The sequence below is a fragment of the Aliiglaciecola sp. 3_MG-2023 genome, from assembly GCF_030548205.1.
In the GTDB taxonomy this organism is placed as follows: Bacteria; Pseudomonadota; Gammaproteobacteria; order Enterobacterales; family Alteromonadaceae; genus Aliiglaciecola.
On sequence record NZ_JAUORV010000001.1, the window covers coordinates 346,030 to 403,700 of the forward strand.

Below are 57,671 nucleotides of genomic sequence, written 5' to 3' on the forward strand. Positions count from 1 at the left end.
CTATTCTTGGATTGATTCAATTAAAGATTATGTTGATAACGAAGTGACTGACCAGCAACTTGCTACCGCTGAGTTCCGTTTCCCACACAATACACCAGATACCAAAGAAGGTTACTTCTATCGCACCATTTTTGAAGGCTATTTCCCGCAAGAAAGTGCGGCAAACTGTGTACCAGGCGGAAAATCAATCGCTTGTAGTACAGTAGAAGCTTTAGAGTGGGATGAAAGCTTTAAGAATATGGCTGATCCTTCAGGACGCTCGGTGATCAGTGTTCACGGTAAATCGTAAATATTCCGTTATATGAAAATGGGGCTTTTATAGCCCCATTTTTTTGTCCAAAATAAAGCCCGCGAAAAAATCCATGGAATGTTACCTGTAGGCGGGTGCTTTAGCCCCGCGCCAATCATTGTCGTGAAAAATCCCATGGCGAAAGCCCCATGGTCATAAACCCCATGGCCTAAAGACCATGCTACAGGGGGAATCTTGTAGGCGGCGGCTTTAGCCCCGCGGCAATCATTGTCGTGAAAAATCCCATGGCGAAAAATCCATGGCCTAAAGACCATGCTACAGGGGGTTAATCTTGTAGGCGGGTGCTTTAGCCCCGCGAAAAAACCCATGGCCTAAAGACCATGCTACAGGGGGAATCTTGTAGGCGGCGGCTTTAGCCCCGCGGCAATCATTGTCGCGAAAAAACCCATGGCGAAAAATCCATGGCCATAAACCCCATGGCCTAAAAGCCATGCTACAGGGGGTTAATCTTGTAGGCGGGAGCTTTAGCCCCGCGAAAAAATCCCATGGCCTAAAGGCCATGCTACAGGAGGTTAGTACCAGAGTTCTTTGCGGTCGATTGGCGTTTCTGGGGCGATTAAGGGGTTGTCGATTTGGAAAAAGAATCGCTTGTCCATATTTGAGCGTTTAAAAATATCGTTGAATTCTTCTAAAAATAACTTATCAAACTCTCCATTGGCGATGGCTTTTTCCAAGCCATTTTCTAACAATTTCCCGAGCGTTCGATTGCTTTTATTGACAAAAAAGTACATTGCGGCGGGATACTTAACTCCCAATGTGGGTTCAACAACAATGGATTTATCCATGAAATCCGCATCGTATTCTTTCCAAACCTCAATAATCGAACGGGGAACAAAGTCTCCTTGATTATTTGCCAACATACTAAATATATTTGAATAATTTTTTGAAGTGACAACATCGAAGCCGTTGGACTGCAATATTTTGGTATCTGGCCAATCAAAACCTTGAATGGGTTTGAATTTAAGTAAGTTTTGCATCGTATCGATGTTCTTAAATTTAGCCAGTTGATTTTTCTTTACTAAAAATACCCGCCAACCAATGAGTCCTTTGTATATAGGGATTCGAATTGGAAGTAATCGATTCTCTCTATCTGTATCAGTCATGCTCCAAACCACATTAACCGAACGGTTCTCGGCCAATTGCTTTAGGGACTTTTCTTGCGACATAACAACACTAGCAGCCTGTAATTCGTAGCTTACACCGGTTTGTTCCAATGCCAAAGCCAACAGTTTAACTGGATATTCTTGACGGCGATCATTATCGGTCATAGGTCGAGGATAGGTAATCTCCCATGTTGCTGCTGAGGCAAAATGGCCAAAAAATGACAAGAGCATCAATCCAATTAACTGTTTCATAACTTAATTCCAGTGTCGTTTCATCATCTGATTAAATTGTTTGTCTTCATCATCTATTACAATAACAAGAATTTTAAACAAATTTACTTCATCTAATTCCAAGGTATAAGAACAATAGCAACTAAATACATCTTTTCCATTTTGATCACACAAGGTCCATCGTACTTTCACAAAAATAACACTCTCAGATAGGCGCATTGATTGAATAATCTTAGGAGTATATTTGGCTATTCCCCCCGCTTTTAAGCCATTAATGAGATCAAGATTAATCTCATCAATATCCTTTTGTGAGTGACAGATCTTCTTGCTTTCATCGGTCACTATAACCAAGGGTTTTCCAGAAAATTTTCCCATTTCACTGATTAACCCTTGATTTAACGTTTCAGAATAGTTCTCAAAAAACTTCTCAATTTTTTCCAATTACAGATACTCCCTTACTCAATGCCAATAAATTTATGGGTTTGTAAAGACAAGCGCCAATTTTTTGCAATACAGGTTTTCACTGCCAATTCAGTCGCTCTTTTTTGCTGACTGATGGGCTGTAGATAAACTAAAGGTGCAGGCTCTTGTTTAGCCCAAACTAATAATTCTTCCAATTCTGCAATATGTTTTTCCATGGCGATGGGATGCTTAATTTCGTTTGCTCGTAATATGGCATCTTCGCGGACAGCAAATCCGCCTTTCATATCAACTTTAGGTGACACTGTGACCCAAGTCTTTGGGCTAACTTTAATCTCAAATGTTCCACTGGTTTCAACAGAAACTGAATAGCCATGGGCAAACAACGCCTCACATAATGGACGTAAATCGTACATACAAGGCTCACCACCGGTTAAAATGACATTTTTTGCCTGATAATTTTGTTCTTTGAACAAATTTAACAATTGCGCAATTGAAGTGGAAAACCAGCTTTCAGATTCAGCAGTTTCTGCCATGACTTGCTCAGCATCCACTTGAAATTGCGGGTCCAATGTCCAGGTATGCTTAGTGTCGCACCAAGCACAGCCAACCGGGCACCCTTGTAATCGAACAAAGATAGACGGCACACCGGTTAATGCCCCTTCACCTTGAATCGACTCGAAGACTTCATTAATTTTATATTCTATGGGAGTTTGCAAATAGACTTCCTCTAGCACTTTGACTCGCTTAACGGCATAATTCGCCTTTTTACGGTTTGCAGTCAAAGATTTGTTACTGCATTAAAACAATAGATTATAGAGAAGCAAGGCAAATGTCACAAAAGGTAGTGGTAATTTTTTCAGGTGGGATGGATTCTTTCACTGTACTTAACAAAGTCATACGCGAAGGTTATGAAGTCTATGCCCTGTCTTTCGACTACGGCCAGCGTCATAATAAAGAGCTGACTTACGCGGCAAATGTGTGTAAAGAGCTAAACATAGCGCATAAAATCGTCGATATATCCGCGATAAACCAGCTAATTGGTGGTTCATCTTTAACCTCAGACATCGATGTGCCCGAAGGCCATTATGAACAAGAAAGCATGAAGACCACGGTTGTTCCTAATCGCAATATGATTTTATTGTCGATGGCCGTGGGATACGCTGTTTCTCTGGAAGCCAATAAAGTATTTTATGGTGCCCATTCAGGTGACCATGCGATTTACCCCGATTGCCGTCCCGAATTTGTCCACAGAATGAATGACGTATGTGCCATTGCAAATTATGAAGCCGTTGAAATTGCTTGCCCCTATTTAGATGTTAGCAAAACCGATATCCTCACCGACGGTTTAAAAATGGGATTAGACTACAACAAGACATGGACATGTTATAACGGTCGTGAAAAAGCCTGCGGTAAATGTGGCGCTTGTCAGGAGCGACTCGAAGCCTTTGCACACAACAATGCAACCGATCCCCTCGCCTACGAATAAAACGAGTAACAATGATGTCTAATGAAAAGCAAAAAGTGGTGTTAGCAACGGGTAACAAAGGTAAGGTTAGGGAATTCGAACGCCTGCTTGAGAACTTCCCTTATACAGTAGTGCCGCAAAGTGAATTTGATCTGCCTGAAGCAGAAGAAACGGGCACTACCTTCGTGGAAAACGCGATTATCAAGGCTCGGCACGCTGCCAAATTAACTGGACTACCAGCCATCGCAGATGACTCAGGTTTGGCCGTAGACGCCCTCGGGGGAGCCCCTGGCGTCTATTCATCACGATATGCGGGAGTTGACGCTGACGATCAGCAAAACCTTGAGAAGCTGTTAACTGAAATGCAGGGCGTGGCAGATGAAAATCGCGCCGCGCGGTTTTTATGCGTCATTGTATTTATGCAGTCGGCACAAGATCCAACCCCAATAATTTGCCAAGGCGAATGGCACGGCCATATTAGTCAGGTGCGTCGCGGAGAAAAAGGCTTTGGCTATGATCCGGTGTTTTGGGTGTCTTCACAAAATCAAACCGCAGCCCAACTGCCAGCGGAAGTGAAAAACCGACTTAGTCACCGTGGCAAAGCTATGGCGAAACTATTGGAGAGTTTGTCAGACAAAATTGGGTTAATGGATTGATCGCGCCACCGCTATCCCTTTATATTCACATTCCCTGGTGTGTTCAGAAATGTCCATACTGTGATTTTAATTCCCATGGAATGAAACAAGCGATTCCAGAAAAAGAATATGTTCAGCACCTATTGGCCGATCTTGAATTCGATGCAAAACAGGTGCAAGATCGTCAGGTAAATACGATTTTTATTGGTGGCGGAACCCCGAGTTTACTCAGTGCAGACGCACTAAGTACGCTGTTAACGGGTGTTAAGCAACGGGTAAATTTAGCCCCTGATGCAGAGATCACCTTAGAAGCGAACCCTGGCACAGTGGAAAGCCAAAAATTCAGTGATTTTAGTCACGCTGGAGTGAATCGTATTTCCATTGGAGTGCAGAGTTTCCAGCCTGAAAAGCTCCTAGCCTTGGGACGTATACATAATGACTCCCAAGCCCTAAACGCCGCACAATTTGCCAGAAATGCTGGGTTAAATAGCTTCAATTTAGACTTGATGCACGGCTTACCTAATCAATCCATTGAGGATGCCTTGAGCGATTTGCAAACAGCCATTTTACAACGGCCCCCGCACCTATCATGGTATCAATTGACCATTGAGCCTAATACGCAATTTCATTCCAAGCCGCCAACTTTACCCGATGACGATATTCTGTGGGATATCCAGGAGCAAGGGCAAGTTTTACTCGATGCGGCAGGCTATAAACAATATGAAATTAGTGCATACAGCCTTCCCGGGCAGCAATGCCAGCATAATCTAAACTATTGGCGTTTCGGCGATTATTTAGGAATAGGTTGTGGTGCCCATAGCAAAATTAGTGATCCGGCAACTGGAAAGATAACGCGAACGGAGAAAGTGAAACATCCTCGCGGTTATATGGATTTAAGCAAAGATTATGCTTATAAAAGCTGGCAAGTGCCCCCTGAGGATATACCTTTTGAGTTTTTTATGAATCGATTACGCTTACTGGAAGCTTGTCCGAAACAGGATTATGAAATGCTGACAGGGCAACCCCTTAGCAAAGCTTTACAGCAAAACTTGCAAATTGCGCTACACAAGGGATTAATTTCTGAGACGCAAGATGCGTGGCAATTAACCTTATTAGGAAAGCGCTATCTGAATACGCTGTTAGAAACCCTAGTTTGAATTAACAAACACGTAGGAGAAGATTAATTTGAAGTTTTGGTTTTTGAAGTAATGATGACATTGATATCACTAAGTGCTGGAACATTTGCCCGTAAGTCTTCTTCTATGCGGTCTAGATGATTCATTTTTTTGCAAAACCAGTGGGCTTTTTTACGCAAATATTGCGCTTTTGAGCCTACTTGCCTTTCCAGCTCCTGTCCCATTGCTTCAATACGTTGGGATAAATCATCCACTTTTTGCTCAGTTTCCTCGCCACTTCCGTCACTTAACCCGCCAATAGCCGACAATACGCCACCTAACGAGGTGTTAAATGCTTTTTCTAGTTGTGCTTCTATTTCTTCATCAACTAAATCGTTCACATTTTCTAAGCGTCCTGGGCCGATGTAAAAATTTTCATTCGCTTGAATGAATCTTTCTTTAATTCGATTTTGCACCCGCTGTAGGGACGATTGGACTTCTTCGTAATTTGTATTATCGACACCAACCAGGCCTTGGTAAACATGTTCAACGGTTTCTACAGCCAGTTGTACCCCTTCGGTAGCCAGAATAATCATTTTCGGCACCACATAATGAATACCCGTAGAGAAGTCTTCTAGCTCCCTTTGCTGTTCATCAGCCAGTTGAACAACGTCTCCTAACACAATTAATTGATTGGTATCGTTGATTTGATAAACCGTGCGGTTGTGATCATCCACAACACGGATCTGGCGCTCGTTTACTACCACTCCGTATTTGAGATCTATGTCACATTTGAGATCCGCAAAACTGGTCAGCGGAAAAATCAAACAGATTGTTAACAGCAAAGCTCGCATTCATACACACCTAAAATAATCTAAGGCTATTGTGAACCCAAACTTGCTGGAAAAAAAGTGGGGAATAGATAAGCCGAATAAAATATAAGTTAATCGGCAGTGCGCACTAATCTAACAAACACAAACAGGTCTTTTTGTTTTATGGAATTACTACTATTAAAAAATGCCACAACCCAAGCCCGCTGCGGATCTGATAATGAAGGTGTGGAACTCCAATAGTCATCTGACGGGGTATTGGGAAAGCGTGTTTCATTAATGGCCGGTCGCACACATTGTCTTTCTGTCAGGCTCGCCAGTTCTTTGACATTGGGCAATCGCCATCCGTCTAAACTGGCGAACTCGTAGCCGTGGGCTTGCTGCAAGGCCTGTTGCCAGGTTAAGGCATCAGCATCACCGGTACAACTGCCGTTTTCCCAAGTTTGCCCTATGCTACATTGCATCCACATTAAGTCGTGATCGGTGTCGGTCACAGTGCCATCGCCATTATCAACGAATTGCGTCTCAGAAGCAGTTTCAGGTGCATCAGACAAACAGGTTTGCGCACTTGCCATCCCTGTTAACAACGACATAGCACAAGCAAATAGGGTAAATTTCATCTTAACGTCCTCCTCGTACTAAGCGCACTTTGCCTAAGGTAGATTTATTTAAAAAGTTATCGTTGCCAGTGGAGAAATCAATGGCCCATGCGGTTTGCGAGGCATCATCTGAGACGCCATCAGCACTTGGTTGGCTGGTCCAATACCAAAGGGGGGAGGTCACAAAATCGTCAGTGTAAGGAAAATAATTTACATCTATTTTTGTCCCCGTGACATTGCCGTAATGCACCAAGGATAACAATTCGTTGTGGGTAGGTAATCGCCAGTCGTAGAAGTTACACAGTCCTGCTTGATTCACTGCAGCGACAAAAGACTCAGTATCACATTGGTCGTTGTCACAAGTTAACCCTGCACTACCCTCGGCCCCTTCGTAGCCGCCGTTAAGGTCTCCCTGGTACCAGCTAAATGCATGCTCAGCACCGTGTAACTCGCTATCATCGGTTTTCACTTCCCATACCAATCCGGTGGTATTGTCGCGCACACAACTCCAATCTTCGCTGGTCTCGTCTTGTTCGTCTCCAATGGCATCTAGTTTAGTGAAGTCAAAGCCTTGTTCACCTCGTCCCGCTTTTTCTAACAAGCCATTTTCACTAATAATATCTTGCCCCCGTTGGCCATCTTGCCCTGGATAATCTGGCTGATGCCCGGTGCCATTCTCACTAACTGAGGCTTGCAAAGTCACCCCAGTATCATTCAAGTTGCTAATGGGCAATGGTTTGATGCGCACGTTAATGCTGTCTTCTACTTCATTGCCGAAACTATCGGTGACCACTAAGGTAAAGGTAATTAACTCTGTTTGTGTTACTAGCGGTGCAACTGCATAGGTTTGCTGTGCACTACGATTATTAATATCTGGTACTAGCTCTGAATCATTTAACCAGTCGTATACCAAAGGCAGTCCTTCAGGAATACTGGTGCTAGCTTCCCCTGTTAGCAAAATAATTTCCCCTGAATACACCTGATGATCAACGCCAGCATCCACAACCGGCTGAGTTTGACTGGCACTTAATACGTTGAGTGTAATGGTAGCGGTGTCTTGGGCCCCTTCCTGGTCTGTTACCGTTAATTCAAAGCTCAATGAATTGGCATCATCTAAAATTGGGGTAATAAAAGCGATGCTATCTCCGTCCAAACTGACACTATCTAACACCTCAACTCCGGCAGTTTGTTGCCAGCGCCATGCCGCTATTGGGTCAAGGCTGTCCGCAGGGTCAACATCACTGCTGGTGCTGCCATCTAGGGTGACTTCAATGCCAGCGGGATAGCTGCCTGTGGTGACTGGATCAAGTACTTCTATTAAGGCGCTTGGTTGTTCATTAACTGGATTGATTACATACTCAACTGTATCCGAGCCTTGATTTCCATTTTCATCTGTTACGACTAAGGTCAACACATAGGTTAGATTTTCAGTGGTCGAGGGGGCAACAAAAGTGGCGGCAGACGAGTTCACATCTTCTTGGGTAATAGTGAGTGCGGGTGAGGCACTCCAAGTGTAGGTTAAAGTATCGGTGGTGCCTTGTGCGGTGGCGCTAAGCACCACAGTGCTCTGTTCATTGACACTCTGATTCGCACCCGCATTTACCAACACATCAGGGGTGGGTTGATCGGTATCGCTATCAAGGGAACTCCCTGAGCACCCAGTCATTATCAAGGCAAAAATGATTACAACCAGAACGTTGCTATGTCTACGAAATAAAGTATGTTTCAAGAAAAACCCCATAATTGACGGCTCACTATTAGTGGATAAGCAAATCAATATTCGCTTACATCATAGGGAGAATTTAGCAATTTATATACCAAAGGATGTGAAATGAGATTCACTGGGAGTGAACAACATGCTCAGGGTTTGAGTTTTTCTTCCAATGCATTCAACGTCACTTGCAGCGCTTCATAACTTTTTTTATTCTCCGCCACATCAGTAACATCGTAAATCATCATACAAATGGTAGTCACTTGGCCCGTGGCACTCGATAATGGCGAGATGGTGATATTTTGATACATGAAGTCTTCACACCCGGTAATAGGGCGGTAGTTCGGAAATCTAAATAAAAAAGGTCGCTGCTCCCAGGTCATAAATGCGCGAGTGCCTAATTCGAACACGGGGCGGGTTTTACGACGTAACCATTGGGAGTTTATGTCGGGGAATAGTTCGAACAAGCTTCTATTTTGTACATGGGAGGGTAACAAGCCACTATGACTTTCCATGAAAGCATTCCATACTTTCACCTCAAAGTTTTGATTTAGCACCACTATGCCAACATCAACGGTTTGCACCATATCCATCATCCAGTGGAATTCCGCCATATCGTCATGTTGAGGCACCATTACTCCTCCAATAAGTGTGACAGTTTATAATTCATGACTTGCATGGATTCTTCAGTAAATAACAACACTAAATCACATTGCACATTATAGCCCTCTAACCCATAACTAAGCTCAATAGCTAGGGTTCTGCGCCATTTAGCTTTATTGTTTGAAATCAGTTCCGAAACACTTCGGTGTTGTCCAAGCACCATGGGATGTCCCTGACTAAAATGTATATCAAGTTGAGTGGCAAAGCCTCTCAAACAGGTTCCAATTAAAATATTGGCGGCATCCATTAATAGTTCAAGTTGTACCTGATCGTCGACTTCCTCGGTAATGTCCATTATTTTAGCCACATCACCAAAGCTCGAATCACTTAATATGAACAGCGCTTCCCCCGACACTCCGGCACCTAAGAACCCTTGGCAAATACCCGATACAGAGTCTTTATCTTCTATATCTTGCAGCATCATGTGCAGCTCAGACACTTCAATTAGATTGACATTGGGGATTGGCAGTTTCACAAATACGTTAAGCATTCGTGCAAGATGATCGCCCGCCTGCCCCATGGCAATATTGGTTATCTCTTGATAACAGTCTCGAATATCTGCGGTTAAAGAACTACTTAGAATTTGCTTTTCGGGGACCTCTTTGCCAATAAGTTTGTGTTTCACTAACACGTCATGAATGCGATCAGGGTTAACTGGCTTTTCTATAAATTCGATAGCACCCAAGGCTTTTACTCTCTCGTGGGCAGTGGGCTGAACATCACCACTAATCACAATAACCTTAGAACTAAGTTGCTTTTTGTGGATCATTTTCAGGGTTTCATAGCCGTCCAGTACGGGCATATTGAGATCAAGAAACATAAGCTGCCCTTTCCCCTCCTCGATTGCAGCAATTGCCTCTTTCCCGTGTTTAGCAAAATGAATCGCAACCTGCCAATCTTGGGGAAGGCACTTAGCAACTTGTTTGCGTGCGACCATAGAATCGTCACATATCAACACTGAAAACATATTAATTCGTATTCTCTATTCAAATAAAAACGCCACGGGAAGACAAAGCGGCACATTAAGGGTAAATTTTTTCAACAAAAAAGCAATAAATTCATCCGCTTATCAGATGCCTTATGTTAATAAATAGCAGTGTTTGAAAATTACACCAATTAAAATCCGTCTTTAGGGCGGTTTTTGCTGTAAACCTAGGGGTGAGTACGAAAACAAATCGCCAATGGCTCAGTTATTGTTTTGTTGAATCAATAGATGACAAAAAAAGAGGCTGCGTTTTGCAACTAACAGCCTCTATTTATTCCAGGAATTAATACATGTTTAAGAAATGAGTTTCAAAAGCATATATTCATCGGTTCACTACGCCGACGTTTTAATCTTTTCACACAATTCACCGTTTAACAGAAAATTGTGATGAAATCACACCATTTTGAGTTAAACACCTCCTTATTTAATTTACCTATTAATTCAGCACCCGTAGCATGGCCTTTAGGCCATGGGGTTTTAGGCCATGTGTTTTCTTCACGCCAATGATTGGTGCGGGGCTAAAGCCACCGCCTACAAGGCACATCCTCCACCGCATAAATACCGTGCTACGGGCTATCTTTTGGCTAACATTTTGTCGTAATTAACATTTACTTTTCGGGCTAAAAATCCTGCGGTTTCGTGGGCGTCATGCATGGCCGCAAACTCAAGGGCTGATTGGCCATTGCACATCAATCCTTTCGCCACTTTCTTATAATTCAGGTTGCTGGACTTCACTGCTTTTTGCAGTTGTATGCGGCTATCACTTTTTAACGCTTTGCAAACTTTCACTAAGGATGCTTGTTGATAGGATGTTAGATGTGAAGCAGCGAACGCAGAATTACTTGCAAATGCGCCTAACATAATTGCAATTAACATGACTTTTTTATTGTTTACGCTATTCAGAATTTTCATTTCAGTTCCACCATCGATTAATTTTAATGAGTGCCTAAATAAAGACTATTCAGGCTAACATCCACCTTATTGCCAACTCCCAATTGCTCTAGAAACAAAGCAGACTTGATATTAAACGTAAGAGTAAAAAGAGGTTTCGCACAGCAAATATCGCTAAGTTACAGTTAGATGAGACCAAGCGATAAGCCGCTAAAAAAGCGCGATGGACTGTCGTGGAAAATGGTTAACTAACCTAACTTGAACACGCTTTGTTACATACAGGCAAAATTGAATTTACAGCAGTGAAGGGAAAAAAGACCAATTAAGGAAATAGTTGGCTGGTGAAATGAAGCAGACAAGAATAGATTAAAACTATCGGAGGAATATATAAATTTACAACATAAAAAACCAAGCAAAGCGGCCAACAAAGGCCACTCAGATAGATAGGCTAAAACGCGTTGTCTTGGTGAATTTTAATAAACAAAGGCGAGTCTATTTTACTGTAATCGATTTTATACTCTTTACCATTTAGGGTTTGTACGAAAATCAAAGTCTTTTCATCACCAAACACATCCGTGACAGTCACATCCACCATCTCGATATCTAGCAATTTTGCTTCGCGTTTGTTTTCTGGCACCTTACCAGTGAATTTCTTCAAGGCTTTATGGGTGACGAGTACTGGCGGATTTTCTTCGCCATTAAGAATGAGTAGATCCAATTTTCTTATCTTATGAATGATGGTATTTCTACCACTGACTAAGAAAGGTTTTTCAGTCATAAATGTCTCCGCAATGACGAACCGCCATTAAAAAAATTCTAAAGCTGCAACTATGATTTGAATGTAACAAAGTTCTTGCTCGCTTGCACCCCTATTTAATTGACTTGCAAGCATATTTACTACTTTTTATGATCATAACACGCTACTTAGCTAAGGGATGATTTAACAGAATATCAACATTTAGTTTATTAGATAAATTTTACGTTGGTCAAATCTCTCTTCGCAGTTTGTTTAATTGACCCTAACCCTGTGTCATAATTCTTAGCAACATTGGTAGGGCTAACACTTCTACTTCACTTTCAAAACCAAACCCGTTTAATGGTTTATCGACGCTTTTCAAGGACGTTTCAAATAATGAAAAAACGCTATATTGTATTCTCACTGATTTTGGCTGCCATACTTATTTTACCTAAATACTTCAGTTTACAGGTTAGAGGAAATATTGAGCAATATATTGCTGAAATCAACAAAATAAATGGCTATAACGTTGAAATGGTCGAATTAAATGACGGCTGGTTTAGTTCCAATGGGATCCTTAAAGTCAATATTTCATTTGCCCAATTAGGCGCAAATTCAGATTTACCCTGGGCTCAAGGCAATCCCGTATTCTTGGTAGACTTTATTTCCCACCATGGTCCTGTTATTTTCACCGATGGTTTTGACATTGGCTTATTCAATTTGGAGTTGCTCTATAAAGGTGACGAATTAAGAACTAAGCTAAATTGGCCAGAGAATAGCAATTTTTACGATCTGACTATTGGTCAAGGTCTTTTAGGTGGCTTTGATATGGAAGATCACATAGTGCCCTTCTCAGTTGTGGAAGAGAATCATAATCAAAATGTTGTATTTTCTGGTTATCAAGGAGAAGGTGAGCAATCAAGTGGCGGTTTTTCTTACGAAGGAGAAATGGGTTCGTTTTTGTATACTTCGGACGAAGGTAAATTCGAGATTGTTGATTTTGATATTGCAATGGAGTCCGATGGCGAAATATACGCAGCAATGAGTGGCGAGATTTTTGAATCGACTGCCGAAGTCAACGTTAATAAATTAAATGTTTTGACGGTGGGTGAATCTCAGCAATCTTTTGAATTAGATGAACTATCTTTTTCGGTCTCCACCGACATCAATGAAGAAGAGCAATTCATGGATGTTGCTCAAAACCTCGAAATCGAGAGTATTTCAGCCATGGATTATGATGTCACAGACATTCAATTAGAGGTTGAAACAAACCGGTTGAGTATCCCATTCATCAAAGCCTACCAAGAGTTTGCTAAAAGTTTGTCTGGCATGGACGAAATCGAAATGAGGCAGCAATCAATGAGCTTTATGACCGATAGCCTATTGCCGCTGCTACAGAGCGCCCCTCAGGTTAATATCAGTAAGCTCTCGGCCAATTTACCCGAAGGAACAATATCAGGTTTTAGTAACAATCAATTAGTTGGCATTGATGCCCTACCGGATGCCACCGCAAACCCAAAATTTTGGATTGACCACACAGTCTCGGAAACCGAATTAGAAATGGATAAAGATGTAGCAAACGTTATATTCACTCGCTACGTTACCAATCAGTTGCAACTAAATCCGCAAACAGCTGAAATGTCGCAACAAGAAATAGAGCTGATCGCAGCACAGCAAGTCCCCAACATGATAGAAGGTTTGAAGCTACAAGGCTTTATTGTGGAAAAAGATGACAAGCTGTTATTGCATTTCTCACTTAAAGATGGAAATGCCGTATTGAACGATAATCCTATTCCTCTGCCCTATTAATAATGCGTGATTCCCAGTAAAAGGTAACTGAACCGTTACCTTTTACTCAATTCGCAAACAAAACGCACAAATATTAAGCAAACAGGATTATCTGTCATACAAAATAATGACAACACCGAAAAAACTGCTTATACTGCGCACCGATTTGGAAAACCTACTTCCAATCATCCTCAAATGGCCCGATAGCTCAGTTGGTTAGAGCATCCGACTCATAATCGGCAGGTCCCCTGTTCAAGTCAGGGTCGGGCCACCATTTTTTCTTCCAGTAACATTCAGAAAATCTAAAATTTAATAACAATCAATAATATAAAGTACACCAAGGTATTTTGGCGATCTTATAAATTAATGAATTTCTTCAATACTAGTAACATTCAATGTAACAGGTGCGCGATTTTGACTAATTGGATGTTATTAAAGTAACAAGAACAATAAAACCATTGATCAACACTGAACTAGCATTTTTAGGGTATCTTTAAAAATTATTAAAGGGTTGGATTGATTAGAAATTGATGTTCAAAAAATGTCAGCAGAGGATACTGACGAACCGCTAATTGAACTGCACAACTATAAACTTTATAACGTATATGTAAATTTATATCCGACACCATAAACAGCTGAAATAGGGTTTAATCCAGCTTCAACTTTATTTATTTTTTTACGTATATTTTTGATATGTGTATCAATATTGCGATCTGACATATCTGAGGAGTGATTATAGATTTTATCTATAATATCTTCGCGAGTAAATACGCGCCCTACGTGACTTATAAAAAGCAGAAATATTTTGAATTCCACGGCGGTAAAACCGATATCATCGCCATTGAATAAAGCAATATAATCATCTTTATAAAGCTCAAAACCGGCCTGATATATAACATTCGTTTTAGGCTCAGTTACTCGCCTTAACACCGCCTGTATTCTGGCTATAACTTCTTTGGGACTAAACGGCTTACATATATAATCGTCTGCGCCGAGGTTTAATCCGCGTAAGCGATCTACTTCTTCGATTTTAGCGGTTACCATAATAATAGGTACATTCGAGAACATTCTTATTTGTTTACAAACCGTAATACCATCAACTTCGGGCAGCATTAAATCTAGTAGTATTAAGTCAACATGATTATGCTTTACAAAGCTAACCACGCCGCTACCTCGATTAAAGTGTTCTGTGGCATAACCCTGTTGCTTGCAATACGCAATCAGTACCTCAGCAATATTTTCTTCATCTTCAATAATTAGTATTTTAGGGGTTGTCATTGTTATTAATTTACCACGGGAATGGTTACTTTTATTTCTAAGCCACCTAAGGGTGAATCTTGCAGTGAAATATCACCACCGTGGGCTTCTACGATTTTTTTACATAACGATAAACCTAATCCTGAACCTCCATAGTTTCTATTCCGAGATTTTTCCACACGATAAAAACGGTCAAATAATTTGCTCTGATCTTTCGCTAAAACCCCTGGAGCAGAATCTTGTATAATTACCTCTAGCTTGTTATCTACTCGGTGAATTTTCATATTCACCTGCCCACCATTATCGGTATAGCGACAGGTGTTTTCTAGTAAGTTTGAAAATAATTGCTGTAGCCTATCTTTATCGCCATTTACGGTGCATGGCAGTGCACTTTTTAAATCGTCGCTATTCACCGTTAAGCTACGCTCCTGAAAGCGAGCTGTATAACTTTCAAACGTTTGTTGTAGTAGTTCAATTACATCAACCGCAACTTCATTGTAAGTTAAATTAACGGTGTCACTGTTGGCTAATTGGGCTAGGTCATCAACAATGCGATTTAAATTATCAACCTGATTAATCAGTAATTTAATACGACTGGTGTCAGCAGCAAAAACTCCATCTTGTACAGCTAATAAATGGGAGCGCAATACGGTAAGTGGCGTTTTTAATTCATGAGACGTATCTGAAACCCATTGAACTCGCATGTGTTGATTGTGTTCAAGGGTGTAAGCTAAATCATTAAAATTAGTAGATAAGGTGCCTAATTCATCCTGAGTAAGTGCTGAAACCCTAGTTTCATAATTACCTTTGTTTAGCTCATTGGTGGCGACCACAATTTGCTTTATGGGTTTGGTTAAATGCTTAGATAAAACAATAGCCATAATAAAAGCGAGTAAAATAACGCATAAAGTAATAGTGAAATAACTATTAAATTGTGCTGACAAAAAGGCATTCACCGAGCTATTTTCAACCAAACCAGAAGGCACTAAGCCGATCCAGCCAATAACTTTATTATTTAATAAAATCGGTTCCACATGTGGATTTTCGTTTAAATTAACACGACCAACAACGACTTTTTTATGTTGGTCATATAAACTGATCCGCCTACCGGTTTGCAGTAAATCTGCCGGTAGATTTGCCCATAAAAACGAGGGCATTTTTTGCTCAGTAATATTTTCTTCAGTATAGACGCTAGGGTTAATTTGGCTATTGTTTTGCTTTGTTGGATTCGGTTCGTTTGGATTGTTTTTAGGATCAACGATAGAACGCCATAACTGCGTATTCTGTCGAATAGGCTCCCAACTACCTAACTCAGAATAAAACTGCACGAGTTGTTGTTTAACTTCAACTACATGCTTTTGTTCTTCTTGCTCAACAAAGTGATTAAAACCAGCCACGAAGTTCATATATATAAACACAAACATTAATCCAACTAAGGTAATGTTAGTGATAAAAAATGCTAAAAAGAATTTATGTAATAACTTCATTGATTCTCTGATCGTTAGGATCATAATTGCATGCTTGTATAGCAGTATTGCATACGGATTAAATGCCTACAATTAAGGTATAAAAGGGCTTATTGCTTGATTAGTTTCCTTTTTAAGTAAGCCTAGTTTCAGTAGCTCGAGTTCAAAATTCAATGTGGGCTGTTTCGCCCGCACTTAGTAATTTATATTGTGGTTTTACAAAGTTTGTATGCACTGCACCTAAAATTTTATGAAATGAAATAGAAAGTTCAGACACTTGCGCAATACTATGCCGGGCTTGAAACACAATTTCTCTGCCATGATTCCTGCTGTTACTATGCTTACTTTTATTTTGAAAACTATCCCTTTCTAAATCATCAGTTCCTAAATGATCAGTATCAAAAGCGCCACTTTCCAAAGTAGCCGTTTCAAAACCAATCACTACACCATTTATTGTTAAGTTCATTTTTTGTTTGAGCGCGTCAGCGATAAACGCTTCTTGTTGGCTAGCGTTTAAATTTTCAGGCATTACCGCATCAATATCACCCAGTAACCATGCTTGCTCACTTTGTAAGTTCGAGATTAAATGATCAATATCAGTGAGTAATTTCACTTCAACTTGCCCATCTCTTAAAACAACTTGTGCCGTTGTCTCGTTTAAAACATGGGCATTTAAGGATGTGCTAACATTTACTAAACCAATAACTAAAATACAGGCTAATTTTAATTTTTTAAATACAGACACAATTATTACCTGCTAATGGATCAATTAGGTTGTTGAATAGTTGTTCGACAAATTAACGTGTTGTCGGTTTCAAGATCATCTCCCCAAATAAACTGTGCGTCTTTGTTCCAGTTTATTTCATCATAACCATCTTTTGGTCCTACCATTGCTGCAGTATGTTCAGTCGCATTTGGCCAAGTTGAGTCGTCAAAATCAGCATCCATCCAATTAGTAGGTGCTTCTTTAGACATAAAAGTACAATACCCTTCACCTGCAACCGGATTAGATTCTTGCTCGCATAATTTATTAAGTGGCGCACGATGAAGCACTTCACACTTCCAACTGCTATCGGTAACCGAAACTACAGTATTCGTATCTATATCAGTAATTTGCATGATAAACCCACCATCACCCATTTGCTGATTTCTGGCACCGATATATTCTAAACCTGAGTCGTTCTGCTTAAAGTCTTTGAGGATTAAATTAAGCTGAATAGGGTAATTTGCAGAGAAAGTAACACTCTCAGCATTAAACGAACGCTCAGTTGTAATTGGGACTGAATCTTCAATTAGCAGGTTTTCATCGACATAAGCGGCAAACCAATTATCAGCCCACGCTTCTAGTTTCAAATGATGTTCACCTGAAATTTCACGATTAACGGACTGCACTGTTGTTAACTTAGATTTAGTTGTAGGCTTAGGTTTAACTTCGCTTTGATCACCGTTCCTGCAAAAGGTCCCTTCTTCAACCTTTCCACCACTACTAATAGTTTTTTGTTTAAAGTCGTAACAGCCATCTCTTTTAGTTGATGGGCTGTAAGTCGTAAAATAGTCTTCATTTTGGTATGAATAAGCCATAGTACGACTGCCATTTTCAGACTCAGTGTAGGTTAAGTTCTCTACACCACTAGCAGGTGGCCGAAGATCTGCTCTAATACCTTGTGTATCACCACTTAACGGAGCAACTCTAGGCAACTTAGTGGTATCAATCTCCCCCACTAGACATTGAATAATATAAGGTGGTGTTGCCGAGGTTTGGTAGCGATAACCAAAGTTATCATCTGCTTGGCCGTTACAACTATCTAAGTCACCCTCGGCGATTTCACTACCATCTGGGTTTTTATCAGCATAAAGTGGATAGCCATCGTATGCCCAACCAATAATGGCATCCGATTCTCGATTTTTCATGGTATCGATCATGCACGTAGGTGTTACATGATAGTGATAGTCATCACCTCTTCCAGAGTGACCACCACAGATATCAAGTTGCCCTAATGCTAAGGTATCGTGTTTAGCATCGTATTGACTTACATCTAATTCGCCTTGGGATGAGTAATCGTAAATAGGCACTCCATTTACTGCCACGCCAACGGCAGCATCAATAGTTGTTAATTTTTCGGCCTTTTTAGGTTGCAGTTTAATAGGCGCTGCATAACCTTCTGCCGGCACTGGAACTTGCTCATTAGTACCTGTAATGCCTGTCATCATCTCATGTTGTGGATAAGTATTAGATACAATATAGGCATAATCTTGATCGCAAATAACCGTCACGCCTTGCTCAAATCCAGCGTCACTTATCGACTGTTGAATTTTTTCACATCGAGCTGAATCAATATTGACAGACAAATCAGGTTGGATAAATGATGGAGGGTTTGGTCGATGTTCTGTACTAGGTTGTATTCTTGGCGCACCAGTTGGTTTGATATTATCAACATCTCGTTCGGTATTATTATTACTGCGCTGATAACTAACCGTTAACTGCGCAGAGCCTAAGGTGAGATCCTGCATTGCAGCTAAAAGTGTTGCACGGTCTACTTTTTCTTTTTCATCTAAAGCTAGTGGTGCAGATAAAGCATAAATTGTGTAGATATAGCTTTTCTTACCAGGACCTTTTGAGCAAGGTGGCGCATATGCATTTAAATTATTTACACTGTTAGTACCCAATACGCCAAGGGTTTCATTACTATTGACATGTGTTACATCAGCACTGATGTTGTACATAGTCCAATACCAATGCACACCATCTGGCGCATTATGATGCATAATTAGCGCGTATGACTGGGTGGATTCTGGGGCACCACTCCAACTTAATGGTGGATTAACACGTTCTCCATCACAAGTATAAGTAATAGGTAAATTACCGCCATCCACCATATCAGAGCTTGTTAATACAAACTCACTAACATTAGATTGCATCTGAGATTGACGACTATCATTATGACAAGCACTTAGCGAAAAGCCGCACACAACAACGAATAAAGACCACCACATAATTTTCATCATTTAACTCCCCTAGAGGTTTTAATTAGGCGCAGAAATAATACTTTGTAGCTTAACAATCAAATGTGAGTCAATTATGTAGCTGCGAAAATTAAACATGGACCAAATTAAACATGGACAGCCATAATTAACATGGACAGCCAAAAACTAGACTACAAGGTTAACCACATAAACTATGCTTAAGTATTCTTAATTCAGGGAATGAATTATGCCATTGCCACGGAAGCGCCAAATCAGTCTTACAGACACCCCTTATTATCATTGCGTATCCCGTTGTGTTCGACGGGCTTTTTTGTGTGGCGAAGATAAACTGACAGGAAAAAGCTATGAGCATCGTCGCCAATGGGTGGAAGACAGATTGTTATTTTTGACCACGGTCTTTGCCATTGACGTGTGTGCTTATGCGGTGATGAGTAATCATACTCATGTGGTGTTACATGTTAATTCTGGCAAAGCAAAACATTGGACGGACAAAGAGATAGCCCGGCGCTGGCATATGCTTCACAAGGGCACGCTGCTTTCACAGAAGTTCACATCTAAGCAAGCTGCTGAACTGATTGAGGCAGAGCTCAGTGACGCTGAACGCATCACACTCCAATCGACTTTATCCGTTTATCGAAGTCGATTAATTGATATCAGCTGGTTTATGCGAGAATTGAATGAGCCTATTGCCCGACAAGCAAACCAAGAAGATAATTGTACGGGACATTTTTGGGAAGGGCGATTCAAGTCACAAGCCCTGTTGGATGAGCATGCTTTAGCTGCATGTATGGTGTATGTAGATTTAAATCCAATACGCGCTAAAATGGCAACCACCCCAGAATCATCTCATCACACCAGCATAAAGCGCCGCATTCATGATTTTAAAAAAGGGTATCAGCCAACGACCCTCATGCCTTTTGTTGGTAACCTGCAACAGCCACAACCGTATGGATTAACATTCGACTTAGTCGACTATCTAAAATTAGTGGACCTATCGGGTCGCAATATCAATCCTGACCAGCGAGGGGCAATAGATATGTCTGAATCGCCCATATTGCAACGCTTAGGATTCGATGAGCACACCTGGCAAGATATGTTTTTAACCTTTGAAACACATTTTAGTGTGGCAGCCGGACAAACAGACACTTTAAAGCACTACAAACGAAAGCGTCGGCAAACGAGTACATTGGGTTAACGCCTCCTCTTAAATCACTTTTCATTTCAGGTATTTTTTCACAAGAAGCAGGTTTAGCATCGCGCCAAATTCATCTCAATGATGCTCAGTCACCAGAAATCGATGATTGCCGTATCTATTTACCTAAAATTCGAGCGCGATAAGACATTTTGTTGACCCTCCAATTCTAATCGTAAGCCACAATTGCAATTATCTGAAAAGATGCCTGTCCAAATACAAAAATCCCTGAAAAGATGCCTGTCCAAATACAAAATCCTCCAATTCTAATCGTAAGCCACAATTGCAATTATCTGAAAAGATGCCTGTCCAAATACAAAATCAATTACCTGAAAAGATGCCTGTCCAAATACAAAAATCAGACCACGTTGAATAATTTAAGACTGTGGTTTATTCTTGCCATCGAATGAGATGAAATTTTTAGCCTGAATCAAAATTATCAACCTAGGGATCCCCCTTTTTAAACTGAGTATTTTTGATCCAAGTAAGCAGGTTTCCAGTATCTAATCTAATGTTTCATTAAATTCACATTATACTCCCACTTATTTCTGGAATCTTGGCGTCATGTTGTTAGAAAATGAACTGTTACTAGAAATAATTGAACAACTCCCTATCGCAGTGTTCGCCAAAGACCCAAATGACAATTATCGATTTGTTATTTGGAATAAAAAAATGGCCTCCCTTTTTGAGAACCCCCGTGAGAACGTCATCGGAACCTCAGATTTTGATTTTTTTAATGATATTGAAGAAGCGAAAAAATTCAGACAAATAGATGAAGATGTGATGGCTCAGGGGAAAGTTATTGATATTCAAGAAGAGGTAACAACTTCCCATGGCGTCATTACCTGTCACACCTTAAAATTGCCCCTTGTACTTGCCGATGGTCGCAAGTTATTGGTCGGTATTATAGACGACATCACAGAAGAAACGGCGAATAAAAAACAGCTTTATGAGTATAGCCATAAGCTGGAATCACTGGTAGAAAAACGCACTTTACAGTTACAAGACTTAGCTAACCGAGACTCATTGACGGGATTAGGAAATCGTAGTTTTCTACTAACAGAGATAAAATCAGCCATCAAGGATCGCCCCCTATCTGATGAGTTTGCGATCATTTTCATCGATCTTAATGGATTCAAATTAATTAATGATAGTTATGGCCATCGATTGGGAGATGATCTATTACGTCTAGTTGGACAACGGCTAGAGAGCTTTAGAAACCAAGCACCAGTCATTGCACGCTTAGGTGGTGATGAGTTTGTACTAACAGTAAATACAGGAGACACCAGCGCTTTAAAAGTTTTCGCTGAATCTCTTAAAGATGTTTTGTCTGCCCCTTTCTTGATACGCAACCATAGTTTTGAAATTAGCTGTGCAGTTGGCATTAGCATTTGGCCTCACAATGGTCGAGAAGCGACCTTTTTATTGCAAACTGCTGATATGGCAATGTACAACGTCAAACATTCAAAGGTTAAAAATAAACACTACCAGTTTTACGACGAAAAAATGTTAGCCCTTAGTCAGCGCAAATTTGAACTCCAACAAAGTTTACGCAAAGCCATAGCGAATGATGAAATGTATTTGGTTTTGCAACCACAGTTTAGACTTGATGAGCATAACTCTATGTCTGGTGCTGAGGTTTTATTGCGCTGGAAATCCGAAAAATTTGGCAACGTGTCTCCTTCAGAATTTATCCCCATCGCGGAAAAATCAGGATTGATGGTGGATATTAATGCCTGGATATTGGAAAGAAGCTGTTGCTTAATCAAACAGCTGCATGATGAGTTTTCTCACCTGCCAAGAATTAGTATCAATTTATCAGGCGATGAAATTAGTGTTGGCTTAGCAAAACGCTTGAATAAGCAATTAGAGCAATATCAACTACCAGCAAAAACACTAACGTTAGAGATTACTGAAGCACAATTGGTGAATTTTAGTGAAGCGGTGCTCTTGGAACTCGAACAGTTGCGCCACCAAGGTATTCGAATCTCCTTAGATGATTTTGGTACCGGATATTCCGCAATGTCGTATCTATCTTCATTGGAGTTCGATGAAATTAAAATAGATCGGTCTTTTGTTTGCAAAATAGTCAATGATAAAAAAACAGCATTGCTCGCTCGCGCTATGGTGAGTATGGCCCACGCGTTAGAAAGTGATGTTGTCGCAGAAGGCGTTGAAACACAAGAACAGTTAACAATGCTTAAAGGGATGAGAGTAGACATTGTTCAAGGCTATCTCCTAGGCAAACCCATGAGCTACCAAGAACTATGCTCGCATATTAGCTCGGGTAAATTCCCTCTATCTGAATCCCTCTAATTCAATTCTAGTTGATAGCAAGACCAAGTACATTCATTTGAGGTGCCTTCAAGCTTCAATTGAGTCACATTTTGGGGTAAATCATTTGTAATATCCGTAACCAGTTTTTGCATCTATGTAAACGCAGGGTAAACGAAATGGATTGTTCGTACACTATGCTTTACGTGTTTTGAGAGATAGGATGATCACCAGGAATTATGCGCCCTAGAGCATAGAATTCTTGAACCTGCATAGCGTATAATCATGCCATCAAATAATAAAAAACAGGTCAATCTTTAAGGTTGATACGTTTGCCGTAGTCGGCTTTTCATTGAAAGCAATTTTCCTACAAGCATTAAACTGACCTTAGCACCTCGATTGTGCTAGCGGTCATGGTTTGGTATTTCGTTTAGTGGCCTCGGTCACAACAATCTAAAAAAGGTTTGCTATGTCTACTCAACAGTCTGCTCAGGTTGCAACGGTTTGGCCGATTCTTATTATGGCACTTGGCACCTTTGTATTGGGGTTAACAGAATTTTCATCCATGTCGATGCTGCCATTAATCGCAGAATCTTACACGGTTGCGCCTTCTCAAGCTGGGAATGTCATCAGTGCATATGCCATTGGCGTTGTGATCGGCGCCCCCTTGTTTATGTTGTTAACCAATAAAACCAACCGGCGAACAGCGCTAATTTTATTTGTGGCGATGATGTTTATTGGCAATGGCTTGAGCGCAATTGCATCCAGCCTACCTGAATTAATCGCTTACCGCGTACTCTCCGGATTACCGCACGGAGCTTATTTTGGTACTGCATTACTCATTGCTGCGAGCATGGCACCTAAGGGTAAACGCGCAAGTTATATGTCAAAAGTGTTTGCCGGACTTACCATTGCAACTATTGTGGGTGTTCCAATGGCAACCTTAATTGGCCAATCGATGAGTTGGCGAGTGTGTATGGCAATCGTTGCGGTACTGTCATTAGTGACTTTGGTACTCATTTATTACTTAGTGCCAAGTTGCCCAGTGAAGAATCCCTCTAAACTCCGTGAAGAGTTCAGCGTACTGAAGAACAAGTTGGTGTGGTCTATATCCGGAATTATTTTCGTAGGCTTTGGTGGCGTCTTCTGCATTTATACTTATTTGGCCGATACCATTATCAATGTAACAGAAACCCCAGTTATTACTATTTCTATTGCTATGATGATGTTTGGTGTTGGCACCACCATTGGTAATTTGGTGATCAGTAAACTAGCTGATCATGCCCCTATCAGTACCACGGGTATGGCATTGCTATGCAGTATTGGTATTTCGGTGATGTATGTATTTGCCGCTGGGAACATTTGGTGGTTGTACATTACGGTGTTTTTACTAGGCGCTAGTGTAGGCCTTGCTGCGGTTATTCAGTCGATGCTACTCGATGTCTCACCCAAAGGCCATGCTATGATTGGAGCGCTGGTGCAATGTGCCTTTAATACCGCTAATGCAATTGGACCTATGGTGGGCGGCGCTATGCTAGCCTCAGGTGCCAGCTTTAACGAAGTGGGTTATGCTTCAGCCATGCTTTTCTTCGGTGGATTTATTATGTGGGCATTGAGTTATATGCAAATGCGCAACCGCGATCCAATCCCAGCAACTTGCTAACTATTAACTTAACCCGTTAAAACAGGCGTTTGGCCGCGACAGCTTTGATTTTTGAGAAGGCACAACGTATAAGAAACGTCTATTTTTTTGAAAGGATATACCATGACCATCACGCTGTATGAATTATCAGGCGCTGATCGCAGTTTACGTTTCGCTCCCCATTGCTGGAAATCAAAATTGGCACTGCAGCATAAGCAACTCAGTTTTGGAACTGAGCCAGTTTGGTTTACGGAAAAAGAAAAATTTGCTCTCTCAGGGCAGCCTTTATTGCCGGTTATTACTGATGCAGATAAGGTAGTGAGTGACTCTTGGGAAATTGCACAGTATTTAGAAAGTACCTATCCAAATAAACCCAGTCTATTTGCTAACGAAGAAGCCAAAGCGCAGGCAGAATCATTCCACCAATGGGTGTCCTCAGTTTTATCGAAGCATATTCCTGGGATCATCATTTTAGATCTATTCAATATCATTGCCGAGCAAGACAAAGAATACTTCCGCACATCAAGAGAAGCGCGCCTGGGCACGAGTTTAGAAGAGTTTGCTGCCACCCCAGAGAAGCACATTCAAAACTTACAAACGGAGCTTGCTCACGCAAGGGATTTACTAAAAAATAAAATGTATTTTGGTGGTGACAAACCAGACTACAGAGATATTTGTTTACTCGGTACTTTCCTGTGGATTGCCAGCAGCGGCACCTCTGATTTCTTAGCAAAAGATGACGTAATTTATTCTTGGTATCAACGGGTACTGGAGGATTATCGCGAAGTTATACCAACCTCTATTAGCGCCTAGGCAGTTTTATCAACCTGGTTATCATGTCAGACTCATTGGGATCCATTGAGCCTGACATCGCTTGTATACTATTTATAAGTCGTTTAAATCAGTTGCTGGCTTTAAAAATCGATGCCTTCACTCATTATTTGATACTGTGTTCAACGGCTCGAAAAAAAATGCTTCAGTACAAGTCAGCAAAGGCATCTTCAATGGTGGTAAAATTGAAGGTAAATGCATTCTCTTGCAGTCTTTTCGGGATTACCCGCTGCCCGTAGATTAATAAATCTGCCATTTCACCCATTGCGAGTTTTAATGCAAATTTAGGCGTACACAAGATACAGGGTCTGTGCAGTGCTGAAGCAAGTGCATTAGAAAAATCTATATTGGTCATCGGGTTAGGCGCGGTGAAATTATAAACACCCGAGCAATCCGAATGCTGAATTAGGTGTACAATGCCTCTCACCATATCATCTATATGGATCCACGACATATAGTGTTTACCGTTACCAATTGGTCCTCCTAAACCCAGCTTAAATGGCAGTTCCATTTTTGCTAACGCACCGCCATGTTTGGCTAACACAATGCCTGTTCGTAAAACACATACACGGGTTTTATCAGTTTCAATTTCAAGGGCTAATGTTTCCCAAGTTGCGCACAACTCATGACTGAATTCGATATTCGGTTTGTCAAAACTTTCATCAATGATTTGGCTATCTTGGCGTCCATAAAAACCAATGGCAGAACCACTCACCAGCACTGACGGCGGGCTATCACTGGCGGCAAATAATTCGCCTAACTGCCGCGTAATGTCCCAGCGACTATTTTCTAAAAGAGCCTTTTGTTCGGCGCTCCAGCGTTTATTCACTATGGGTTCGCCGGCTAAATTAATCACGCCATCAAACTCATCAAGATTGTTCAAAGCGGCAAGCTCAGTAATAAAGGTGAGCCCAGTGCCTAGTTTTTCCTCAGCGAGTTGGGGATGTCTAGTCAATACCGTTATTTGGTTATCGCCTTTGAGTTGCTCAACCAACTTAGCCCCTATCAGCCCACTGCCACCTGTAATAAGCAAATTCATCTGGTTTTCCTTTATTTGTTTTTAAGTAAAGCGATGCAAAAGGGATCAATAATTCATCGTAATGATAAGTTTAGCTCCCTTCGATTTTATGGCAAATTCAGCGTCAACTTACATGGAATAATCCAAAGTATAATAGATGCACCACATTCACTGAGTTAAAATCCGCCTATAAATTTGTGTCTAAAAGGTTGTTAGTAGTGAAAGTGGAAAATGTGAAAGGCTTTACCCTAATTGAATTGATCATAGTGATCGTCATTCTGGGGATTTTGTCTGTGGTTGCGGCTCCGAAATTTATTAACTTAACTTCAGATGCAAACAAGGCAGCCCTTGACGGAATGGCGGGCGCCGCAAGTGGTGCTGTTAATTTGGTATATGCCAAGGCCATAATTCAAGGTGTGGTAAACGACGCTGAAGGCAACGTTGACCTCGATGGCGACGGAGTGGATGATATCGCCACAGTGTATGGCTTCCCCAGTGCCAATCGCACGACTGGCATTGCAAATGCGCTTCAGTTAGATGAAGACTGGGCCTATGGCGACACCTTTGGCGGAGGGCAGTTCTTCGTTTCGCCTTCAAGAATTGTTGGTTTTAGTGGCATTACCAACAATAATATTCCTCTTAGAAGCCCGAATTGTTATCTAACCTATAATCCACCTGCTGGGGTAAATGAGCTGCCTACCTATGATTTTGTTACGTCTGGATGTTGATAAGCTCTATAAAGCGTGAGGCTGTAACTTTCAGCCTCGTTGGTAAATATTCATCCAGTCACGAACAATTCAGCTAAAGTTATCACTCCATCAAAACCTTCGAGAGTAGACAAAGCATTTAAGCTAACTAAATAATCTATCCGCTACCGATTATAGCGTTAGTTTGTTCCGGATGTTTGGTTAGCTCAGTGTTAAGTTGCTTACTGAAAAGCTTCTTAACCAATTTAAATGTCGGCTAATCCACTTCAAACTGTATCTAGAAACTTCATCAACTTTATCTTGTTTAATTATTATGCATGTATCGGTGATGAAGATAATGACGTTCCCTTTAACTTAGAGAATAAAGGTCAAATGGATAGGTAGAGCTAATCAATGCTGCTTTTCCAAAGTTGATAGTAGACTCTTCCCTTTATTTGTTCCTTTTACAGCATCTACACAAATTAATTTTATATTTCGAAATTACAAAACTAGAGAAAGTAATTCATGTGTCATTTGAAAAAAATTCTATTAATCATAGTAGTAATTGCCTTTACGTCCCGTGTATTTTCTTACGATTTGAAAGAATGTAGCGACGAATATCGCGTCAAAATGTTTAAAGACTTTAAAAGTATGCAAGGAAAGGACATCCAGGCGCAAAGGAAACGCTGGGTAATTTTTACATGCTTGGTTATGGTATTGAAAAAGATCCCCGCAAAGCACTTAGCATGTATAAAAAAGCAGGAAAATGGGATCAAGCGTCAGCCCAATACAAGACTGGGCTGATATATTTATCGCAAATGGTAGATGATGATCCAAGTAGAGGAATCACTTACCTCAAAGAAGCGGTGAAGAATAAATTCTACCAAGCTGCATATGTTTTAGGTGCCGTATATCTAGAAGGTGAACTTGTAGAACAAGACTATGAAGAGGCAAGTGAGTGGCTAGAGCTTGCTTCAGAACACAATATCTATAAGGCGTCGTATTTGTTAGGCAAGATGTACGACTCCCAATTATTTGGGGAAGAGCAAAAAGATAAAGCGATTCCACTATACAATAAGGCTGCGTATAAAATAGCCGCAGCCAGAGATCGCTTGAAAGAATTGAATCAACCAATGCCTCAGGTAGCAAACAAGATATTGAACGCATAGTCGTTAATAACCAAAATTTACACGATTTTTTTGATGAACAGCTAGAGCAATTGAGAAACACTCAAGCACCGAAAGTTGGCACAGGTAGTCGTATAGCGGGTCAAACATGTGAGAAAATCTGGAACTGTAATTCTATTAGTGGTGAAGATGCAAGACGCTTTCTTTATGAAATTCAGCGAGTATTAGGACTTAGTTTCTAAGAATAAATTAAGACATTAATTTACTCAGAAAATAAAACAAGGGCAGAATCAATCAACTCTGCCCTGTTTAATTTCAGCGTCCACCCGGCCACATTCGAAGTAATATTTGATCCTTTCTAACCAAGTGGTGCCATAGGCTCGCAAGCACATGAATGGCAACAATCACCCCGCCTGCAACAAGTAAATATCGATGGGTTTTGCCAAAAAAAGAGTAACCAAATAGACTGTTTATATCTTGATTGGGAAGGATTTGAGGGATTATCCCATCACTGGCAAAGAACCATATATGGGTTATTCCGTATTCAGCAGAATCCGCTAATACGGATAGCGCAGCCCATCCAGACAGGGGTACCAATAATAGGAGCGCGTAAAGCAAACCGTGTGTGAATTTTGCGGTCACCTGTTTAAAACGACTAAAACCCGATGGAAGCTGCGGTACAACTCCCTTAAACCGCCAAACTAAACGAAAAACGACCAACAACAATAAAAAGAAGCCATTAGTATGATGAATTTGTGCAATAACATCATGGAAAGAATTCACGTCTGGGTATTTCAACGCAAACCCATAGGTTGCTGACATCAAAAAGCCTGAAGCAACCTCAACGATGATTAGAAGCAACATTACCCAATGTAATGATTTTGAAACGCTTCCCCATGAAGTTTTTGTATTTTGCAACATACTCAGCCTTTGTTGACAGTAAAATTAAAACTCCAAGTTATCTAACGCTGATAACTTGAACCACATAGTGGCTTTATTGGTTAAGCATGGGCTATTTATAGCACTTGAATCTACCAATTTAGCTGACTCCATATCACCTTTTAAGGCAATAAAAGTCTATTTAATTTTCGCTAAAAGTTGGCATTTTTCGTGAAAACTATTCGCGCTGCGTGAGTGCCCAACAATTACCCCGAATAAAAGCAAAAAAAAAGGTCAAAGTGAATTCACACTGACCCTTTAAATTAGCTAATTATTCGACAAACAAGATGCTTAGTTTATTTCAGTAATAAACTCTTCTTTAGGACGACGAACTTTTTTCAGCCCTTTAAGCCAATCACCTTCTTCAGCTCTATAACCGAGGGGTAACAATACTACTGAACGCAATCCGCGCTCTGTCAGCCCTAAAATCTCATCCACTTTTTCAGGAACAAAACCTTCCATCGGGGTACTATCAACACCTTCTTCAGCTGCTGCAATTAAAGCCGTACCCAAACCGATATAGGCTTGACGAGCTGCGTGTTGATAATTTACTTCTGGATCTCTTGGCGGATAAGTCGCCAAAATCATTTTACGGTAGTTTTCCCAGCCTTCATTAATAACACCACGTTCTTCATTGACTAAATCGAACATGTGATTAATACGTTCTGGCGTATAATTATCCCATGCAGCAAAAACCAAAAGATGGGAACAATCTGAAATTTGAGACTGATTAAAGGCATTGGGTACAATCTGTTCCCGTAACTCTTGGTTTTTCACCACTATTACTTCGTATGGTTGTAATCCACTTGAGGTAGCAGTTAGGCGGATAGCTTCGAGAATTCGTTCTACTTTCTCATCATTAACCGTTTTACTAGCATCCATCTTTTTGGTTGCATAACGCCAATTTAACTTTTCTACCAAATTTGACACTGGTGACTCCATAATTATTCTTCGATAAGTGCAATAAAAGTGTGGTCGCTTTTAGAAATTTCAATGCCGCTTTTAAGAATTTTAAGTGTAAGGACTTATTAACTTTGGATTTGACTTAGTATTTAACTTACATTGAATGAATGGATACTCAAAAAACAAACAACCTAGCTGATTAATCGGTTAACCACATACAATCAAATAATTTCTAGCCGAATTATAGTTTACATACTCCTCAGTTGAGGAGTATGTAAACGAATAAACTAGCGAGCTTTTTCTAGGCCAAATAACTTATCTAAAGATAACCGTCCTGGACCCATACTCAAAACTGACAACAATACGATAAACCACCATACCGCTGGATTCCACCAATGATCCCAACTTGGGAATACTGCCAATTGGATGAAAAGAGTCATACCGATTAAGGCTGCGGCACCAACACGTGTGAATAATCCAAATGCAAGTAGGATGGGAAAGATGATTTCTGCTACGCCAGCTGAAACCGCAAGAGTTTCGATAAAAGACACTATCGAAGATCCTTCTACATAATCTAAAGTATTAGCATCGCACAACAATAAAGCGCCCTCGCGGACTGGATCAGGACAGAAAAATTCGTATAAAAACAGGTCATACTTATCGGGATTAAAACTAAGAAATCCATTCCACTTGGTCATGCCTGATTGAAAAAACACGCTAGCGGCTAAAAGCCTTGCAAGAAGCAGCGTTATGTCGGTTAAATACAAACTAATTTTAGCCGTTACGCCAGCATATAAGTTAATCAAAGCATTCATATTTTTCTCTTATGTTAGTAAATTATTAAGGAGTAATTGGCTAAAAGTATCGCTTATATCGATCTCGCCACTTTGCATCGCTATTTCAGCTGATTCACCTAAGGGTTTACCCACATAAATATTGGCAATGAATAAGCTTTCAGGTTTGGAAATAACTCGGTGTAATATGGAGCCGTTGTTTCGCCATAACAGAATATTTTCAGGTTGATTTGCTATGGCGATTTTTTCGTTTACGTTACTTTCTCTTAGTTGTGACCACAAATTTGTAACCGTCCAATCAATTTGGACTAATTGAACACTAGGATGAAGTGAAAGTGATTTAGTTTCTATGTCGTCAACTAATGCCTCTATGTCAGTTTGACTTAGTGGCGACTTTTCGTCAGCAAAATAAGCTTGGTGCCAAGCTCGATCCAATTTGCATATATCCCATGTATATTCCAACTCAGGGTGGTGCTGAACAAGAATTTCTCTCAAATACTCAGGAAAGGTTTCACCATATTCGCCCAACACAGGTGTGGTTGGTGGCGTTAATATACAAAATTCTCTAGCTAAGGTTTTAAAAAAATCTTCGCCTAATAATTTCTCACTACTCGGGTATTTTCGTTGTAATGCATCAATGCAACTGCTGATGAATGTATTACGGTACACCGCTAGACGAGGTTGATTCTGAGAGTTGTCTAGATACTCTGAAATATCATCAGTCGTTCCAGTTTGGACATAATCCATTAGGGCTATATGAAATTCACTCATATCAAGCAACTTGCTTATTTTGATTGATCAACTTACGGGCAAAATTTCTTTCTGCTAGCAGCACATTAAATGCCGGTAAATTCGCATCTCGTTCAATAAGAACAGGGCAAGGTCCAATATGATTTAATGCTTCACTCAAAAGTGACCATACCGCTTTTGATACTTCGCTATCATGTGAATCTATCAATAAATCTTTTTCAATCGGATCTACCGAATGACCAGCCACATGAATCTCTCCAATTGAAGATGGATCAAGATTTTTAATGTAGCCATGGGCATTAATTCCGGTGTTGTTGGCACTAATAAACAAATTATTTACGTCCAACAAAATCCCACAGCCGGTCATACTAACTAAAGACATCATGAATTCAGACTCTGACATTTCTGATTTGAAGTTCAGATAGTTTGCGGGGTTTTCCACTAAAATAGGACGCTGAAGCGCATCTTGTAATTGTTCGATGTTCCGAGCGGTACTCTTTAATGATTCAGTTGTGATAGGCGTTGGCATTAAATTGCCTAAATAATTTCCAGCAGTGCCTGACCATGCAATATGTTCGGAAAAGGCTGCAGTTGGAACTAAATTAACCAAACGAGACAATCGTTTAAGGTGTTCAGAATTAATCGGAGTTGGCCCGCCTACGGATGCCCCGACACCGTGAATACTTAAAGGAAAATTCTGCGCAATATGCTGTAACCTTTCTAATCTAGGACCACCTTGGATAAGATAGTTTTCAGCATGCACTTCAAACCATAACTGTCCTTCAACCGTATTAGGGATTGAATCAAAATGTTCAGGTTTCAAACAAATGCCCGCATCTGCGGGCAATTTAGTTAAGTTTTGCATGGAAAAACGTCGACTAAGCGATAGGCTTTGTAGACGCTGCCCCTTCTGGTGTCATGATAAATTCACAAGAACCTTTAGGTGAATATGTCCATGCATTTTTTTGAAAATCTACAGTGGAAGTACCTTCGCAACTAGTTCCAGCGCCGGCTTTACAATCATTTTCACCTGCAAGGGCAATTCCATAACATTTATCTTTACGTCCACGTAATCTCTTCCCTTCTTTCCATTCTTGAAAGGCAACTTTGACTTTTTCTGGCGCCGCTTCAGCTAATGACAATTGGTCATTTGGTTTAGCATTAACAGCCTGAGATGCTGCGATAGTGCAACCAACAAGAAGTGCAGTTTTAATTGTTTTATTATAATTCATATAATCTATCCTCAATGTACTAGGTTGAAAAAAATGGACGGACGTTTAATTAATGTAGTCCATTATGTAAGTTAAAGACCTATTAACGTTCTATAAAATTTCAATAAAATAGTTTTCAATCAAATTTCATTATTAAATTTGACGAACAAGTGGCTAATGTAGAATATAAAAATGCTTGTACAAAAAGTACTCTAGTCACCTTTGATTGACGGCTTAAAAAGAAGTGAAATGGCTTTAAACTTAGGATTCAGGTGTATTTGAATGATAAATTTCAATTCGACAAATCAGCTCAAAAAACAATTATTATTTGAACGGATCTAGGGTTGTTTTCATTTTAAGAAATAAAACTAAAAGATTAGCAAACTGGAACAAAATGATATTCGTTCCAATTAAAATCATGGCTGTGATGAAAGGCACAGCGCACAAGATAGCAGCTGTTTTTACCTAGTTTATCGGGGATGAAAAGATGGTAATTTTCAGTAAATTCAATTGATTAAGTTAAAAAAAAGCAGTATTGAAATTATTATCATTGTTCGATTAGATGTTAGATATATAAAATAAAATGAAAAGCCAACCTAATTAAGTTGGCATATAACCTGTTTTTTAAATCGGTTTTTTGAATCGTTCTTTTGAATCAGTTGGATGAAAATAATACAGGTTGACTAGCCGGCATTGGAACTAACAAATTTATTTCCCAATCGACCTTAAACATCAAGTCACAGGTACTATCCCAAAGTGGATTTTTATCTACTAAGATAATGTCTCCCTCCCTAGTGCCTGACGCGCTTTCTTGCTCACCATTTATATACGAGCCTAGAAAGTTCCCATACCCCAGCGATCCTTTATCATTGTACCATCGATCGAACTCAATAAAGTTAAATCGAATGGGGTCAGAGAATGTCATATGCGGATTTTGTGGCTCTGAGACAGTAAACACTTGAGATATTTGACTGTCTGGAACTCGGTAAGTAGGTGATGAAGTGACTATAAAGTCATCTGATGGATGCCATTCCCATTCCTTCAAAATTTCTCCATTTTCAGTCAGACTAATAGTAAACTCGTTTAGTCCTCCACCATCACACTTATTCTTAAGACCTATCATTAATTGGTAAAAATTGAGTTGATAACTTGGTTCAATTCTTAGGTTCTGAGTAGTGACATCAAGTTGACCATTAAAATCTATGGTTTTGACATTCACTTCATAGTCCATTGGTGCCGGAATCATGACTCCTTCCGCATAGATATGTTCCACATAAGTAACATCATATCGATGATAAAATTCATAAGTGCCAGCTTGTAAACCATTATCTGAGTCAAATGCAGAGATTTCGAAATGACTCGCGTAACCGATGTTAAGTCGACTAGTCTGTCCATCGCCCCATTCAATCTCTATATGATGAGTTTGCCTATCTGTTGCGATAACAGCTTTTCCGACAACACTATCGGACGTCAATAACAAATTTACAATTCTGTGTTTATTGCATTGCTTAGGTTTTAATTTGATGGCGGTTTGATTAAACCTATTTTTGGATACTAATTTATTTACATCATCTGTGATCATAATTTTTCTGCTCCATGAATTAAAAGTAGTACGCACTTGAGAAAATGAAAAACCTCCTTGGTTTAAAGTGAGCTTACATCAGCATTAGCTAAAGTTACGTTTGCAATATCTTGCAGTATTAAGTGTAGTCTAAGATAGAAAACATATAGGGTTGTGGTTATCACGCTCGGTAAAAATAATAAAGCCTCAGCAAAATCAACGCGTTGCATAGCTGACTTACAGCAGTTAGACTAAATCTTCCTCATATCACCTCAATTAATGAAAATTAAAAATGAAATTTAAAGCCATATATTTATTATTTAGCATGTATTGCAGCTTTGCAGTGAGCGCACCTAATGCTAATACTACGGAGCCCAGTCAAGCTCAAGTTATCGACCGATTTGCCGAACTTGCTCTTGAGTGTGTGCACAAAGAATATCCGAATATCATAAAACATATGATGAACAGTGATGAAGATGTGAAAACACCTAAGAAACTCTACCCGGCGTTTTACGGTTGTTATGATTGGCATTCATCTGTCCATGGACATTGGCTGCTCACGCGAATTGCCAGCCAATACCCAGATACAGCTCGTTATCAAGACATCATGGCCAGCTTAGCGCAAAGTTTTACCAAAGAAAATTTGGAAGGTGAATTAGCTTATTTTAATCGAGCAGATACCGGAACCAGCTTTGAGCGCCCTTACGGACTAGCTTGGTTTTTGCAACTCACTTCGGAGCTGCGAGAATGGGACAATCAAAAAGCCAAGCACTGGCTAACTATTCTAACCCCTTTAGAAAACAAAATTGTTGCTAATGTGACCGATTGGATACCTAAACTTTCCTTCCCTATTCGAGTGGGAGAGCATAGCCAAACAGCATTTGCCTTTGGGTTAATGCTGGATTGGAGCGTGACCGCTCATAATCAAGAGTTTAACGATTTATTAAAGCAAAACATTAGGCGTTTATATGCTAATGATGTGAATTGTCCTTTAGCCTATGAGCCATCAGGCCAAGATTTTTTATCACCGTGTATTGCCGAAGCGGATTTAATGAGAAGGGTACTTTCAGCTGAACAATACGCGAAATGGTTAGGGGCGTTTTTGCCATCAATTCCCATCGATGGTGATGGAAATTGGCTAAATGTCGCCACAGTAGTCGACAAAAGCGACGGTAAACTGGCTCACTTAGATGGATTAAATTTAAGTAGAGCGTGGATGTTAGAAGGTATCGCCTCAGCTTTAAAGTCTGCTGATCCCCGTAAAACTGCGATTTTACGTGCTGCACAAGCACACAAAACATCAGGGCTAAATTCAGTTATCCATGATATGCATTATATGGGCAGTCACTGGTTAGGGAGTTTCGCGACCTATTTAGAAACTCAACGGGGTTTATAGTAAATTGAATCTAACGCCCCTGACGTTATAGAACGAAAAAAGCACTAGGTTTAGAACCTAGTGCTTTTTAAAAAACGGTGTTCGAACTATCGTCTACAATTGATTAAGCTTTTTTACGAAACCTTAATGCTAGTAGTCCCAAGGCAAGCGTAGCTAATGTCGTTGGCTCAGGAATATCATTACTAGCTAGTTCGTTGCGTACTAAAAACGTTTCTGCAATAGTACTAGTTGAGAATGTAGCGATGTTACTAGGTGCCCCCCAAACATAACCACGTGAAACATCATTAGCGTCACAATGACTGTACCCTGAACCAAAGTAAGATGCCGCGCATACATTACTGTTATAGTTATCGAGTTGAAATGCAGTAACTAACTCTGCAGTAGAAGCAAAACTTGTTGTCCACTCAATTTCCGTAGCAAATCTAAAGTCATCAATAAGAGTAACATCACTGCCGCAGCCACCAATGCCAGCACAAGGCGAGGCATAAACCCATTCTAAACCACTATCGTCTTGATAATAAGTATAGCTACCTGTTTGATAAATTAAGCCAGCGTTTGCAAATCCACCAACAGTTAATAAGATGCCGACTAAGGCTAATTTTAAAGTTTTCATTCAATACCTCATAATTTGAATTGTTGTTTCTGCAGGATAGTTGTTAATTACATTTATGTATCACTAGCTGCTTACCCAAACAAAAGCAAATTACAGGCCATATTTATAAGTAATTGAATTAAATGTATATTTTACCTTTCGCATACAAACAAAAACCATATTCTGTAAAATTATCAGACACAGATAGACCTAAATTGATTTCAACTAATGAGCGAAAATAAAATGTTTCTTCGGGAATCGGCACGGGGCGTTTCTTTCTTAGCGAATAGAACCGAAACGTTGTTCTAAATAAGCAATAATATCGTTACTTTCATACATCCAGGTATCTTTACCTTCTTGTGAGATACGCAAGCAAGGTACTTTGGTTTTGCCGCCTTGTTGCGCAAGCTCAGTCCTAAATTCACTACCTTTTCGGGCGCTACGGGTTTCCATAGGCAAGTTCAAACGGTGTAAAGCTCGACGAGTTTTAATACAAAAAGGACAAGCGAAAAACTGGTACAGAGCCATAGACTTAATTTCTTTCTCTACTTGTTGCTGTGCTTGGGCGCTGCGCTTTTGTTTACGAGGACGAGTTATCAGATCAAAAAAAGCAATAATGCAACCAAGAAAATTGCGAATGACGTTAATAAAAAAAGACATGATTTGTATACTACCCTAAAAAAATGAGGCCGTATTATAAACCCTTAACACTGGGAATTGTGCTGTGGTTTATGAATATTTTGATATTAGCTATAAGGTGATTAGGGACAGCCAAGAACGTAATAATCCTTAGACTTGTAAGCCTATTAAACATCAGATGACCGGGTTTTATAGGCGTTTAAATTTTAAACAAGAAGGTCGCCGGATAATTTACCGGCGAGATTCAATTCACTTCCCCCAACTGGCGATTAGGGGAAGCTTGAGTCGACTTAAAACTCTGGTGTTTGCGGTGCGGGCAAGTTAGTTTCTTGCATGCTACGGGCTTTAATATCAGCGATATCACCACCGAAATCAAACAAACTAACATCACCCCGTTCAGCTGCCATTTTAGCGCGTAAATCAGCGGTTGCCTGAGTATCTATGCTCAGTTCATCACTGATCACCACTCCATAACCTAAAGCACCTTCAATGGTAACCAAAGAGCGATTGATATCGTCTAACACGAGTTGAGGGTCACGCTGCAATGGATCTCCCCAACCGCCGCCGCCCCAAGTATTAAAGTACAGAATATCGCCTTTTTTCACTTCAATACCTTCACACTTGGCTGGCAAGGTTTCTTCACTACCATCAGCACGTTTTAATAGTTTGGTAGAACGCATTCCTGGCGCACCACCGTTAACTCCCCACGGATAAGTTAACCAACGATCATCATGAATCGCAATTTGGCCATCATTTAAGAAACGGTATCCCACAGACAAACCGTTTCCACCGCGATGCAAACCAACGCCACCTGAATCAGGAATCGTTTCGTATGCTTCTACGCGTAATGGGAAGTAAGCCTCGATGAATTCGTTCGGTACATTGGTGAAACCTGGCCATAAGGAGTGTCCATCCGGGCCATCTCCGGCTGGGCGTCCAGGAATACCACCAAATCCAATTTGGAATAACTGGAACCACTCGCCATTGTCATCGTAACCTGAATAGAACAAGTGTGGAGAATCAGAAAACCCTGCGGCATTCATTGCCTCTGGAGCACCTTGTCCTAATAGACCGCCCATCACATCGAAGATTCTGCCCAACGCATGGGTTCTGCCCGATAACGCGGCAGGATAATTCGGTTTCAATAAGCTTCCTTGAGGAATACGGACGTCAACCAAATCATAAAAACCGTCGTTGAACAGTATTTGTGGATCCACTAAGTTAATAGTGAAAGACCCAAAAAACATTTTGAACATATCTTCATTAAGATAGAAGTTAATGGAGCTTTTTGCTTGGGGATCGGTCCCCTCAAAATCAAAAATGGCTTTTTCACCTTCTCGCCACATTTTACAACGAATTTTGTACGGGCCTTTGCCTACACCATCATCACATAGGTAATCTTCAAACACGCGAGGCTCTTCAGGTACTAGCATATTGATAATTGCCGACATGGCCGTATGATTGCGCTCTAACATGACTTCCATGGTGGAATAAAACACATCATCGCCAAACCGATCCGCAATTTCAATGACGCGTTTGGATGCAGTATTACATGCTGCCACTAACGCATTGAGATCGAATCGGTTCCACTGAGGTGTGCGAACATTATGCAATATCAGTTCGAGTAACTCGGTTTGTAATACGCCTTTTTTATACAATTTAGTTGGCGGAATACGTATCCCTTCTTGGAATATAGACTCGGCTTTGATGGGAATTGAACCTGGTACCATGCCACCATTATCAGACATATGTCCGAACATTGCAGACCAAGCGATGTGACGACCTTCGCGGAAAATCGGCACCAAAACTAACCAGTCAGGCAAGTGAGATACGGCAGCATTACACATGTAAGGGTCGTTGGTGAGTAAAACATCGCCCTCTTCCATTTCTCCGGTAAATGCTTCCATAAACCCGTGGATAAACGAGCCAAACTGACCAACCACCATTTTACCGTCGCGATTGGCGATCATTGGGAAACAATCCCCTTGTTCACGAATACCTGGACTCATGGCGGTTCTGAATAACACGGCATCCATTTCTTCGCGGGCATTTTTCAATGCATTTTCAATAATATCGACGGTGACAGTATCTGCATCAACACGTTTAAGAGGAGTGCTATTAGTTTCAATAATTTTATTCATTCTATTCTCCTACTACTTATTGCTAGCGTTAACAGGATTGATTAATAAGTTGCCCACAGAATCTACTGTCGCTACGTAACCCGGTAAAATCACAGTTGTTGAATCCATTTCACCGACAATACATGGTCCTGGTACTTCCAAGCCAACCCCCATTTTGCCTCGCTCATAAATCGCAGCTTCATGGTATTTACCGTCGAAGTAAATTTTTGAATCGGCAATTTTACACTCCCCTAAACTAGATTTTTGGGCGATTTGTTTATTTTGAGGCAACGCTGTTGATGTAGCAGAAACAATTGCCCGTACCATTACAATTTCATGGCCTTCATCTAGGGCAAAGGTGAACAACTGGGTATGCTCTTCATCAAATCGGTCGATCAATAGATCCAAACCTTTGGCTTCAAAGTCTGCTTTTGAACATTCAATAGAAAGTTGGAAAGCTTGTCCGGTATAACGTACATCGGCTTGCAAGGTAACATCTAAGTCTTCTTTGCTAATGCCATCAGCAATTAATGTTGAAGCCGCTTTGTCTGTTAGCTCTGCAAACAATTCAGCAAGTGAATCTTTATCTGTGTCTTTAATCAGGGTTACGAAGGTTTTAGATGCTTCATCTTTTACCACTGTTGTGGCATCACCATAGGCACACAATACACCTGGTCCTGGTGGAATAATGGTTGGCCAAGCGTCCGTTAGAATACCCAAGGCGTTGGCGTGTAATGGGCCAGCACCACCAAACCCAACTAAAGCAAAATCTCGTGGATCAAAACCTTGTTCAACCGAAACTAACCGTAGGGCTCCAAACATGGCTTCATTTGCAATACGGATAATCCCCTCAGCAGCTTCTTCAACGGAAATTTCCATGGCATCAGCGACTTTCTTGACGGCCGCTACTGCAGCAGCTTTATCGATAGCCATTTTTCCGCCAAGTTGTACATCAGAAGGCAAATAACCTAATACCACGTTAGCGTCACAAACCGTTGGCTCAACACCGCCTTTCATATAAGCAGCAGGGCCTGGCTTAGCACCAGCAGACTCAGGGCCCACCCGTAAGGCTTTAGTTAATTCAGGTACAAAAGCTAACGAACCGCCTCCAGCACCCACAGTACGTACATCAACCGATGGGGCTCTTACCACTACGTCACCCACTCGGGTTTCTCGTCTGATCCGTGCTTTGGAATTTTGAATTAGGGCTACATCGGTGGAAGTTCCGCCCATATCGAAGGTAAGGATATTGTCGTAACCGGCTGCTGAGGAAAAGTGTATTGCACCAGAAACACCACCAGCAGGCCCACTCATTAATAGGTTAACCGGATTATCGGCTGCGGCATTGGCTGACGCTAAACCACCGTCTGAACGCAATATTGATAAATGTAAGTCTTCGCCCATAGTTTTATGCAATGAAGCTTGTAAGTTATCAACATATCGTGCCACTTCAGGTCTAACGTAAGAGTTCACTACTGTGGTTTCTGTGCGCTCATACTCTTGCATTTCAGGCACGATGTCACTGGAGATACTGATGGGAATATCAGTAAATACCGATGCCGCTAATTCCTTCGCGCGTTTTTCATGCTCACCATTTACATAGGCATTGATGAAACAAATCGTTAGCGCTTCCACTTCATCCGTCGCTTTTAATTTTTTTAAATCTTGCAGTAGTGCTTGTTCATCTAACTCAGTGGCAGTACTGCCATCAGCATCCATACGTTCAGTGGCTTCAATGGTCAGTTCCAGTGGTGCCAACAACGGTTTTTTGACAAAACTAACCCAACCACCTAGTCCTCCAGGACAAAATGAACGAGCCACTTGCAACACATGTTTGTATCCGCGGGTGGTCACCAACCCAACTTTTGCACCCTTGCCGGTGAGTACGGCATTGGTGGCAACAGTCGTACCATGCATAACACGGTTAATTTGTTTGGGATCGATACCAGACTCATCGCAAATACGGGCAATACCATTTAACACTCCTATTGAGGAGTCTTCGGGCGTAGAGGGCACCTTTGCAGTGTGAGTTTCACCGTTGCTTTCGTTAATCAATAGCAGGTCCGTAAAGGTACCTCCTACATCAACACCTAATCGATAACTCATAGCGTTTTCCTTTTTTATATTCTTGTTGTAATTCGTTTTTATTTTTGGTCTTCGTATTTATTTCGGTTATGCAGGGTACGTTTTACGTAACCAGGTTTTCGCATTTCCGCCTTTTGCGGTCTTGGTTAATTCAATAGCAAGGTCTGAGGCAGCCAATAGGGTCGGCATATCAATACCGGTTTCATATCCCATTTGATGACACATCATTACCACGTCTTCAGTGGCCACATTACCACTGGCCCCGGGAGCGAAAGGACACCCCCCTAAACCGGCAATGGACGCATCAAATCGGCGCACACCCGCGGTTAGTGCGGCATAGACATTAGCTAGCCCCATGGCACGGGTATCGTGGAAATGACAGGCTATTTTGTCTGCACCGAATTTTTCAATCAAAGTCGTCATTAGGGATTGAACGCTTTGTGGGTTCGCCGCGCCAATGGTGTCAGCAATGACCAGGCGAGACGCGCCCATATTGATGAGCTTTTCAGCAAGATCCACAACTTGTTGAGCTGGAATAACGCCTTCGAAAGGACATTCCCAGGCAGTTGCTAAATACACCTGTAATTCAACATCTGTGCCCTTGCCTGCATCGATTACCTGCTCAATGACACTCAAGGTTTGTTGGTTATCCATGCGAATGTTTTTTTCGTTCATGGTGTTAGATGCAGCCATCACTAAGGATGCCAATTTAACCTGATTTTTCTGAGCTAATTCAAAGCCTTTCATATTTGGGATCAGGGCTGAAAAATGGCAATCAGCTTTGGGCAGCTGTTGACATATTTCATCTGTTCCAGCCATTGCAGGAACCGCTTTAGGCGATACAAATGCGCCCACTTCAATACCATCTAACCTTGCATCGGTTAGCACCTGAATAAGTTGCAGGCGTTGTTGCGGGGATAATATTTCTGCTTGGTTCTGCAAGCCATCACGGGGGCCTACATCATTAATGTATACATGATTACTCATTGCCAGTTCCTTTAATTGCGCCGTTTGCAACAAGGGAGTCGATGCGCTCTTGAGACATGTGTAACAACTCTGACAATACCGTTTGCGTATCTTGACCTAACACTGGTGCTGGAGAAAAAGATTCTTCATCGGTACGTGAGAATTTAATCGGATTACCAGGTCCTTTTGTGGTTTTTCCATCAGGGTGTTTTAGATCAACTACCATATTCCGATACAAGACTTGCTCATCGCTCAGTGCTTGGGACAAGTTATTCACTGGCGCACAGGGAATGCGTTTAGCTTCCAACTGTTCAATCCAATAAGCAGAGGTGTTTTGACTCAAAATTTCATTTAATTTAGCGTTTATGAAATCTTTGTCGGCCCAGCGACCAGGTTGACCATCATATTTGCTATCTGCAAACTCTGGACACTTAACCACTTCATTTAGATTTTTCCAGAAGTTGTCTGTGATCACCGCAATAACCACAAATCCATCTGAGGTTTGAAATGTATTGTAAGGAACATGCACAAAATGCGAATTGCCTATTGGATAGGGATTTTCACCAGATAAAAAGTGCATTGTTGCCATGTAGTTCAGCATTGAAATTTGGCAATCGAGCATGGAAATATCCACATCTTGACCTTTACCACTGGTCGCTCGCTCAATAATAGCTGACTGAATGCCCATGACTGCAAACATACCGCCGCCCAGATCACCGATGGGAATACCGGCTCTTACTGGGTTTTCTTGATCTAGACCCGTAATTGACATACCGCCGCCCATAGCTTGGGCAACCTGATCAAATGCAGGGCGTTTAAATTTAGGTCCACTACTGCCAAAACCAGTAATACTGCAAGTGATAATACGCGGGTTAATTTTGCTCAAGGTGTTGTAGTCAATGCCGAGACGATCAGGCACACCGGCACCAAAATTATTTACCACCACATCTGATTCTTTCACTAAATCATAAAAAACTTGTTTACCTTCTTCACTTTTTAAATCGATACAAATACTTTGTTTATTGCGATTCAAGGTAATGTAATAAGCGCCCATTCCATCCAAGGAGTTCTTCGGATCACTGGCGAGCAACTTACGTGTTCCTTCGCCCTGCAAAGGTTCAACCTTAATTGTTTCTGCTCCTAAATCTGCGAGCAACATTGCGCAATACGGACCTGATAACATATGTGTTAGATCAATTACACGTATACCAGAAAGCGGCTTATTCATTCTTTATCTCCAATTATATTTTTGTGTCCTGAAAGTAAACGGGTTATGGCATTAGGTGTGCCATAACCTGTCACTAGAAGTGTGCTTAAAAGTTATAAGCGAATTCAACGCCGTACTCTGCAAGGGCTGAGGGGTGTATAAAAGACCCACCAAATTCAGGCGCAGGAATGACTTCTTGTAAATATTCTTCGTCTGTGATGTTTTTGCCATAAATGGCCAATGTCCAGTTTTCAGCTTCAAGGGCAATACGCGCATTAATAGTGAAAAAGGAATCACGTTTAGCATTATCAAAATTTTGCGAATGCGGGCCCGGTGGAACACCGCCTCCTAAGGTTCCAAAGTAATCCCAAATGGTTGGGGTTTCTTCACCTTGCAAGGTATGGAAGTAGGTCTCTCCGGTATATTGATAATCCAACCGTGTGGTCACCCAAAAGTCCTCATTTACTGGCTGCTCGTAACTAAAGCCTAAGGTATAAGTAGTATCAGGAGACTGCGGTGCTTTATTGCCAACGGTAATAGGACGACTGCGATTTTCTTTAATTTCTGAATCAAGAAGACCCAAGCCCGCAAAGACTTTAAAGCTCTCGGTAACATCGGCTGTGACATCAAGTTCGAAGCCTTGGATTTCGAGTTCATCAATGGTGCTTACCGCACGTAATAAACCGAAAGGCCCGGCAAAGAATTCGAAAAATTGGTTATCCTCGACTTTGGTTTTGAATACCGCTGCATTCAACTTAACCTTGTTGTCTAAGAATTTAGATTTGATCCCTAACTCAATATTCGTCGTCACTTCTTTATCGTATTCATCGCTTACCAATAGTTGAGCATCTACTGCATCACCAGGATTGCCCGTACCCGAACTGTTAAACCAATAATCTAAGGTTGCTTGCGTACCCAAAGAGTTAAAACCACCACTTCTAAAACCGACACCATAGCTGGCATAGGAATTAACATTGTCGGATAACTCGTAACTTAAGGTGACTTTGGGTTGAAATTGAGCAAACGAGCGGCTGCGATCCGGAATACCGTCTGGATTGTCTACCAGACCTGGGTTAATAGGACCCACTTCGCCATCCACAATGGTATTAATATTTAGGCCTGAAGCACTGACATTAGGTACGTTGTTGGAAACGGTTCTATCTTCATAGTCGTAACGAAGGGCAACGGATAATTCCAGTTTTTCTGAAACATCGTATTCAATTTGACCAAATGCGGATAACACTGAGGTGTCGTAAGTATCATCAAACAACAGATCCGTGGGATTAGGTCCTGTAGGCGGCACATAAGCTTGTTGTAAAAAGCCTTGTCCTTGATCAGCACCATAGGCCACCACGACATCACGCTCGATTTCAGCGAAGTACACACCGGCGATCCAACGTAGATCAGCCGTATCGTTATCTGATGTAATTCTTAGTTCACCACTAAAATCAGATTGGCTGCGTTCTTGATATTGATATCCATCACAAGAAGTCGGTGTGTAAGGACCGTATACACCAGTGAATTCCACTCCCGGCGGAAAAATACCGAAAGGCGCAAAAAACTCGCCAAATAAATCCGTTCGGTCTGCGCCTCCTAATGCTGTGGGTGTATTATTCAAGGTTTCACGGTCAGTTTGACACTGTGGCGTTAACTCATAACCATAGAAGGATGCACTGGTACCGTCAGATAACAATGTTTCTTCCAAATCGTTGTAAGACAACACGCCAGTCACATCATAACCTTCTAAATCCCAATCTGCTTTTACTGAGAGTTCAGTGCTGTCTTGTTTATTTTCACCGGGGACATTAAATGCGAACACAAAATCATGCTCATTCACATCGGCGTTATAAGCAGGTTGATTAAAGTCTTCTACAAACGAAGGCAAGGCAAACACCGCATTAAAGTTAATTGCACCACCTTTGACACTTGACACACCCGCCCGCATATCCAGCGTCAGATCTTCAGTGGCATCCCACATTAGCCGGCCCTTGAGGGTGGTATCTTCTAGAAAATCCACTGAGTCTTCGCCAGTGAAATCATTTTGATAATGGCCATCTATAGTATTGTAACTTGCCGTTAAACGCCCTCTGAGAGTCTCACTTAAGCCACCGCTAATGATCCCATTAATACGTTTGGCACCAGCATTTCCCACCGCGACTTTGACACTGCCTTCTAGCTCGTCGCTGGGTAAAGTAGTGGTCACTAGAATTGCGCCAGCTACAGCGTTACGTCCGTACAGCGCTCCTTGCGGACCTTTAAGAATTTCGATTTGGGCAATATCCAACAACTCACCGTTGAAACCATTAGGATTGGTCATCAACACCCCATCAACCACATAAGCGAAGGTTGATTCAGCGTCTCGGGTTGACACTATGCCGCGAATATTAACCTGTGTGTCACCTACGTTAGCGGTGTCGACAATATTCACGTTAGGTACCAGGGAAATAAAGTCACCTGGGCGTTCAATACCAGCCGTTTCAATATCTCTGGCCGACAATGCACTTACCGCAATAGGGACTTGTTGCAGGCTTTCTGGACGCTTACGAGAGATACTAATTAATTCAATTGACTCTTCCTCGGCTTGTGCTTCTTGGGCAAGGGCAGCGCCGGCAAAGGTAGTTGAACTCGTTAACAAAGATATCGCGATAGCATTTCCCAATTTATTTCGGGTAAATCTAAGCATGGTGTTTTCCCTCTTGGTTGTTGTTATTATTGCGTTTTAATCTGCGCCACAAAGTGGTTTGGCTAATACCTAAATACTGTGCTACCAACTCTTTATTGCCGTTAAACTTTGTCATCGCTTGATTCAGCAACTCCTGTTCATTCTTGGCAATGGCGCCAGTTTGTTCTACTGCTTTGGTTTCAAATAACTCAGGAGCTAAGTCGGTCAATAACTGGGAGATTCTTTTACTCGAAACGTCTTGAAAGGCAGAGCAATAAACCAGTAAACGTTCCACAATATTTTCCAGCTCTCTAATATTTCCGGGCCAATCATAAGCTTTGAAAACCGGGGTTAATTGTTGGGTTAAACGTTGAATTACGTCATCCCCTAAACTGCCGAAATTAAGGGCGGTTAATTTGTTCTGGGTGATATTTTCAATATCTTCTCGACGCTCTTTTAAAGAGGGAACGTTAATGCTTAAAACATTCAGCCGGTAATACAAATCATCTCTGAATAGACCTTGTTTTACCTGAGTGGCCAATGGACGATTAGTGGCTGCAATCACCTTCAGATTTACTTTAAATTCTTTATGAGAGCCGATAGGTCGATAGGTTTTTTCTTGGATAACGCGGAGCAATTTTGCTTGTTGCGGTAGGGTCAACTCGCCTACTTCATCTAAGAACAACACGCCATTTTCTGCTTCGTATAATAGGCCGTGTTTGCCTCCGCGCTTTGAACCAGTAAATGCACCTTCCACGTAACCAAACAACTCCCCTTCAAATAACTCACTGGGCATAGCCGCACAGTTAATGGCCACAAACCGGCCTTCAGCAAACTGACTTTTTTGATGAATACGTTTGGCTATCATTTCTTTGCCCGTACCCGACTCGCCAATGATCAATACATGACTTGGTGAGTTCGCGTACAAATCTGTACGTTCAATCAAGTCTGTCATCAATTTGGATTTGTAAATTAGTGGTTGGTCTATGGTGGGCGCTTTCTTGGATGGAAATATTTGCGGTGTTTGCGCATAAAATTGGTACACATCAAACTGACTGTTAATCATCATGATGGTGTCTTTATGGAACCACCAGTCGGTCTCATTTAACCGACACTTGCCATCAGACACATCGGCAAACTGACTACTGTGTAACAAATCCAAAATTTCTTGTTTGTTATTCGAGTCAATGACAAATTCTGTTTTTGCCGCCCTATTCGAAGTTAGAACATCAGTATAGTTGTCGACCACTAGAATTGGCGTTTTAGAGTCTTCATCTAGCCATTTATGAATGGCTTTTGTGTGAATTGAATCCCGCTGTTTGCGACCTAAAACAACGGCTTCTTTCAACACTGTTCGACATGACTCTTTAGAATAAATTAGAAAGGATTTGATGTTGTCCTGAAACGCTAAACCGCACACCAGACTGGCCCCAACCACCACATTACTCGATGACAAATGAGCCAACTGATACATTTGCTTTGCATCTTCGGCAGTTTCGTATTGATGAAAAGTAATATTTACTGAAGAGCTCTGATTCAATAGTTTAACTAAACTACTGTAATCATCGTAGGTAATAAGGTGGATATCTTGACTCACCTTAGACGCTTTTAATATGGCGCTAACAATATCTGATTCTGTCACAGGAATAGACATAACAGGTACATCTAAAGTGGTTTTTAAGTACGCCGAATTACTGCCTGCACTTATGACTAGGTCTGGTTTGAAAATGTGAATGTGGGTATTGGCTTCATGAATTGTGCCAATGATTGCATCCACCACCTTACATTCGGCGTGGTCTTCAAATTCTTCTAATACACTACTAACCAATTGGCTAAACTCTTTGTGACCAAAGATTAGAATGCGAATTTTTTGGCTTTGCTTGATCAATTTGTTGCAACCTGAAATTAAAAATTGTTAGCAAATTAACATAGCACGGTTCATGCCAAAAACAATGAAATTTAAAAACACTTAAATTTCAACTATTTAGATCAATTTAAAATTTCAGTTTCACGACAACCATTTCAAAATGAAATAATAAACTCCAATTTGAAATAAAATCATTCATTTTGAAATTTTGTTTTTTGATACCTCAGTCAATTGTAAAATAGCGCCAAATTGCTCATAAGGAGTGAGATCACAAATTGCCCAGTCTTGTAAACCCGTTCTTTTATCTGGGTTATACAGTTCAAGTTTTTGCAAAGTTTCATCAATGGATTCAGTAGCAAAAGAAAGCAAAAAAATCCCTTCACCTTTTTTCTGCAAAATCTCTGCAACCACTCCCTCTTTACTTACAGGTTGTACTAAAACCAAAAAACTCTCACCGATACTAAAGCGCGCGGTTTTAACCAGTCGTTGAGGCAACGCTTCAATTACAGGTGATTGAGATAGCAAAGATTGGAAGTAGCTAACGGATTCATCTAAATTTGCCACTACAAAATTGATATGGTGAATATGAGTGAGCAATTGTCCCTCCTTACTAACAATTCGAAAAGGATTGCGAACTGATAATGTGGATCCTGCTTGAGTTAAAGGAAAAGTATGATTCTAAAACAATTTTTCGTTTATCTAAGCTATGCAAAACTTAATGAGCCAAGTTGTCTTTTTATTGCTTGTCTGAAAGAACGGCTCACTGGAATATCACGATCGTTTAATAGCTTAATGGATGCACTATGCCCTTGTTCTGAATATCCTACTGCCGCCTCTTCACTTACCCAGTAGGAACGATGGGTTTGAAAACCATTCTGACCTTGCATTTCAGCAATAGCATCTTTGAAACGAATGTAAATAAGCTCTTCTCTGTTTTGGAGTATTACTCGGGTGTAATGATCTTCAGCAATCAGTGCTAAAATATCACCAGGCTTAGACAAACGGTTGTGCAAACGAGGGCTTCGACTTTGTTTGAAATCGGAATGTTCGTCACTTAACTCAGTAGACAAGAGCCAGCTACGAAAACGTTGTACTTTTTTGCTGTCAGCAGAGTAGTTAAATCGACTCACTCCCAGCACAAATAGATAAAAATAATTAACAGATACCCATATACCAATACCCAGTGTCCAATTACTGATTGTCACAACGATATCTGTATAGCGCGAGGTACTCTTTAAAACTTGTCCTTCTTGAACATAGCCATCTACCAGAATATCTCTAACAATACTAACGGGTACCCAAAGCACAATTCCAAGGGCAAAGCCTGCTATTAGAATGGCAATAAAAGGGGCTTTAAACGGCTTTAAAACCAATGCAACTAACTTGCTACCAATGGCCAAAAACTGCCAAGACAATAGTGTGGAAATCAACCAATAAACTAAGTGACCTTCAATACCTACTAAGGGTTCAGTGCCTGATTGTGAGAGTGCAAAAAACATCCCAAGGGCTAGTGGCACACCGAGATAAAAAGAAAGTACGGTTCTATCTCGTAAAGCTAAGGAAAAGGATTGCCAAGCTCGTTTTAATATAATTATCACTGAGTTCCCCTATTCTAGTGAGGCAAATTGCATCGTATTGGCAATTGCAGTCACTTATTTAACACCAATCTAAAGGGTAAAACACGCTTAAATTTCGCGGAACGCGAATAGCATTCGCGAAATAAAGTATGTTCCTGAGGCTTGTTAATCAAGCAGAGGGTTACAAACGATTTCCTTATAAAACAACACAGATTTCTGTAATTCCATGACTTGTATAGCTGTCTATCTACTGTTAAACCTAAATACCCACCTTTTTATTTGGCCATTTAATTTTAGGTGTTATTTTTCTAGCAAATTCTACTAGTAATGAATGTAAGACAGTTTGCAGGCTTCGTGCCAGAAGTAAAAAAATAAAATTCCTATATAAAACAAACAAATGCAATAACTAGCTTTGTTAATCTCCACTAAATTTTTTCATATTGAACAATTTAATTTCACTTTGAATTTAAATAATCGGTTCATTTTTCCCATATATACACTAAGTCTATTAACTGAAAATAAATTTAATCGACCTATTTTAGCTATCACAAGCGGGCAGAAAGTGGTGACTATTGCAATCCTCTTATCACCCACTTACAATGATATATTGTTATATTTAAAATACTTAAATGGTAATTATTCGCGCCAAGATATTAAAATTTGACTGTCAACTCACGAAGCGCCAATGGTATTCACGAAAAAACCAGTCCTTTTACGAAAACTTAGTAGACCTGATCTTTTGGTATCCACATATTAGGTGTTCCAACATAACTGCCTAACACAACAATAAGAACATCAAGGGATAAACCATGAATAAAAAACTATTGAGTGTCTTAGTTTTGATGAATATGAGCGGGACAAGCGTATCAGATAATAACTTTTTTTCTGCTGCGTATGCCCAAGACAAAACTGATGCAAACGAAAATGCAGATATAGAACGGATTGACGTTGTATCTTCTCGAAAACGCGATGAGTGGATCCTCGACGTACCATTAGCAGTTCAATCTTTTTCTGCAGAAGATATTGAAAAAGCCGGTATTGGTAACTTAGAAGATTTAACCTTGTTTGCACCAGGGTTAGATTTCAAAGATCAAGGCGGAAACTTTGCTGGACGATTATTACCGGCAATACGCTTTCGAGGCCTTACCTCAGAAAGTTCGTTACCATCAAACCAAGTTGGTTCATTGTTTGTAGACGGTGTTTATGTACTTGGTGGCGCACAATCCATAGGCTTTGAAGATATTGAGCGAGTGGAAGTTATTCGTGGTCCGCAATCAGCTCACTTTGGCCGCTCAACATTTGGTGGTGCAATAAACTATATTACAAAAGATCCGTCAGGCGAGTTTGGCGGCAAGTTTAATGCTGCCTATAGTCCAAACTTCGGTAGTAGTAATATATCATTTTCAGTACACGGTTCGATAATTGAAGATGTATTGGCCGCAAGCCTAACAGGTTCAGGATTTAAAAACGGTTCTGCTTACACCGCAAATGATGGCGGTACGTTAGGGGAACAAACCACTAACGCCGCGCATTTATCTCTTCTATATACTCCCACCGAAGATTTAAAAGTTAAATTTCGTGCCTCCTATGTTGAAGATGAAGATACCGCCCCCGCCGCGACAGCTATTCAATTTAGTGAATTTAGCAACTGTGAAGCCGGCACGCCTGTAACTGTTCTAAACGGAGACGGTGTTGCCACTGAAACTACTTTAGGTGGAAACTTGTGGTGTGGTGCTTTACCTGAGATTTCTGACGGTGTAGTTGTTTCTCGTAACACCACCTTTCCGATATTCGAAGATGGTGGCGCTTTTTTACCAGAGGTAGACGTTCGAGACTTAATGGTAGGGAATAGTCGTGGTGTACAAGACATCGAAGATGCCCCTTACCTAGACCATTTTGGACTACGTCGCCAAATGACAAGACTTGCGGCAAGCTTCGAATATGTCATTAATGACGAATTTGATCTAGATGGTAATATTTCTTATAACGATCAAGATTTAATGGGTATTCGAGACGGTGACAATTCTGACGGAGAATCAGTGTATGTTGGTACACCATCATTCTTTGAAGACTTTTCAAGTGAAATACGCTTAAGTTACGATGCTGGCGGCAAGATTAGAGCCTTGTTGGGTGTTAATTATTATAAACAAGAAATCCACGCCGCTTTTTCAAATGGTGTAGAAGCAACCAATTCAATTCTGTTCGATACTGCAGCAACGCCATTTGAGGTACGAATAGTTGGTGCACAAAACTCAACTCCTAACGATGATGAAATAAAGACCCTAGGTATTTTTGGTTCGTTGGATTACTACTTTACAGAAAACTTAGGTTTAACCCTTGAAGGACGTTGGCAGAACGATGAAGTCACTCGCTTCGGTGGCACATTTGGCGAACCAATAGCAACCGGAAAACTAGAATCTAAAGAATTCCTGCCTCGCGCAATTTTAAAGTGGAATCCTACGGATACTATGATGACCTATGCAAGTTATTCAAAAGGTACTTTACCGGGTCAATTCAACAGTTCATTTGTAGCCTTAGATCCTGAAGATAAAGCCATAGTGCAAGCTGAAAATCCTGGTTTACAAGACGAGGTACCACCTGAATATCTAGATAGTTACGAAATTGGGGTCAAACAAGCGTTAATGGATGGCAAACTAAGCTATTCAACCGCTCTGTATTCGATGACCTGGGAAAACATGAAATCAAGTATCTCATTTTTGCCTCCTGGCGCTACTGGCTTTCAAAGTGGATTTGTATCTGGCGAATCAAAAATTAAAGGGGTGGAGTTTGAAGGTGGCTATGTAGTCAGCAACAACCTAGATATCTCGCTAACAGCGAACTATACCGATGCTAAGTATGAAGACTATTCACTAACCGGCCTTACACCTTTATTTAATTTAACCACAGCAGATGGATTTAAAGTGGATGGTAATACCCTTCCTCGCTTTCCAAAATGGAGTGGTAGCCTATCTGGTACTTATACCAATACTTTAGAGTTAGCAACAGACTGGGATTGGTATACACGTGTAGATATTTTATATAACGGTAAAACTTATACTGATTCTTATAACCTAACCTGGGTTGACGCATATCAAAAAGTAAACCTAAAAGTTGGTTTCACACGTGATGATCTTTCAATTGAGCTATATGCCGATAATTTACTCGACGAAGATGGTTGGGTAACAGGTGCAGGTTTAGCATTCTTCGGTGAAGTACCGGTTAAAATTTCCACTTTAAACACCCTACGAGCTGTACACGTTTCAGCTATGCAGCCTAGAGAACTCGGCGTTAGGTTATCACTAGCGTTTTAAACATTAACTTTGAATGAGGCTAAACAATGTTCAAAAACTCTAAATCAGAGAGTAAAATGAAGTTAAATAGACGTGAGTTTATGGCCGGTGTCGGTATGGCTACCGCCCTACCATTAGTTGGATGTGCTGCTAGCTCTGCTAGCAGCGCGGACAGCGCACAAAGCAGTTCATTTACTGATGACTTTATTGTTGCTCCACCGCTATCAGGCCCTCGCATCAATATGAGCAAAGCCTATGAAGTGATGGATCTGCTTAAGATTGATGCACTTGTACTTGGGCAAGGAGTCAACTTTTATTATTCAACAGGTCATTGGCCAATTACATTAACAATGGGACATGGCCCGAATTCATTTTCGATTATTACTCGCCAACAGAATATCCCAAATGGTTTAGTATTGCCTTCGTTTACATACTACTACCAATTGGCTGATGTCATTGCACCTAATGATTTCGCCACTTATATGTATAGTGGTCACAGAGGACTAAGTGACGAAGCTAATTCTGCTGAGCAAACACCTTCTTTAATGATATTTAACGATATGCATCTGACGAGCTTAGATAAAATTGAAGCTAATAGAGCCGATAGAACTCGACAGACGGCAAATAAATATGGTGCATACGTTGGTGCAAAAGCGGCCATCAGTAAAGCGTTAAGTGACCTTGGATTGAGTAATGCTAGAGTTGCAACCGATAATAGTATGGCCCAGCAGTTGATTAATTCTGCACTACCAAATGTTGATGTTGTAGATGCAGATGATGCGTTACGCCGTATTCGCCCTTATAAATCGGATATTGAAATTGAATTGATGCGTCGCGCAGCCCCCGCTAACGCAGAGGCAGCCATTGCAGCCGTTAAGTCAATTCGCTCTGGCGCGACTTATCGTGATTTAAGACGTATTTATTATGCGGAAGCAGCTAAACGCGGCAACACTGGTGTTTTTATGGTGGTGGATCGAATCAGTGCAGATATGTTTGATGCACCGTTTCGTGATGGACAGTCGTTTTTAATCGATGCAGTGAGTCATGCTGATGGTTACCATGGCGATTATGGCCGAACTGTATTTATTGGCGAACCGGAAAAAGAGCTGGCGAAAATCACTCAAACGATTGGTAAAGTGTGGGATGAAGTCCGTCATGCAATGAAACCTGGGATGAAGTTTTCGGATATCACAAAACTAGGTCAATCAACCCTCAAAAAAATGGGCGGAAATTATGCTGTGTCGTTTTCTCCTCACAGCGTAGGTCTTTATCACACTGATCATGTTGGGAAAAATCCTGATTTTCAACGTGAAGATTTAGTGTTGGAAAAAGGCATGATTTTAAGTGTCGATTGTCCATTACTAGAATCAGGGATTGGCGGATCAGCACATTTAGAAGATCTAACGCTGATTACTGCCGATGGGAGTGAAGCGATCAATGATGTAGGCGATCAAACCATCATTATTTGATCTATTTCACTACTCTAAATCTGCTATTCTAAATGCCTCTTTTGAGGCATTTTTTTTGAGCGTTAACTTGGCTTATTGATTGGCTTTCTTGATAGCTTTGGCTCGAGCGTATTTGTTAAACAATACTCTTTGTTCATCCATACTTTCACCTAATTTCAGTTTCACATGACTACTCGAGTGCTGATGATAGTAAACATACTCCATGACAGCGACTAGCCCTCGATAACTTTCAAATATGAGGGGCATTTTTTCTTTTTCTTCTTCATCACTTGAATCGTTTTCACTTACGCCAAACCAAAAGCGCTGCACAATATTTAATCCATTATACCAATCCCAAGTGAGCTTTTTTCTTGCTTTGTCTGAAAAAGTAAAAAACGTCGCTATATCACCGTCTAAAATCACAGGAATATAAGTGAAATTGGTCAAACCGCTTTGGCTCGAAGAGCAAGACTCGAGTAAATTGACTATATATAAGTTGCTTACGCTTGTATTACTGATTTTAATAAAATAGTTTTCTTCTTTGCCAGAGCTCTGATTGCTGTTGTCAGATGGAGAATAGACAATTTGGTAGCAATCAATTTGTTTCGCAATCGTTAGCGGCGCATCAAAGATCGTTACTCCATCATTCTTCACAATCTCTATGGCTGTTGCACTATCAATATATCGACTATTATTATCGGAGAATTCACTCAGCGCATTTTTAGCTGAAGCGATTAAATAAGCTTTCTTATAATCCCCAAGCAACATTAACTCGTCACCTTTGTCGACAAGTTGCTCAGTGGTGGTAACGGTGTAAGGTGACGCACAAGCGCCTATTAATACGCAAGTCAGTACCGCGAATATTTGTGCTGATTTCCACATCTCTTTATCCCTATGACGGATGGTTTATAGTTTTTATTGTACGTTCATTGTCGCTTATCATTAAAGATTGAGTCAAACAGTAACGTAAAAGAAAAAGTTACACTGCACTGAAATAAACAATCGTTGGGGATAAACTGTAAAAATAATTTAAGGAGAACGGACAATGGCTGATGACGGAAGCGCACAATCACAGATAGTTTGGCCAATTTCCAAGTTTTACTTTCAAGTAAAATGGGGGGCTGAAATCATGTTATTTCAAGAAATATCAGGCCTCGATGGTGAAGCACAGGTAATTGAATTTAGCGCTGGTGACAGTAAAACATTTTCTACTGAAAAAATGCCAGGGATGCAAAAGTTTGGCAATATCACCTTGAAAAAAGGTGTATTCATGTCGGATACCAGGTTTGGGGATTGGTTTAGTCAAATTAAAATGGATACGATTAAACGCCTTCCCGTTACCATAAGTTTGTTAGACGAAACAGGCACTCCGACTATGGTTTGGACATTGGCAAATGCATGGCCAAGTAAAATCACTGGCACCGAATTAGAATCGGACAACGATGAAATCGCAATCGAATCAATGGAAATTTCTCATCAAGGTTTATCCATTACTAGTGGTTAAATCTTGAGTTTTATTTTAACGTTCCCTTCCTTTAACTGGGTTCCAGAATAAGCGACATTTGTTTGCTAAAACTACAGTAAAAGTGTTTAATAATTTTCCTATCTCATACACAGGGACGTTATCAGTGAAAACAATGAATGGAATATTATGGTTGCTACTTTTCAGTATCGGCGGCTCTTCAACCGCTTTCGCTGAACGTGTTTATGAAAAACAAAACCCTCCCCGTGAACTTACAGCCGAACAAGCAACAGTTGCAGCGAGTAATTACCAAAAGTATTGTTCTTTGTGCCATGGCGATGATCGCGAAGGCCATAAAAACGATCATGCGCCTTCTCTGCGCAGCAAAAGCCTATTTGAATCCGGTGTTCCTCACTCAATATTACGCCCTATGTCTTATGGTCGCCATGGCACTGCTATGGGTGGCTATTTAGATGAAGTAGGTGGCCCTATGACCTTGGATGAAACCTGGGATTTAACCTATTGGTTGTTTTGGCAGTCAGGGGCACAACGAGTCAAGCTAAGTGAAGAGCCCGTTTATGGTGATATTGCAAAAGGTGAAGCCTTGTATCAACAAAACTGCACCACTTGTCATGGTGAGAATGGTGAAGGAGTGACTGCGCCTGCGCTTTTTAATCCGTCATTTTTAGCCCATAACAAAGACGAATTTATCCGTTATGCCATTGAGAAAGGTCGTGAGGATACGCCTATGCAAGGGTTTTCTGACAGATTATCAGAAACAGATATTGATAATGTCACGGCGTTTATACGTAGTAAAGCCAGTGAAGCCGAAATTAACAAAGTGCCCCTAAAGGCTATTCCGACACCCGACCAATATGTGATTAACCCAGATGGTGAAGATCCTCGTTTGCAACTAGATCAAGGAAAGTATGTCTCCTCAAAAGACTTACATGCTGCCATGCTGGCGAAAAAACGCATGGTGCTGATTGATACGCGAGTCACATCTGTGTGGCAACGGGCTCATTTAGCCGGCTCAGTGCCCTTTCCATACTATACCGACGTGCAAGAACGGGTTGGTGACATGCCAAAGGATGTATTAATTGTGGGCTATTGCTCTTGCCCTCGCGCGGCGGCAGAACACGTTATGGATCAATTTAACCAAGCCGGCTACAACAACACGGCGGTATTGTACGAAGGTATATTCGGTTGGATGAATTTAGGTTATCCGGTAGTACGAGCAGAAGGTTTAGAAAAGCCTGAAGAAATATCAGCAAGTCATTAACGTCTTATCAAGAGCTTTGTATTCGAGTGCCTAATTTAATAGCACTACCGCCCTGTTAAGTGATATTAACAGGGCTTGATTAATAATCTTTGTATGACGGAATTTTAAGGGATGCATTGGCCACACTGACTTCCAAGAAAAATGATATCAAACCACCGGTAATCAGTATCATGCCTAAAATAAACATGGAAATAATGGTGGTATCTAAATTAACCACAGTCAGCCCATTTATCAGCAACAAAATAACATCCATACACACAGTTACCGCTGCGGCTGTTAAAAACGTCACCGCCCAATTAGCAAAACGCATTCTACGACGTAGCGCTTTTAATTCATTTCTAGCTTTGTCAGTTATTTTGGATGGGTCAACATCACCAATTCGTTCAAAATAACGAGCCCGATCAATGATTCTGGCTAAACGGCCCGTCATCACATTCATCATTTGCCCCATACCGACGATTAAGAATACAGGCGCTAACGACAATTGAATAAGCTCAACAGCAGATTCATTTAAATTTAATTCCATTACTTTTTCCACAACTCACTTTCAATGGCTCTTATACCAAAACAATAGTGGAAATGTAAAGAACTCTTGACAATGACCGTTAAAAAAATCACTGAGCTTACACATTTTAAAAATTAATAGTCTTATCGGCTATATTTATGTAACGTCTGTTTATAGCTGTCCATTTGCGTATACTCAGCTAAGGCGGAATTGAACTTTTCAACATCTGCCTCAGGCACGCTGGATTGACTGAACATAACGTAAATGTCTCCGGTGGTCACCGTGAAGCCATGTTCAACAATGTAGTTGTCTAACCCTTTTCTACGCAGCATTGACGCTCCGACGAAGCTATCTTCTAGGAACCCATCAATATCCATATCCAGTAATCGAGCAATATTGAGTTCCCCCATAATACCGCTTACAAAGTTATTTGCTGTCGCTTTACTGTCTTG

General features: G+C 40.8%; 51 protein-coding genes and 1 tRNA gene (2 of these 52 only partly in view). 17 read left to right on the forward strand and 35 right to left on the reverse strand.

What is annotated here, in order from left to right:
• Positions 1 to 289: the final stretch of an asparagine synthase B gene (gene asnB, locus Q4574_RS01625; RefSeq protein ID WP_303470709.1), read on the forward strand. It extends 1,379 nt beyond the left edge of the window; only the last 289 of its 1,668 coding nucleotides appear in the window; the start codon falls outside the window, past its left edge; it ends in the stop codon at positions 287 to 289.
• A 533-nt stretch (positions 290 to 822) separates the two neighbouring features.
• Here the strand turns inward: asnB and Q4574_RS01630 are convergent.
• The 3 genes from Q4574_RS01630 to queE are packed head-to-tail and all read right to left on the reverse strand — an operon-like array spanning position 823 to position 2,783.
• Entirely contained in the window at positions 823 to 1,665 is an 843-nt protein-coding gene (locus tag Q4574_RS01630) for an amino acid ABC transporter substrate-binding protein (RefSeq protein ID WP_303470710.1), read from the reverse strand.
• A 3-nt stretch (positions 1,666 to 1,668) separates the two neighbouring features.
• Complete coding sequence (locus Q4574_RS01635; protein WP_303470712.1) at positions 1,669 to 2,085, reverse strand: hypothetical protein; 417 nt, start codon at positions 2,083 to 2,085, stop codon at positions 1,669 to 1,671.
• A gap of 14 nt (positions 2,086 to 2,099) precedes the next feature.
• Positions 2,100 to 2,783: a 7-carboxy-7-deazaguanine synthase QueE gene (queE, locus tag Q4574_RS01640; RefSeq protein WP_303470839.1), complete on the reverse strand. Its 684-nt coding sequence runs from the start codon at positions 2,781 to 2,783 to the stop codon at positions 2,100 to 2,102.
• Between the two features lie 113 nt (positions 2,784 to 2,896).
• Between queE and queC the strand changes: the two genes are divergently transcribed.
• The 3 genes from queC to hemW are packed head-to-tail and all read left to right on the forward strand — an operon-like array spanning position 2,897 to position 5,324.
• On the forward strand, positions 2,897 to 3,553 hold the full coding sequence (queC, locus tag Q4574_RS01645) for a 7-cyano-7-deazaguanine synthase QueC (RefSeq protein WP_303470715.1): 657 nt from the start codon (positions 2,897 to 2,899) through the stop codon (positions 3,551 to 3,553).
• Positions 3,554 to 3,567: 14 nt separating this feature from the next.
• Positions 3,568 to 4,188 carry an XTP/dITP diphosphatase gene (locus tag Q4574_RS01650; RefSeq protein ID WP_303470840.1) on the forward strand — a complete coding sequence of 207 codons (621 nt, stop codon included), beginning with the start codon at positions 3,568 to 3,570 and terminating at the stop codon, positions 4,186 to 4,188.
• Positions 4,185 to 5,324: a radical SAM family heme chaperone HemW gene (hemW, locus tag Q4574_RS01655; protein WP_303470717.1), complete on the forward strand. Its 1,140-nt coding sequence runs from the start codon at positions 4,185 to 4,187 to the stop codon at positions 5,322 to 5,324. Before Q4574_RS01650 ends, hemW begins: the two co-directional genes overlap by 4 nt.
• Before the next feature lie 23 nt (positions 5,325 to 5,347).
• Here the strand turns inward: hemW and Q4574_RS01660 are convergent, their stop codons facing one another.
• The 7 genes from Q4574_RS01660 to Q4574_RS01690 all read right to left on the reverse strand — a co-directional run bounded on the left by Q4574_RS01660 (position 5,348) and on the right by Q4574_RS01690 (position 11,739).
• Entirely contained in the window at positions 5,348 to 6,136 is a 789-nt protein-coding gene (locus tag Q4574_RS01660; protein ID WP_303470719.1) for a DUF2884 family protein, read from the reverse strand.
• Positions 6,137 to 6,225: 89 nt separating this feature from the next.
• Positions 6,226 to 6,732 (reverse strand): DUF1566 domain-containing protein, encoded by a 507-nt coding sequence (locus tag Q4574_RS01665; protein WP_303470721.1) that lies wholly within the window; start codon positions 6,730 to 6,732, stop codon positions 6,226 to 6,228.
• A 1-nt stretch (position 6,733) separates the two neighbouring features.
• Entirely contained in the window at positions 6,734 to 8,440 is a 1,707-nt protein-coding gene (locus Q4574_RS01670; RefSeq protein WP_303470722.1) for a DUF1566 domain-containing protein, read from the reverse strand.
• Between the two features lie 131 nt (positions 8,441 to 8,571).
• A complete protein-coding gene (locus tag Q4574_RS01675; RefSeq protein ID WP_303470842.1) occupies positions 8,572 to 9,054 on the reverse strand; it encodes a PAS domain-containing protein in 483 nt (160 codons plus the stop codon).
• Positions 9,055 to 9,056: 2 nt separating this feature from the next.
• A complete protein-coding gene (locus Q4574_RS01680) occupies positions 9,057 to 10,052 on the reverse strand; it encodes a response regulator (protein ID WP_303470724.1) in 996 nt (331 codons plus the stop codon).
• A gap of 591 nt (positions 10,053 to 10,643) precedes the next feature.
• Positions 10,644 to 10,982: a DUF3718 domain-containing protein gene (locus Q4574_RS01685; protein ID WP_303470726.1), complete on the reverse strand. Its 339-nt coding sequence runs from the start codon at positions 10,980 to 10,982 to the stop codon at positions 10,644 to 10,646.
• A 427-nt stretch (positions 10,983 to 11,409) separates the two neighbouring features.
• Entirely contained in the window at positions 11,410 to 11,739 is a 330-nt protein-coding gene (locus Q4574_RS01690; RefSeq protein WP_303470727.1) for a hypothetical protein, read from the reverse strand.
• A 354-nt stretch (positions 11,740 to 12,093) separates the two neighbouring features.
• Between Q4574_RS01690 and Q4574_RS01695 the strand changes: the two genes are divergently transcribed.
• Positions 12,094 to 13,506, forward strand: a complete 1,413-nt coding sequence (locus Q4574_RS01695; RefSeq protein WP_303470729.1) for a YdgA family protein — start codon at positions 12,094 to 12,096, stop codon at positions 13,504 to 13,506.
• Positions 13,507 to 13,682: 176 nt separating this feature from the next.
• A tRNA-Ile gene (locus Q4574_RS01700) sits at positions 13,683 to 13,759 on the forward strand.
• A 320-nt stretch (positions 13,760 to 14,079) separates the two neighbouring features.
• On the opposite strand, the gene Q4574_RS01705 is transcribed toward Q4574_RS01700, so the two are convergent.
• The 4 genes from Q4574_RS01705 to Q4574_RS01720 form a co-directional block, all read right to left on the reverse strand.
• Entirely contained in the window at positions 14,080 to 14,763 is a 684-nt protein-coding gene (locus tag Q4574_RS01705) for a response regulator (RefSeq protein WP_303470731.1), read from the reverse strand.
• Between the two features lie 5 nt (positions 14,764 to 14,768).
• The gene (locus tag Q4574_RS01710; RefSeq protein ID WP_303470733.1) at positions 14,769 to 16,229 is read right to left on the reverse strand and encodes an ATP-binding protein; all 1,461 of its coding nucleotides are present in this window, start codon (positions 16,227 to 16,229) and stop codon (positions 14,769 to 14,771) included.
• Between the two features lie 142 nt (positions 16,230 to 16,371).
• Positions 16,372 to 16,953, reverse strand: coding sequence for a hypothetical protein (locus Q4574_RS01715; RefSeq protein ID WP_303470735.1), 582 nt, complete (start codon positions 16,951 to 16,953; stop codon positions 16,372 to 16,374).
• Positions 16,954 to 16,973: 20 nt separating this feature from the next.
• Positions 16,974 to 19,214, reverse strand: a complete 2,241-nt coding sequence (locus Q4574_RS01720) for a YHYH protein (RefSeq protein WP_303470737.1) — start codon at positions 19,212 to 19,214, stop codon at positions 16,974 to 16,976.
• 205 nt (positions 19,215 to 19,419) lie between these two features.
• Between Q4574_RS01720 and Q4574_RS01725 the strand changes: the two genes are divergently transcribed.
• The 4 genes from Q4574_RS01725 to Q4574_RS01740 all read left to right on the forward strand — a co-directional run bounded on the left by Q4574_RS01725 (position 19,420) and on the right by Q4574_RS01740 (position 25,114).
• Positions 19,420 to 20,388, forward strand: coding sequence for a transposase (locus Q4574_RS01725; protein WP_303470739.1), 969 nt, complete (start codon positions 19,420 to 19,422; stop codon positions 20,386 to 20,388).
• 561 nt (positions 20,389 to 20,949) lie between these two features.
• Positions 20,950 to 22,701: an EAL domain-containing protein gene (locus Q4574_RS01730; protein WP_303470741.1), complete on the forward strand. Its 1,752-nt coding sequence runs from the start codon at positions 20,950 to 20,952 to the stop codon at positions 22,699 to 22,701.
• A gap of 427 nt (positions 22,702 to 23,128) precedes the next feature.
• Positions 23,129 to 24,322, forward strand: coding sequence for an MFS transporter (locus Q4574_RS01735; protein ID WP_303470744.1), 1,194 nt, complete (start codon positions 23,129 to 23,131; stop codon positions 24,320 to 24,322).
• A gap of 102 nt (positions 24,323 to 24,424) precedes the next feature.
• A complete protein-coding gene (locus tag Q4574_RS01740) occupies positions 24,425 to 25,114 on the forward strand; it encodes a glutathione S-transferase N-terminal domain-containing protein (protein ID WP_303470748.1) in 690 nt (229 codons plus the stop codon).
• A 163-nt stretch (positions 25,115 to 25,277) separates the two neighbouring features.
• On the opposite strand, the gene Q4574_RS01745 is transcribed toward Q4574_RS01740, so the two are convergent.
• Positions 25,278 to 26,171, reverse strand: coding sequence for a TIGR01777 family oxidoreductase (locus tag Q4574_RS01745; RefSeq protein ID WP_303470750.1), 894 nt, complete (start codon positions 26,169 to 26,171; stop codon positions 25,278 to 25,280).
• Positions 26,172 to 26,368: 197 nt separating this feature from the next.
• On the opposite strand from Q4574_RS01745, the gene Q4574_RS01750 reads away from it, so the two are divergent.
• Both Q4574_RS01750 and Q4574_RS01755 read left to right on the forward strand, forming a co-directional pair.
• Positions 26,369 to 26,878 carry a prepilin-type N-terminal cleavage/methylation domain-containing protein gene (locus Q4574_RS01750; protein WP_303470752.1) on the forward strand — a complete coding sequence of 170 codons (510 nt, stop codon included), beginning with the start codon at positions 26,369 to 26,371 and terminating at the stop codon, positions 26,876 to 26,878.
• Between the two features lie 644 nt (positions 26,879 to 27,522).
• The gene (locus Q4574_RS01755) at positions 27,523 to 28,005 is read left to right on the forward strand and encodes a tetratricopeptide repeat protein (protein WP_303470843.1); all 483 of its coding nucleotides are present in this window, start codon (positions 27,523 to 27,525) and stop codon (positions 28,003 to 28,005) included.
• Between the two features lie 273 nt (positions 28,006 to 28,278).
• Here the strand turns inward: Q4574_RS01755 and Q4574_RS01760 are convergent, their stop codons facing one another.
• From Q4574_RS01760 to Q4574_RS01790, 7 genes are all read right to left on the reverse strand, one after another.
• Positions 28,279 to 28,884: a cytochrome b gene (locus tag Q4574_RS01760; RefSeq protein WP_303470754.1), complete on the reverse strand. Its 606-nt coding sequence runs from the start codon at positions 28,882 to 28,884 to the stop codon at positions 28,279 to 28,281.
• Between the two features lie 309 nt (positions 28,885 to 29,193).
• Positions 29,194 to 29,832: an NAD(P)H-dependent oxidoreductase gene (locus Q4574_RS01765; protein ID WP_303470756.1), complete on the reverse strand. Its 639-nt coding sequence runs from the start codon at positions 29,830 to 29,832 to the stop codon at positions 29,194 to 29,196.
• Positions 29,833 to 30,092: 260 nt separating this feature from the next.
• Entirely contained in the window at positions 30,093 to 30,620 is a 528-nt protein-coding gene (locus Q4574_RS01770; protein WP_303470758.1) for a DoxX family protein, read from the reverse strand.
• 9 nt (positions 30,621 to 30,629) lie between these two features.
• Positions 30,630 to 31,370 carry a DNA-binding domain-containing protein gene (locus Q4574_RS01775; RefSeq protein WP_303470761.1) on the reverse strand — a complete coding sequence of 247 codons (741 nt, stop codon included), beginning with the start codon at positions 31,368 to 31,370 and terminating at the stop codon, positions 30,630 to 30,632.
• 1 nt (position 31,371) lies between these two features.
• Positions 31,372 to 32,214 carry a DUF692 domain-containing protein gene (locus tag Q4574_RS01780; RefSeq protein WP_303470762.1) on the reverse strand — a complete coding sequence of 281 codons (843 nt, stop codon included), beginning with the start codon at positions 32,212 to 32,214 and terminating at the stop codon, positions 31,372 to 31,374.
• A gap of 13 nt (positions 32,215 to 32,227) precedes the next feature.
• Positions 32,228 to 32,581 (reverse strand): DUF2282 domain-containing protein, encoded by a 354-nt coding sequence (locus Q4574_RS01785; RefSeq protein ID WP_303470764.1) that lies wholly within the window; start codon positions 32,579 to 32,581, stop codon positions 32,228 to 32,230.
• Between the two features lie 634 nt (positions 32,582 to 33,215).
• Complete coding sequence (locus tag Q4574_RS01790; protein WP_303470765.1) at positions 33,216 to 34,142, reverse strand: hypothetical protein; 927 nt, start codon at positions 34,140 to 34,142, stop codon at positions 33,216 to 33,218.
• Positions 34,143 to 34,413: 271 nt separating this feature from the next.
• On the opposite strand from Q4574_RS01790, the gene Q4574_RS01795 reads away from it, so the two are divergent.
• A complete protein-coding gene (locus Q4574_RS01795; protein ID WP_303470767.1) occupies positions 34,414 to 35,517 on the forward strand; it encodes a DUF2891 domain-containing protein in 1,104 nt (367 codons plus the stop codon).
• A gap of 103 nt (positions 35,518 to 35,620) precedes the next feature.
• Here Q4574_RS01795 and Q4574_RS01800 read toward each other — a convergent pair whose 3' ends face one another.
• From Q4574_RS01800 to Q4574_RS01845, 10 genes are all read right to left on the reverse strand, one after another.
• A complete protein-coding gene (locus Q4574_RS01800; RefSeq protein WP_303470769.1) occupies positions 35,621 to 36,130 on the reverse strand; it encodes a PEP-CTERM sorting domain-containing protein in 510 nt (169 codons plus the stop codon).
• Between the two features lie 258 nt (positions 36,131 to 36,388).
• Positions 36,389 to 36,769, reverse strand: a complete 381-nt coding sequence (locus tag Q4574_RS01805) for a glutathione S-transferase N-terminal domain-containing protein (protein ID WP_303470771.1) — start codon at positions 36,767 to 36,769, stop codon at positions 36,389 to 36,391.
• Between the two features lie 269 nt (positions 36,770 to 37,038).
• Positions 37,039 to 38,889 carry a hydantoinase B/oxoprolinase family protein gene (locus Q4574_RS01810; protein WP_303470773.1) on the reverse strand — a complete coding sequence of 617 codons (1,851 nt, stop codon included), beginning with the start codon at positions 38,887 to 38,889 and terminating at the stop codon, positions 37,039 to 37,041.
• Positions 38,890 to 38,901: 12 nt separating this feature from the next.
• On the reverse strand, positions 38,902 to 40,974 hold the full coding sequence (locus Q4574_RS01815; protein ID WP_303470775.1) for a hydantoinase/oxoprolinase family protein: 2,073 nt from the start codon (positions 40,972 to 40,974) through the stop codon (positions 38,902 to 38,904).
• Between the two features lie 66 nt (positions 40,975 to 41,040).
• A complete protein-coding gene (locus tag Q4574_RS01820; protein WP_303470777.1) occupies positions 41,041 to 41,940 on the reverse strand; it encodes a hydroxymethylglutaryl-CoA lyase in 900 nt (299 codons plus the stop codon).
• A complete protein-coding gene (locus tag Q4574_RS01825; protein WP_303470780.1) occupies positions 41,933 to 43,147 on the reverse strand; it encodes a CaiB/BaiF CoA-transferase family protein in 1,215 nt (404 codons plus the stop codon). Before Q4574_RS01825 ends, Q4574_RS01820 begins: the two co-directional genes overlap by 8 nt.
• An 85-nt stretch (positions 43,148 to 43,232) precedes the next feature.
• Positions 43,233 to 45,809, reverse strand: a complete 2,577-nt coding sequence (locus tag Q4574_RS01830; RefSeq protein WP_303470782.1) for a TonB-dependent receptor — start codon at positions 45,807 to 45,809, stop codon at positions 43,233 to 43,235.
• On the reverse strand, positions 45,802 to 47,676 hold the full coding sequence (locus Q4574_RS01835; RefSeq protein ID WP_303470783.1) for a sigma 54-interacting transcriptional regulator: 1,875 nt from the start codon (positions 47,674 to 47,676) through the stop codon (positions 45,802 to 45,804). The genes Q4574_RS01830 and Q4574_RS01835 overlap by 8 nt, the downstream gene beginning before the upstream one ends.
• Positions 47,677 to 47,850: 174 nt before the next feature.
• The gene (locus Q4574_RS01840) at positions 47,851 to 48,252 is read right to left on the reverse strand and encodes a glyoxalase (RefSeq protein ID WP_303470785.1); all 402 of its coding nucleotides are present in this window, start codon (positions 48,250 to 48,252) and stop codon (positions 47,851 to 47,853) included.
• A 107-nt stretch (positions 48,253 to 48,359) separates the two neighbouring features.
• Entirely contained in the window at positions 48,360 to 49,253 is an 894-nt protein-coding gene (locus tag Q4574_RS01845; RefSeq protein WP_303470787.1) for a LytTR family DNA-binding domain-containing protein, read from the reverse strand.
• Between the two features lie 788 nt (positions 49,254 to 50,041).
• Between Q4574_RS01845 and Q4574_RS01850 the strand changes: the two genes are divergently transcribed.
• Entirely contained in the window at positions 50,042 to 52,543 is a 2,502-nt protein-coding gene (locus Q4574_RS01850) for a TonB-dependent receptor (RefSeq protein WP_303470789.1), read from the forward strand.
• Between the two features lie 56 nt (positions 52,544 to 52,599).
• On the forward strand, positions 52,600 to 53,991 hold the full coding sequence (locus tag Q4574_RS01855) for a Xaa-Pro peptidase family protein (RefSeq protein WP_303470791.1): 1,392 nt from the start codon (positions 52,600 to 52,602) through the stop codon (positions 53,989 to 53,991).
• Positions 53,992 to 54,063: 72 nt separating this feature from the next.
• On the opposite strand, the gene Q4574_RS01860 is transcribed toward Q4574_RS01855, so the two are convergent.
• Positions 54,064 to 54,852 (reverse strand): hypothetical protein, encoded by a 789-nt coding sequence (locus Q4574_RS01860; RefSeq protein ID WP_303470794.1) that lies wholly within the window; start codon positions 54,850 to 54,852, stop codon positions 54,064 to 54,066.
• Between the two features lie 163 nt (positions 54,853 to 55,015).
• Between Q4574_RS01860 and Q4574_RS01865 the strand changes: the two genes are divergently transcribed.
• Both Q4574_RS01865 and Q4574_RS01870 read left to right on the forward strand, forming a co-directional pair.
• Positions 55,016 to 55,474: a phage tail protein gene (locus Q4574_RS01865; RefSeq protein WP_303470797.1), complete on the forward strand. Its 459-nt coding sequence runs from the start codon at positions 55,016 to 55,018 to the stop codon at positions 55,472 to 55,474.
• A gap of 133 nt (positions 55,475 to 55,607) precedes the next feature.
• The gene (locus Q4574_RS01870; protein ID WP_303470845.1) at positions 55,608 to 56,714 is read left to right on the forward strand and encodes a c-type cytochrome; all 1,107 of its coding nucleotides are present in this window, start codon (positions 55,608 to 55,610) and stop codon (positions 56,712 to 56,714) included.
• A 79-nt stretch (positions 56,715 to 56,793) separates the two neighbouring features.
• On the opposite strand, the gene Q4574_RS01875 is transcribed toward Q4574_RS01870, so the two are convergent.
• Complete coding sequence (locus Q4574_RS01875) at positions 56,794 to 57,240, reverse strand: DUF2721 domain-containing protein (RefSeq protein ID WP_303470798.1); 447 nt, start codon at positions 57,238 to 57,240, stop codon at positions 56,794 to 56,796.
• 122 nt (positions 57,241 to 57,362) lie between these two features.
• Positions 57,363 to 57,671: the 3' end of an ABC transporter substrate-binding protein gene (locus tag Q4574_RS01880; RefSeq protein WP_303470799.1), read on the reverse strand. Its footprint extends 540 nt past the window's final position; the window shows 309 of its 849 coding nt (coding positions 541–849); its start codon lies beyond the right edge, outside the window; it ends in the stop codon at positions 57,363 to 57,365.

Excerpts from the sequence above, each read along its gene's own strand:
- Q4574_RS01705 (WP_303470731.1), bottom strand. The coding sequence starts at position 14,763 with ATGACAACCCCTAAAATACTAATTATTGAAGATGAAGAAAATATTGCT.
- Q4574_RS01865 (WP_303470797.1), top strand. The coding sequence starts at position 55,016 with ATGGCTGATGACGGAAGCGCACAATCACAGATAGTTTGGCCAATTTCC.
- Q4574_RS01850 (WP_303470789.1), top strand. The coding sequence starts at position 50,042 with ATGAATAAAAAACTATTGAGTGTCTTAGTTTTGATGAATATGAGCGGG.
- Q4574_RS01730 (WP_303470741.1), top strand. The coding sequence starts at position 20,950 with ATGTTGTTAGAAAATGAACTGTTACTAGAAATAATTGAACAACTCCCT.
- Q4574_RS01855 (WP_303470791.1), top strand. The coding sequence starts at position 52,600 with ATGAAGTTAAATAGACGTGAGTTTATGGCCGGTGTCGGTATGGCTACC.
- Q4574_RS01785 (WP_303470764.1), bottom strand. The coding sequence starts at position 32,581 with ATGAATTATAATAAAACAATTAAAACTGCACTTCTTGTTGGTTGCACT.
- Q4574_RS01710 (WP_303470733.1), bottom strand. The coding sequence starts at position 16,229 with ATGAAGTTATTACATAAATTCTTTTTAGCATTTTTTATCACTAACATT.
- Q4574_RS01790 (WP_303470765.1), bottom strand. The coding sequence starts at position 34,142 with ATGATCACAGATGATGTAAATAAATTAGTATCCAAAAATAGGTTTAAT.
- Q4574_RS01720 (WP_303470737.1), bottom strand. The coding sequence starts at position 19,214 with ATGATGAAAATTATGTGGTGGTCTTTATTCGTTGTTGTGTGCGGCTTT.
- Q4574_RS01725 (WP_303470739.1), top strand. The coding sequence starts at position 19,420 with ATGCCATTGCCACGGAAGCGCCAAATCAGTCTTACAGACACCCCTTAT.
- Q4574_RS01770 (WP_303470758.1), bottom strand. The coding sequence starts at position 30,620 with ATGAATGCTTTGATTAACTTATATGCTGGCGTAACGGCTAAAATTAGT.
- Q4574_RS01660 (WP_303470719.1), bottom strand. The coding sequence starts at position 6,136 with ATGCGAGCTTTGCTGTTAACAATCTGTTTGATTTTTCCGCTGACCAGT.
- Q4574_RS01760 (WP_303470754.1), bottom strand. The coding sequence starts at position 28,884 with ATGTTGCAAAATACAAAAACTTCATGGGGAAGCGTTTCAAAATCATTA.
- Q4574_RS01805 (WP_303470771.1), bottom strand. The coding sequence starts at position 36,769 with ATGTCTTTTTTTATTAACGTCATTCGCAATTTTCTTGGTTGCATTATT.
- Q4574_RS01825 (WP_303470780.1), bottom strand. The coding sequence starts at position 43,147 with ATGAATAAGCCGCTTTCTGGTATACGTGTAATTGATCTAACACATATG.
- Q4574_RS01830 (WP_303470782.1), bottom strand. The coding sequence starts at position 45,809 with ATGCTTAGATTTACCCGAAATAAATTGGGAAATGCTATCGCGATATCT.
- Q4574_RS01685 (WP_303470726.1), bottom strand. The coding sequence starts at position 10,982 with ATGAAAATTCTGAATAGCGTAAACAATAAAAAAGTCATGTTAATTGCA.
- Q4574_RS01690 (WP_303470727.1), bottom strand. The coding sequence starts at position 11,739 with ATGACTGAAAAACCTTTCTTAGTCAGTGGTAGAAATACCATCATTCAT.
- queC (WP_303470715.1), top strand. The coding sequence starts at position 2,897 with ATGTCACAAAAGGTAGTGGTAATTTTTTCAGGTGGGATGGATTCTTTC.
- Q4574_RS01740 (WP_303470748.1), top strand. The coding sequence starts at position 24,425 with ATGACCATCACGCTGTATGAATTATCAGGCGCTGATCGCAGTTTACGT.
- Q4574_RS01815 (WP_303470775.1), bottom strand. The coding sequence starts at position 40,974 with ATGAGTTATCGATTAGGTGTTGATGTAGGAGGTACCTTTACGGACCTG.
- Q4574_RS01630 (WP_303470710.1), bottom strand. The coding sequence starts at position 1,665 with ATGAAACAGTTAATTGGATTGATGCTCTTGTCATTTTTTGGCCATTTT.
- Q4574_RS01820 (WP_303470777.1), bottom strand. The coding sequence starts at position 41,940 with ATGAGTAATCATGTATACATTAATGATGTAGGCCCCCGTGATGGCTTG.
- Q4574_RS01745 (WP_303470750.1), bottom strand. The coding sequence starts at position 26,171 with ATGAATTTGCTTATTACAGGTGGCAGTGGGCTGATAGGGGCTAAGTTG.
- Q4574_RS01870 (WP_303470845.1), top strand. The coding sequence starts at position 55,608 with ATGAATGGAATATTATGGTTGCTACTTTTCAGTATCGGCGGCTCTTCA.
- Q4574_RS01650 (WP_303470840.1), top strand. The coding sequence starts at position 3,568 with ATGTCTAATGAAAAGCAAAAAGTGGTGTTAGCAACGGGTAACAAAGGT.
- Q4574_RS01875 (WP_303470798.1), bottom strand. The coding sequence starts at position 57,240 with ATGGAATTAAATTTAAATGAATCTGCTGTTGAGCTTATTCAATTGTCG.
- Q4574_RS01780 (WP_303470762.1), bottom strand. The coding sequence starts at position 32,214 with ATGCAAAACTTAACTAAATTGCCCGCAGATGCGGGCATTTGTTTGAAA.
- Q4574_RS01735 (WP_303470744.1), top strand. The coding sequence starts at position 23,129 with ATGTCTACTCAACAGTCTGCTCAGGTTGCAACGGTTTGGCCGATTCTT.
- Q4574_RS01860 (WP_303470794.1), bottom strand. The coding sequence starts at position 54,852 with ATGTGGAAATCAGCACAAATATTCGCGGTACTGACTTGCGTATTAATA.
- Q4574_RS01810 (WP_303470773.1), bottom strand. The coding sequence starts at position 38,889 with ATGAATAAAATTATTGAAACTAATAGCACTCCTCTTAAACGTGTTGAT.
- Q4574_RS01800 (WP_303470769.1), bottom strand. The coding sequence starts at position 36,130 with ATGAAAACTTTAAAATTAGCCTTAGTCGGCATCTTATTAACTGTTGGT.
- Q4574_RS01665 (WP_303470721.1), bottom strand. The coding sequence starts at position 6,732 with ATGAAATTTACCCTATTTGCTTGTGCTATGTCGTTGTTAACAGGGATG.
- Q4574_RS01795 (WP_303470767.1), top strand. The coding sequence starts at position 34,414 with ATGAAATTTAAAGCCATATATTTATTATTTAGCATGTATTGCAGCTTT.
- Q4574_RS01695 (WP_303470729.1), top strand. The coding sequence starts at position 12,094 with ATGAAAAAACGCTATATTGTATTCTCACTGATTTTGGCTGCCATACTT.
- Q4574_RS01680 (WP_303470724.1), bottom strand. The coding sequence starts at position 10,052 with ATGTTTTCAGTGTTGATATGTGACGATTCTATGGTCGCACGCAAACAA.
- Q4574_RS01775 (WP_303470761.1), bottom strand. The coding sequence starts at position 31,370 with ATGAGTGAATTTCATATAGCCCTAATGGATTATGTCCAAACTGGAACG.